General features: G+C 72.5%; 51 protein-coding genes, 3 tRNA genes and 2 pseudogenes (2 of these 56 only partly in view). 34 read left to right on the plus strand and 22 right to left on the minus strand.

All coding sequences use genetic code 11. From position 1 onward, the window contains the following. On the plus strand, window positions 1-1,063 hold the 3' portion of the coding sequence (locus ACGFIE_RS14170) for a recombinase family protein (RefSeq protein ID WP_393294432.1). It extends 332 nt beyond the left edge of the window; the window shows 1,063 of its 1,395 coding nt (coding positions 333-1,395); its start codon lies beyond the left edge, outside the window; the stop codon is at window positions 1,061-1,063. Between the two features lie 372 nt (window positions 1,064-1,435). Here ACGFIE_RS14170 and ACGFIE_RS14175 read toward each other — a convergent pair whose 3' ends face one another. From ACGFIE_RS14175 to ACGFIE_RS14185, 3 genes and pseudogenes are all read right to left on the minus strand, one after another. After that, window positions 1,436-2,329 (minus strand): 3-methyladenine DNA glycosylase, encoded by an 894-nt coding sequence (locus ACGFIE_RS14175; RefSeq protein WP_393294434.1) that lies wholly within the window; start codon window positions 2,327-2,329, stop codon window positions 1,436-1,438. Between the two features lie 53 nt (window positions 2,330-2,382). Beyond that, a pseudogene (locus ACGFIE_RS14180) lies at window positions 2,383-2,838 on the minus strand (3-methyladenine DNA glycosylase); the annotation flags it as partial. A 33-nt stretch (window positions 2,839-2,871) separates the two neighbouring features. Beyond that, the gene (locus ACGFIE_RS14185) at window positions 2,872-4,344 is read right to left on the minus strand and encodes a hypothetical protein (protein WP_393294436.1); all 1,473 of its coding nucleotides are present in this window, start codon (window positions 4,342-4,344) and stop codon (window positions 2,872-2,874) included. 174 nt (window positions 4,345-4,518) lie between these two features. Here ACGFIE_RS14185 and ACGFIE_RS14190 point away from each other — a divergent pair, with 174 nt between their 5' ends. From ACGFIE_RS14190 to ACGFIE_RS14205, 4 genes are all read left to right on the plus strand, one after another. Further along, window positions 4,519-5,322 carry a fumarylacetoacetate hydrolase family protein gene (locus ACGFIE_RS14190; protein WP_234591312.1) on the plus strand — a complete coding sequence of 268 codons (804 nt, stop codon included), beginning with the start codon at window positions 4,519-4,521 and terminating at the stop codon, window positions 5,320-5,322. Between the two features lie 108 nt (window positions 5,323-5,430). After that, window positions 5,431-5,502, plus strand: a tRNA-Gln gene (locus ACGFIE_RS14195). Window positions 5,503-5,636: 134 nt separating this feature from the next. Continuing rightward, window positions 5,637-5,709: transfer RNA gene (locus tag ACGFIE_RS14200), tRNA-Glu, on the plus strand. A gap of 152 nt (window positions 5,710-5,861) precedes the next feature. After that, window positions 5,862-5,934, plus strand: a tRNA-Glu gene (locus ACGFIE_RS14205). A 204-nt stretch (window positions 5,935-6,138) separates the two neighbouring features. Here ACGFIE_RS14205 and ACGFIE_RS14210 read toward each other — a convergent pair. Then, complete coding sequence (locus ACGFIE_RS14210) at window positions 6,139-6,825, minus strand: IclR family transcriptional regulator (RefSeq protein ID WP_007456408.1); 687 nt, start codon at window positions 6,823-6,825, stop codon at window positions 6,139-6,141. Window positions 6,826-6,874: 49 nt separating this feature from the next. Here ACGFIE_RS14210 and leuC point away from each other — a divergent pair, with 49 nt between their 5' ends. From leuC to ACGFIE_RS14230, 4 genes are all read left to right on the plus strand, one after another. Further along, the gene (gene leuC / locus ACGFIE_RS14215; RefSeq protein ID WP_393294438.1) at window positions 6,875-8,320 is read left to right on the plus strand and encodes a 3-isopropylmalate dehydratase large subunit; all 1,446 of its coding nucleotides are present in this window, start codon (window positions 6,875-6,877) and stop codon (window positions 8,318-8,320) included. 15 nt (window positions 8,321-8,335) lie between these two features. Then, entirely contained in the window at window positions 8,336-8,923 is a 588-nt protein-coding gene (leuD, locus tag ACGFIE_RS14220) for a 3-isopropylmalate dehydratase small subunit (protein WP_363679348.1), read from the plus strand. Between the two features lie 172 nt (window positions 8,924-9,095). Further along, the gene (locus tag ACGFIE_RS14225; protein WP_393294441.1) at window positions 9,096-9,761 is read left to right on the plus strand and encodes an HU family DNA-binding protein; all 666 of its coding nucleotides are present in this window, start codon (window positions 9,096-9,098) and stop codon (window positions 9,759-9,761) included. Between the two features lie 144 nt (window positions 9,762-9,905). Further along, window positions 9,906-11,888: an endonuclease/exonuclease/phosphatase family protein gene (locus ACGFIE_RS14230; RefSeq protein ID WP_393294443.1), complete on the plus strand. Its 1,983-nt coding sequence runs from the start codon at window positions 9,906-9,908 to the stop codon at window positions 11,886-11,888. 73 nt (window positions 11,889-11,961) lie between these two features. On the opposite strand, the gene ACGFIE_RS14235 is transcribed toward ACGFIE_RS14230, so the two are convergent. From ACGFIE_RS14235 to cofC, 5 genes are all read right to left on the minus strand, one after another. Further along, window positions 11,962-12,840: an NUDIX domain-containing protein gene (locus tag ACGFIE_RS14235; protein WP_393294445.1), complete on the minus strand. Its 879-nt coding sequence runs from the start codon at window positions 12,838-12,840 to the stop codon at window positions 11,962-11,964. Beyond that, window positions 12,828-14,348 carry a CHAD domain-containing protein gene (locus ACGFIE_RS14240; protein WP_393294447.1) on the minus strand — a complete coding sequence of 507 codons (1,521 nt, stop codon included), beginning with the start codon at window positions 14,346-14,348 and terminating at the stop codon, window positions 12,828-12,830. The genes ACGFIE_RS14235 and ACGFIE_RS14240 overlap by 13 nt, the downstream gene beginning before the upstream one ends. 24 nt (window positions 14,349-14,372) lie before the next feature. Then, window positions 14,373-16,721, minus strand: a complete 2,349-nt coding sequence (locus tag ACGFIE_RS14245) for an RNA degradosome polyphosphate kinase (protein WP_393294449.1) — start codon at window positions 16,719-16,721, stop codon at window positions 14,373-14,375. Between the two features lie 54 nt (window positions 16,722-16,775). Next, a complete protein-coding gene (locus tag ACGFIE_RS14250; protein ID WP_363679360.1) occupies window positions 16,776-16,973 on the minus strand; it encodes a cold-shock protein in 198 nt (65 codons plus the stop codon). 66 nt (window positions 16,974-17,039) lie between these two features. After that, on the minus strand, window positions 17,040-17,678 hold the full coding sequence (gene cofC / locus ACGFIE_RS14255) for a 2-phospho-L-lactate guanylyltransferase (protein ID WP_393294451.1): 639 nt from the start codon (window positions 17,676-17,678) through the stop codon (window positions 17,040-17,042). Between the two features lie 126 nt (window positions 17,679-17,804). Here cofC and ACGFIE_RS14260 point away from each other — a divergent pair, with 126 nt between their 5' ends. The 5 genes from ACGFIE_RS14260 to ACGFIE_RS14280 all read left to right on the plus strand — a co-directional run bounded on the left by ACGFIE_RS14260 (window position 17,805) and on the right by ACGFIE_RS14280 (window position 22,654). Continuing rightward, the gene (locus tag ACGFIE_RS14260) at window positions 17,805-18,539 is read left to right on the plus strand and encodes a lysophospholipid acyltransferase family protein (protein WP_363679364.1); all 735 of its coding nucleotides are present in this window, start codon (window positions 17,805-17,807) and stop codon (window positions 18,537-18,539) included. Next, complete coding sequence (locus ACGFIE_RS14265) at window positions 18,536-19,543, plus strand: NAD(P)H-dependent glycerol-3-phosphate dehydrogenase (RefSeq protein WP_363679366.1); 1,008 nt, start codon at window positions 18,536-18,538, stop codon at window positions 19,541-19,543. Before ACGFIE_RS14260 ends, ACGFIE_RS14265 begins: the two co-directional genes overlap by 4 nt. Before the next feature lie 8 nt (window positions 19,544-19,551). Beyond that, entirely contained in the window at window positions 19,552-20,670 is a 1,119-nt protein-coding gene (locus tag ACGFIE_RS14270; protein WP_393294454.1) for a cystathionine gamma-lyase, read from the plus strand. A gap of 8 nt (window positions 20,671-20,678) precedes the next feature. Then, window positions 20,679-21,458 (plus strand): putative protein N(5)-glutamine methyltransferase, encoded by a 780-nt coding sequence (locus tag ACGFIE_RS14275; protein ID WP_393294456.1) that lies wholly within the window; start codon window positions 20,679-20,681, stop codon window positions 21,456-21,458. A gap of 146 nt (window positions 21,459-21,604) precedes the next feature. Further along, the gene (locus ACGFIE_RS14280) at window positions 21,605-22,654 is read left to right on the plus strand and encodes an ROK family protein (RefSeq protein ID WP_393294458.1); all 1,050 of its coding nucleotides are present in this window, start codon (window positions 21,605-21,607) and stop codon (window positions 22,652-22,654) included. A 120-nt stretch (window positions 22,655-22,774) separates the two neighbouring features. Here the strand turns inward: ACGFIE_RS14280 and ACGFIE_RS14285 are convergent, their stop codons facing one another. Both ACGFIE_RS14285 and ACGFIE_RS14290 read right to left on the minus strand, forming a co-directional pair. Further along, window positions 22,775-22,975, minus strand: a complete 201-nt coding sequence (locus ACGFIE_RS14285) for a DUF397 domain-containing protein (RefSeq protein ID WP_393294460.1) — start codon at window positions 22,973-22,975, stop codon at window positions 22,775-22,777. Window positions 22,976-22,980: 5 nt separating this feature from the next. Beyond that, complete coding sequence (locus ACGFIE_RS14290) at window positions 22,981-23,826, minus strand: helix-turn-helix domain-containing protein (protein WP_393294462.1); 846 nt, start codon at window positions 23,824-23,826, stop codon at window positions 22,981-22,983. Between the two features lie 274 nt (window positions 23,827-24,100). Here ACGFIE_RS14290 and ACGFIE_RS14295 point away from each other — a divergent pair, with 274 nt between their 5' ends. Both ACGFIE_RS14295 and ACGFIE_RS14300 read left to right on the plus strand, forming a co-directional pair. After that, window positions 24,101-24,319 (plus strand): hypothetical protein, encoded by a 219-nt coding sequence (locus ACGFIE_RS14295; RefSeq protein ID WP_363679378.1) that lies wholly within the window; start codon window positions 24,101-24,103, stop codon window positions 24,317-24,319. A gap of 174 nt (window positions 24,320-24,493) precedes the next feature. Next, window positions 24,494-25,594 (plus strand): D-alanine--D-alanine ligase family protein, encoded by a 1,101-nt coding sequence (locus ACGFIE_RS14300; RefSeq protein ID WP_393294464.1) that lies wholly within the window; start codon window positions 24,494-24,496, stop codon window positions 25,592-25,594. 50 nt (window positions 25,595-25,644) lie between these two features. Here the strand turns inward: ACGFIE_RS14300 and ACGFIE_RS14305 are convergent, their stop codons facing one another. Continuing rightward, window positions 25,645-26,349 (minus strand): DUF3515 family protein, encoded by a 705-nt coding sequence (locus ACGFIE_RS14305; RefSeq protein WP_393294466.1) that lies wholly within the window; start codon window positions 26,347-26,349, stop codon window positions 25,645-25,647. Window positions 26,350-26,358: 9 nt separating this feature from the next. Beyond that, window positions 26,359-26,592, minus strand: a complete 234-nt coding sequence (locus ACGFIE_RS14310; protein WP_007456453.1) for an Lrp/AsnC ligand binding domain-containing protein — start codon at window positions 26,590-26,592, stop codon at window positions 26,359-26,361. A 153-nt stretch (window positions 26,593-26,745) separates the two neighbouring features. Here ACGFIE_RS14310 and ACGFIE_RS14315 point away from each other — a divergent pair, with 153 nt between their 5' ends. Then, window positions 26,746-27,678, plus strand: a complete 933-nt coding sequence (locus ACGFIE_RS14315; RefSeq protein ID WP_393294662.1) for a thiamine-phosphate kinase — start codon at window positions 26,746-26,748, stop codon at window positions 27,676-27,678. 29 nt (window positions 27,679-27,707) lie between these two features. After that, complete coding sequence (locus tag ACGFIE_RS14320; protein WP_393294468.1) at window positions 27,708-28,169, plus strand: GNAT family N-acetyltransferase; 462 nt, start codon at window positions 27,708-27,710, stop codon at window positions 28,167-28,169. Between the two features lie 93 nt (window positions 28,170-28,262). Here the strand turns inward: ACGFIE_RS14320 and rpmB are convergent, their stop codons facing one another. After that, window positions 28,263-28,454 carry a 50S ribosomal protein L28 gene (gene rpmB / locus ACGFIE_RS14325; protein ID WP_007456456.1) on the minus strand — a complete coding sequence of 64 codons (192 nt, stop codon included), beginning with the start codon at window positions 28,452-28,454 and terminating at the stop codon, window positions 28,263-28,265. 275 nt (window positions 28,455-28,729) lie between these two features. Between rpmB and ACGFIE_RS14330 the strand changes: the two genes are divergently transcribed. Both ACGFIE_RS14330 and recG read left to right on the plus strand, forming a co-directional pair. Further along, window positions 28,730-30,343, plus strand: coding sequence for a DAK2 domain-containing protein (locus tag ACGFIE_RS14330; protein WP_393294470.1), 1,614 nt, complete (start codon window positions 28,730-28,732; stop codon window positions 30,341-30,343). Beyond that, entirely contained in the window at window positions 30,340-32,538 is a 2,199-nt protein-coding gene (recG, locus tag ACGFIE_RS14335; RefSeq protein WP_393294472.1) for an ATP-dependent DNA helicase RecG, read from the plus strand. The genes ACGFIE_RS14330 and recG overlap by 4 nt, the downstream gene beginning before the upstream one ends. Before the next feature lie 171 nt (window positions 32,539-32,709). Here the strand turns inward: recG and ACGFIE_RS14340 are convergent, their stop codons facing one another. Continuing rightward, a complete protein-coding gene (locus ACGFIE_RS14340; RefSeq protein ID WP_393294474.1) occupies window positions 32,710-34,233 on the minus strand; it encodes a cell wall anchor protein in 1,524 nt (507 codons plus the stop codon). 306 nt (window positions 34,234-34,539) lie between these two features. Here ACGFIE_RS14340 and rsmD point away from each other — a divergent pair, with 306 nt between their 5' ends. From rsmD to ACGFIE_RS14390, 10 genes and pseudogenes are all read left to right on the plus strand, one after another. Continuing rightward, the gene (rsmD, locus tag ACGFIE_RS14345; RefSeq protein ID WP_393294476.1) at window positions 34,540-35,103 is read left to right on the plus strand and encodes a 16S rRNA (guanine(966)-N(2))-methyltransferase RsmD; all 564 of its coding nucleotides are present in this window, start codon (window positions 34,540-34,542) and stop codon (window positions 35,101-35,103) included. Continuing rightward, complete coding sequence (gene coaD / locus ACGFIE_RS14350) at window positions 35,100-35,582, plus strand: pantetheine-phosphate adenylyltransferase (protein WP_110562457.1); 483 nt, start codon at window positions 35,100-35,102, stop codon at window positions 35,580-35,582. The genes rsmD and coaD overlap by 4 nt, the downstream gene beginning before the upstream one ends. A gap of 217 nt (window positions 35,583-35,799) precedes the next feature. Continuing rightward, a complete protein-coding gene (locus tag ACGFIE_RS14355) occupies window positions 35,800-36,297 on the plus strand; it encodes a hypothetical protein (protein ID WP_363679396.1) in 498 nt (165 codons plus the stop codon). A gap of 110 nt (window positions 36,298-36,407) precedes the next feature. Beyond that, window positions 36,408-36,971, plus strand: a complete 564-nt coding sequence (locus tag ACGFIE_RS14360) for a YceD family protein (RefSeq protein ID WP_363679398.1) — start codon at window positions 36,408-36,410, stop codon at window positions 36,969-36,971. Between the two features lie 5 nt (window positions 36,972-36,976). Beyond that, on the plus strand, window positions 36,977-37,150 hold the full coding sequence (gene rpmF / locus ACGFIE_RS14365; RefSeq protein WP_030335284.1) for a 50S ribosomal protein L32: 174 nt from the start codon (window positions 36,977-36,979) through the stop codon (window positions 37,148-37,150). A 114-nt stretch (window positions 37,151-37,264) separates the two neighbouring features. Further along, window positions 37,265-38,248: a phosphate acyltransferase PlsX gene (locus ACGFIE_RS14370; protein WP_363679400.1), complete on the plus strand. Its 984-nt coding sequence runs from the start codon at window positions 37,265-37,267 to the stop codon at window positions 38,246-38,248. Beyond that, window positions 38,245-38,961 (plus strand): annotated as a pseudogene (rnc, locus tag ACGFIE_RS14375) (ribonuclease III); the annotation flags it as partial. The gene ACGFIE_RS14370 and the pseudogene rnc, both read left to right, overlap by 4 nt. A gap of 265 nt (window positions 38,962-39,226) precedes the next feature. Beyond that, entirely contained in the window at window positions 39,227-40,084 is an 858-nt protein-coding gene (gene mutM, locus ACGFIE_RS14380) for a bifunctional DNA-formamidopyrimidine glycosylase/DNA-(apurinic or apyrimidinic site) lyase (protein ID WP_363679402.1), read from the plus strand. 222 nt (window positions 40,085-40,306) lie between these two features. Next, entirely contained in the window at window positions 40,307-42,526 is a 2,220-nt protein-coding gene (locus ACGFIE_RS14385) for an MMPL family transporter (RefSeq protein WP_393294480.1), read from the plus strand. A gap of 176 nt (window positions 42,527-42,702) precedes the next feature. Beyond that, on the plus strand, window positions 42,703-44,196 hold the full coding sequence (locus ACGFIE_RS14390) for an MFS transporter (protein ID WP_393294482.1): 1,494 nt from the start codon (window positions 42,703-42,705) through the stop codon (window positions 44,194-44,196). A gap of 98 nt (window positions 44,197-44,294) precedes the next feature. Here ACGFIE_RS14390 and ACGFIE_RS14395 read toward each other — a convergent pair whose 3' ends face one another. Together ACGFIE_RS14395 and ACGFIE_RS14400 are read right to left on the minus strand one after the other, a co-directional pair. Then, window positions 44,295-45,137 carry an endo alpha-1,4 polygalactosaminidase gene (locus ACGFIE_RS14395; RefSeq protein WP_393294484.1) on the minus strand — a complete coding sequence of 281 codons (843 nt, stop codon included), beginning with the start codon at window positions 45,135-45,137 and terminating at the stop codon, window positions 44,295-44,297. 116 nt (window positions 45,138-45,253) lie between these two features. Then, entirely contained in the window at window positions 45,254-46,432 is a 1,179-nt protein-coding gene (locus ACGFIE_RS14400; protein ID WP_393294486.1) for a CAP domain-containing protein, read from the minus strand. Between the two features lie 374 nt (window positions 46,433-46,806). On the opposite strand from ACGFIE_RS14400, the gene ACGFIE_RS14405 reads away from it, so the two are divergent. From ACGFIE_RS14405 to ACGFIE_RS14415, 3 genes are all read left to right on the plus strand, one after another. Further along, window positions 46,807-47,001 (plus strand): hypothetical protein, encoded by a 195-nt coding sequence (locus ACGFIE_RS14405; RefSeq protein WP_007456482.1) that lies wholly within the window; start codon window positions 46,807-46,809, stop codon window positions 46,999-47,001. 359 nt (window positions 47,002-47,360) lie between these two features. Then, entirely contained in the window at window positions 47,361-50,975 is a 3,615-nt protein-coding gene (gene smc, locus ACGFIE_RS14410; RefSeq protein ID WP_393294488.1) for a chromosome segregation protein SMC, read from the plus strand. After that, window positions 50,975-51,595: an HAD family hydrolase gene (locus ACGFIE_RS14415; RefSeq protein WP_393294490.1), complete on the plus strand. Its 621-nt coding sequence runs from the start codon at window positions 50,975-50,977 to the stop codon at window positions 51,593-51,595. The genes smc and ACGFIE_RS14415 overlap by 1 nt, the downstream gene beginning before the upstream one ends. Window positions 51,596-51,601: 6 nt before the next feature. Here ACGFIE_RS14415 and ACGFIE_RS14420 read toward each other — a convergent pair whose 3' ends face one another. The 5 genes from ACGFIE_RS14420 to ACGFIE_RS14440 form a co-directional block, all read right to left on the minus strand. Continuing rightward, window positions 51,602-52,123, minus strand: a complete 522-nt coding sequence (locus ACGFIE_RS14420; protein ID WP_393294492.1) for a DinB family protein — start codon at window positions 52,121-52,123, stop codon at window positions 51,602-51,604. A 45-nt stretch (window positions 52,124-52,168) separates the two neighbouring features. Beyond that, window positions 52,169-52,663 (minus strand): universal stress protein, encoded by a 495-nt coding sequence (locus tag ACGFIE_RS14425; protein WP_363679418.1) that lies wholly within the window; start codon window positions 52,661-52,663, stop codon window positions 52,169-52,171. A 9-nt stretch (window positions 52,664-52,672) separates the two neighbouring features. Then, window positions 52,673-54,277: an MDR family MFS transporter gene (locus ACGFIE_RS14430; RefSeq protein ID WP_393294494.1), complete on the minus strand. Its 1,605-nt coding sequence runs from the start codon at window positions 54,275-54,277 to the stop codon at window positions 52,673-52,675. 141 nt (window positions 54,278-54,418) lie between these two features. Next, the gene (locus ACGFIE_RS14435) at window positions 54,419-54,859 is read right to left on the minus strand and encodes a MarR family winged helix-turn-helix transcriptional regulator (RefSeq protein WP_393294496.1); all 441 of its coding nucleotides are present in this window, start codon (window positions 54,857-54,859) and stop codon (window positions 54,419-54,421) included. Window positions 54,860-54,885: 26 nt separating this feature from the next. Beyond that, window positions 54,886-56,598, minus strand: coding sequence for an alkaline phosphatase D family protein (locus ACGFIE_RS14440; protein ID WP_393294498.1), 1,713 nt, complete (start codon window positions 56,596-56,598; stop codon window positions 54,886-54,888). Between the two features lie 115 nt (window positions 56,599-56,713). Between ACGFIE_RS14440 and ftsY the strand changes: the two genes are divergently transcribed. After that, window positions 56,714-57,042: the 5' portion of a signal recognition particle-docking protein FtsY gene (gene ftsY / locus ACGFIE_RS14445; protein WP_393294500.1), read on the plus strand. 862 nt of this gene lie beyond the right edge of the window; only the first 329 of its 1,191 coding nucleotides appear in the window; its start codon is at window positions 56,714-56,716; its stop codon lies beyond the right edge, outside the window.

Consider the following 57,042-nt stretch of genomic DNA (forward strand, 5'->3'; position numbering starts at 1 on the left):
CGTCCTGATGGCCAACGTGGTCACCGCGTTCTCTCAGTTTGAGGGCCAGCAGAAGGCTGCTCGTCAGCGCCTGGCAGCCACTCAGCGAGCTTCCCAGGGCCGGCCCTGGTGGTCAGCTCGGCCCTTCGGATACGAGCGTGACGGATCGCCTCGTACTGGCGAAGCTGACGCTGTTCAGCGTGCATACCAGGATCTGCTGGCCGGGCGCTCCCTGTTGTCGATCGCTGACGAGTGGAACCGCCAGGGGATGCACACCACCAGGGGGAGGAGATGGACGGGCGCGACTGTTCGTCAGCTCCTCCTGTCTGCTAGGAACTGCGCTATCCGTACGTACGCAGGGGATGAGGTCGGCCCTGGGAACTGGGATGCCTTGGTACCCGAGGAGATCTACCGTTCCGCTGTCCGTGTGCTCAACTCCCCGGCCCGCAAGACTGGTGGTGGGGGTCCCCGTCGCAGCTTGCTAACGGGTGTCGCTACCTGCGCCAAGTGCGGTGGCCCCATCCGCACGGCACGGCGTGGACGGAAGGGCGAGCAGGATAGCTACGGCGTGTACGAGTGCAAGCTCAAGCACTGCGTATCCCACCGTCAGGACGAGGCCGACACAATGGTCAGCGAGCGTGTGATCCGGTTCCTGACCGCTCCCCAGTTCGCGGCAGCGTTCGAGCAGAGCGAGGATGACCTTCCCGTTCAGCAGATGAGGGACGAGCTGGGGAGCCTGCGGTCACGGCTTGATGATCTGGCCACTGACTACGCCGCCGGACTCGTTACGCGATCGCAGTTCCTGACTGCATCGCAGACCATGCGCAGTCGGGTGGATGAGTTGGAGGATCAGCTATCCCAACTGGGGAGTGACAGTGCGGTCAACGGCGTTACCGGGATGACGGACGAGCAGGTACGCCGTCACTGGGATGGGTTGGATGTAGACCGCAGGCGGTCCCTGATCCTCGCGGTTGTCGTGAGCTGCCGTCTCCGCCAGAAGGGCCGTGGCGTCCGCCGCACCGATGAGCGGCATGTCGATGTGTTGTTCAGGACGGGAGACCCCTCGAAGGTTGCGAGTATCTGACCCGGGGAGGAACCGAATCGGGAAGAGGGCCCCGAAGGGGCCAATCTTCGGACTTCCGACCTCCGGGTTTCCGCCGACGCATGAACATCAGTGAGCGCAGCGATCCTGTGGCGCGGACGCTTCACGTCAGTGCCCCTGCTTAGGAGCAGTTCCGCGTCGGGCTGGACCGTGTGGTCGCCCGCTTGAGAACCGCGTAGACGGCTGCGGTCACCGCCGAGGCGAGCGTCTGTTGATGCCAAGGTCGGTTACGGCGGCCAATCCGGTGGTGTCGGTCCAGTGCAAGGGTGGATAGGCCCCGTCTATCGACCCGCAAACCGGGGCAAGGTGACAGCTGCTAACACATGGCGGTGCGGGTGAGGCCCTCCAAGGGGGTCATGCCCCCACCCGTGCCGGTGGCTCCGCTGCGTCGAGCAAGGCCGAGCAGACATCGATCAGTCGGGAACGCAGATGGGCGGCACGCTGCGAGAACTCGCGTTGCCGCGCGACGTACTCGGCCTTGCCCTCAGTAGTCTCGATGGCTACTGCCGGTTCCCCGTACGAGGAGAAGTCGTATGGGGACGCCTGCATGTCGAGTAGCCGGATGTCCCTCGCCAACTCGAAGCAGTCGAGCGCCAGGTCCCCTGGAACCGCAGGGCCCAGCTTGGTTGCCCACTTGTGGCAGTCCATCGAGGCGTGCAAGCAGCCCGGCTGGTCAAGCTCAACCTGGCTCTCCCTGGTGGGTTGGAGTCGGTTGAGGCTGACTGCGTCCGGGGTGAAGAACCGGAACGCATCGAAGTGCGTGCAGCGGATCTGGTGGGACTCGACTACCGCGTCAGTGCCCTCTTGCCCAAGTCGCAAGGGGAGTGGATGCCGATGCTCACGTTGGCGGTACGCCATCGCCCACTCATGCAGGCCGAAGCAGCCAGTGAAGGCTGGTCGCGACGCGATCGCGGACAACAGTCGATGGATGAAGCGCACCGACTCAGCCCGGTGGGAGAGGAACGCTGCGACGTCGAAGCTCACGACTCCGTCCGCGTCCGTGGCGTACCAACGCCACTGCTGATGTGGAGCAGAGCCGTTCGGTCCGGGCTCCAAGGAGATACCTACGCCGGGGTGCCACCGCCGCAGCACGGAGGGTCTGGTGCCGTAGTAGTCGTACAAGAAGTCATCGATCGCATGGCGTTCCCTCGTTGCCTTGCGAGCACGGTGGCCTGCGGTGAGGGAGTCGGCACGCTTCTTGTGAGCTTCCAGCAGGGGAAGCCAGGTTGTGGCTGGGAGGCCGGTCACCGGCTCAGGCCCTTGTTGTCCGCTTCATGCCGCTTGCATGCCCCCCACCGCTCGGGGTCCAGCCGCAGCGGCCAGGCGTTGTGCCGAAGCTCCTCGCGGGTCTGCCGGTACACCATCGCCCACTCGTGCATACCGAAGCAGCCGAAGTGCGCCGGCCGCCCCGCCGTGGCCGTCAACAGCGAGCGGATCCACTCGATCGACTCGCCGCGTCGCCCGCGTACCGCCTCGGTGTCGACTGTGACCCCGGCGGGCGTGGCGCGGTAGTCCCGGCCGACCTCGGCCGGATCGGCGTCGCGCAGCTCGACAGCCGCGCCCGGGTGCCACCGGCGCAGCTGCGCCGGCCGGTGCGAGTAGTAGGTGAAGAGGAAGTCGGCCACCGGGTGCCGCTCGCCTCGGCGCCGGCGGGCCAGGTGCGGCGTCAGCCAGACATCCACCCGCTCCTCGTGGGCCCGGCGACGCTCGCGCCAGGCGGCCACGTCGAGCACGGCGGGAGCGAGGGCGGCGGTCACGGACCCAGGGTACGACCGCCGCCCCGTCGCCGGTCAGGGCATCTGCACCCGGACGCCGGCGGAGAACACCCCGCTGCGCAGCTCCAGCTGCCGAGGCGGGTCCCGCCCGTCGACCGTGAACACCAGCGGGAGCACCGCCCGGCTGCCCGCGGCCACCGGGTTGGCGAAGACGTCCCGGCCCAGGTTGGCCGCCCGGGTGGCGGGCTCGTCAGTGCTCACCCACCGACCACCCGGCAGGTAGGCGCGTTGCAGCTGGCCGTGCCACGGCTGCTCGGCCCCGGTGACGTTGCGCACACCCACGGTGGCCTGGCAGCGCCGACCCCCGGCCGGTGCCGCGCCGGACCCGTTCGCCGCACCCGCGGCGCACGACATCCGGTAGACGGTGAACTCGAACGCGGACTCCCGCAGCGGCACGCCCACCGGCCCGGAGACCCCGGTGCCCGTCCACGCGCCGCTTGTCGGCTGCTTCTGGGTGTCGATCGACGACACCTGCCGGGTCGCCGTCCAGCCGGCCGTGCCGATCACGCCCGCCAGAACCACCACCGCCGCGCCGACCAACAGCCAGACCGGAGGCGTGCGCCGCCGTCGGCTCGGGCTCGGACTCGCCGCACGCGGGTAGATCGTTCCGCGTCCATCGTCCGGCGTTCCGCTGCTGGCCAGGGCGGCGGCGGTCACCCGTCGTCCGCGCCGTCGCCGCCACACCCACGCCACGAGGGCGCTGAGCAGCACCAGGACGCCCAACCCGGCCAGCAGCACCGGATACCGCCGCCAGGGCGGCGCCTCGGTGATCTCGGCCGCCGGGGCGCCGCCCGCCTGCCAGGTGGCGCTGGCGCAGTCGTACGGCCGGGTGCCGTCACTCGTGAACGCGCAGGCCGGCGCGGTCAGCGGCTGGCCCGGCGCGGCCGCGGTCAGTGCGGTGCCCACCGTGGTGGTGCTGTGCGCGGGCAACCGCAACCGCCAGGTCACCTCGGCCGTGGACCCGCCGGAGCGGCTCGATCGCCCGCCCCCGCTGATCGCGGTGGGCGACGACCCGGACGGCAGCTCCTGGCGCACGGTGGTGTCGAGCGGTGAGTTACCCACGTTGCGGACGTGGATCCGGTACCGCGGCGCTGGACTGCTCTCCGTCGCGACCGCCACCGTGACGGGCGGCGGGGGCACGGACGCCGGTACCCGCGACGGCGGTGCCACCGCCGGTGGCGCCGAGGGCGGGGTGGGCTCCGCGCTCGCCGCGGCGGCTGGCGCCCGCGCGGCCACCGCCACCGGCGGCGGCGTGACCGCCGTCGGTCCGGGCGCCGACGCCGTCGGACGAGGCGTCGGCGCGGCTGGTGGTGGCGTGACGGCCGCCGGTGGTGGCGCGGTCGCGGCTGGTTGTGGCGTGACGGCCGCCGGTCGTGGCGCGGTCGCCGCCTCCGGGGCCACCGCGGGCAGGGCCGGCGCGGCGGCGAGGATGCCGAGGCAGTGTACGAACACCGCGAGGGCTCTGTGGTGTCGTGTCGATGCAGGCATACGAACGAACCTCCGGAGCCGACGCTAGGGGCGTCCGCCCTCCGTGCGGGTACGAAGTCGGGAAGCCCGCCCCCGCCGACCCGAGCTGCGCTAGGGTGCCGCGACGTGACGGGTTGCGCACACTCGGCGGCCGGTTGTGGCCGGTGACGACGCCGGCGGGGCTAGATTGGCCCGGTGCGTATCGCTCGTTTCGCTCATGCCAAGGGAATGTCGTTCGGAGCCGTCGAGGGCGAACCGGAGGCCGGGCCGCAGGGCCTGACCATCGCCGAGATCGAGGGTCATCCGTTCGGCCAGCTCTCCTTCAGTGGGGCCCGCTGGGCCCTCTCCGACGTCCGGCTGCTCTCGCCGATCCTGCCCAGCAAGGTGGTCTGCGTGGGCCGCAACTACGCCGACCACGCCGCCGAGCTGGGCAACGAGGTGCCCAAGGAGCCGTTGCTCTTCCTCAAGCCGTCCACCTCGGTGATCGGTCCCCGCGACGCCATCCGGTTGCCGATCTTCTCCAAGCAGGTCGAGCACGAGGCGGAGCTAGCGGTGGTGATCGGCGCGCCGGGCGCACGCCGGGCCGACCGGGCCGCCGCCGAGCGCGCCATCTTCGGCTACACCTGCGCCAACGACGTGACCGCCCGCGACCTCCAGCGCTCGGACGGGCAGTGGACCCGGGCCAAGGGCTTCGACTCGTTCTGCCCGATCGGTCCGTGGATCACCACCGGTCTGGACGTCTCCGACCTGGAGATCCGCTGTGAGGTGGGTCGCAACCCCGACGAGATGGAGGTACGCCAGCTCGGCCGGACGAAGGACATGGTCTTCGACGTGGCCGGCCTGGTGTCGTACATCTCCCACGTGATGACCCTGCTGCCCGGCGACGTGGTGCTCACCGGCACTCCGGCGGGGGTTAGCCCTCTCGTCGAGGGGGATACGGTCACCGTGCGGATCGAGGGCATCGGCGAGCTCAGCAACCCGGTGGTCCCCGTCGCCTGATCCGTCCGATGCCCCTGTTTCCGCAGCTCACGGGTGGTTCGGGGGGATCGGATTTGGCCTGTCGGCACCGGGAGGGTAATGTTCACTCCCGGCGCCGCAAGGGGCCAATGGGGTATGGGGTAATTGGCAGCCCGACTGATTCTGGTTCAGTTAGTCTAGGTTCGAGTCCTGGTACCCCAGCGCAGCTGGAATTCGCGAGAGTTCCAGACGCTGGATTCTGACGGAGTTCGACTCCGCCCCGAAGGGGGCGGAGAGTGGTCTCTGGTAGAGTGCAGCTCCTCCGCCTGTGAAGGTGGGGGAGCGAAAGTTGTTCTGGCCCCGTCGTCTAGCGGCCCAGGACGCCGCCCTCTCAAGGCGGTAGCGCCGGTTCGAATCCGGTCGGGGCTACATCTGTGCACAACCCGTCTCACCTCGGTGAGGCGGGTTGTTTCGTTGGTACGCACGGCCGTCCACGGTGCCACACCCCACGCTCGCCCCAGCGGACGGTGCCGCTAGACTACAGCGGCACCGCCTGCGAGGGTGGTGAACAGGAAAGTTCTGGCCCCGTCGTCTAGCGGCCCAGGACGCCGCCCTCTCAAGGCGGTAGCGCCGGTTCGAATCCGGTCGGGGCTACAAAACAAAGGCTCACCTCGCCGCGCGAGGTGAGCCTTTCCCGTACTCCCACCCACCCCCCCCCGGCCCCCACCCCGGCATCGTTGATCATGAAGTTATTGCCACCGAACACGGCGTGTTGTGGCAATAACTTCATGATCAACGCGGGAAGGGGGGTGGGGCAGGGGGCAGGGGGCAGGGGGCAGGGGGTAGGGGGCGGCGGGGTTAGAGGCCGGAGAGGCGTTGGCCGGCTCTTACTACCGCCATGGCGTGGCGTTCGCCGGGGCGGCGGCCGAGGCGCTCGATCGGGCCGGAGATGCTCACCGAGGCGATCACTCGCCCGGTGCGGTCGCGGATCGGGGCGGAGACGCTCGCCACACCGGCCTCGCGTTCGGCGACGCTCTGCGCCCAGCCGCGGCGGCGAACCTCGGCCAGGGTGCGACCGGTGAACTTGCTGCGCGGCAGCAGCGGCATGACCGCCTCCGGAGGCTCCCAGGCGAGCAGGATCTGGGCCGCCGAGCCGGCGGTCATCGGCAGCACCGAGCCGACCGGAACGGTGTCCCGCAGGCCGCTGGCGCGTTCCGCCGCCGCCACGCAGATCCGCTCGTCGGCGCGGCGCAGATAGAGCTGCGCGCTCTCACCGGTGGCGTCGCGCAGCGCGGCCAGCAGCGGCTCGGCGGCGGTCAGCAGGACGTCCGGCGCCGCGTTGGCCAGCTCGCCCAGCCGGGGGCCGGGACGCCAACGCCCCTGGGTGTCCCGGACGAGCATCCGATGGATCTCCAGTGCCTGTGCCAGCCGGTGCGCGGTGGCCCGGGGCAGCTTCGTGCGTTCAACGAGTTCGGCCAGGCTGGCGCCGTCGACACAGGCGGCCAGGATGACCACCGCCTTGTCGAGAACGCCGACACCGCTCATACTGTGTCCCACAAGCCGAAACTTACCTCCCAGAATTTAGGATGTCCAGATGGTGGGAGTCACTCCTGAGCCGAGGACCCTGGCCGAGAAGGTCTGGGACACGCACGTCGTACGGTCCGCCGCTGGTGAGCCGGATCTGCTCTTCATCGACCTGCACCTCCTGCACGAGGTGACCAGCCCGCAGGCGTTCGACGGGCTGCGGCTCGCCGGGCGCCGGGTGCGTCGTACCGACCTGACCCTCGCGACCGAGGACCACAACACCCCGACCGGGTACGCCGATCCGGCGTTCCGGCTCCGCCGCGGTGACCTGCTCACCATCGCGGACCCGACGTCGCGTACGCAGATCGAGACGCTGCGCCGCAACTGCGCCGAGTTCGGCGTGCGGCTGCACCCGCTCGGCGACGAGAACCAGGGCATCGTGCACGTCATCGGCCCGCAGCTCGGTGTCACCCAGCCCGGCATGACGATCGTCTGTGGCGACTCGCACACCGCCACCCACGGCGCGTTCGGCGCGCTCGCCTTCGGCATCGGCACCAGCGAGGTGGAGCACGTGCTGGCCACCCAGACGCTGCCGCAGAGCCGGCCGAAGACCATGGCCGTCAACGTCACGGGCCAGCTCGCCCCCGGCGTCACCGCCAAGGACCTGGTGCTCGCGCTGATCGCCCAGGTCGGCACCGGTGGGGGTCGCGGGCACATCGTCGAGTACCGCGGCGAGGCCATCCAGGCCCTCTCCATGGAGGGGCGGATGACGATCGCCAACATGTCCATCGAGTGGGGCGCCAAGGCCGGCATGATCGCGCCTGACGAGACGACCTTCGCGTACCTCAAGGGTCGGCCGAACGCGCCCCAGGGCGCGGACTGGGACGCGGCGGTGGCCTGGTGGCGGACGCTGCCCACCGACGAGGGCGCACGCTTCGACGCCGAGGTGACCCTGGACGCCAGCCGCGTCACCCCGTTCGTGACCTGGGGCACCAACCCGGGGCAGGGCGCGCCGCTGAGCGCGCCGGTGCCCGACCCGGAGGAGTTCGTCACCGACTCGGAGCGCGCCGCCGCCCGCCGCGCTCTGGAGTACATGGACCTGCGCCCCGGCACCCCGCTGCGGGACCTGCCGATCGACGTGGTCTTCGTGGGCTCCTGCACGAACGGCCGCCTGGAGGATCTGCGGGCCGCCGCCGACGTGCTGCGCGGTCACCGGGTCGCCGACTCCGTTCGGATGCTCGTGGTGCCCGGGTCCGCCGCCGTTCGGGAGGCCGCCGAGGCCGAGGGCCTGGACAAGGTCTTCGCCGACGCCGGCGCCGAGTGGCGGTTCGCCGGCTGCTCGATGTGCCTGGGCATGAACCCCGACACGCTCAAGCCCGGCGAGCGCTCGGCGTCCACCTCCAACCGCAACTTCGAGGGCCGGCAGGGCCGGGGTGGTCGTACCCACCTGGTCTCCCCGCCGGTCGCCGCCGCCACGGCCGTGGTCGGGCGGCTGGCCGCCCCTGCCGACCTGTAGAAGGGACTCCAGGAGATGGACAAGTTCACCACCCACACCGGCACGGCCGTACCGCTGCGCCGGTCCAACGTGGACACCGACCAGATCATCCCGGCCGTGTACCTCAAGAGGGTGACCCGGACCGGCTTCGCCGACGGGCTGTTCAACGCTTGGCGGGAAGACCCGGCATTCGTTCTCAACGATGAATCCTATTCCGGTGCGTCGATCCTCATCGCCGGTCCGGAGTTCGGCACGGGCTCCTCCCGGGAGCACGCCGTGTGGGCACTGCGCGACTGGGGCTTCCGCGCCGTGGTGGCCCCACGCTTCGGTGACATCTTCCGCGGCAACGCGCTCAAGGAGGGTCTGCTGCCGGTCGAGTTGGAATTGAAAGCCGTCGAGGAGTTGTGGGATCTCGTCGAGGCGGATCCGACCACTCCGGTGACCGTCGACCTGACCGCCCGACAACTCCGAGCCGGGGACGCGACCTGGTCGTTCCCGCTGGACGACTTCAGCCGGTGGCGGCTGTTGGAGGGCCTGGACGACATTGGACTCACCCTCCGCCACGCCGCCGACATCGACTCGTACGAGGCGTCCCGACTGCCGTTCCTGCCCTCGGTGGCATAGCCGTACGCGCGCCCGCACAGCGGAATTCGCCCCCACCGGTCCGACCGGCGGGGGCGAATCCGTTACGACACAAGGGCTTTTTTCCACCGAATGTTTGTGTCCAGGCAGCACAGGGCATACGGTGCGCGCAGAATGGCTCGCGTCGAGTCAGTTGCACAATCGGGAGGAAGTCGTGAACAAGGCCGAGCTCATCGAGGCGCTCGCCGTTCGCCTGGGGGACCGGAAGACGGCGACGGCCGCGCTCGACGCGGTCCTCACTGAGGTCCAGGCGGCGGTCACCAAGGGCGAGAAGGTGGCGATCACCGGATTCGGAGCATTCGAAAAGCGTGTGCGTGGCGCACGAACAGCGCGCAACCCGCGTACCGGCGAGGCGGTGAAGGTCAAGAAGACCTCCGTCCCGACCTTCCGCCCCGGCGCCGGGTTCAAGGAGATGGTGGCCAGCGGCAAGGTGCCGAAGGCCACGGTGGCGGCGAAGAAGACCGCCACCACCACGGCCAAGACCGCCGGCACCAAGGCGGCGGGCACCAAGGCGGCGGGCACCAAGGCCACCGCCACCAAGGCGGCCAGCAAGAAGACCGCCCCGGCCAAGGCGAGCAAGACCACCACCGCCGCCGCGACCAAGGCGGCAAGCAAGAAGACCGCCCCGGCCAAGGCGAGCAAGTCCACCACGGCGACCAAGACGGCCGCCAGCAAGAAGACCGCTCCGGCGAAGAAGACCGCCGCGGCGACCAAGTCCGCCACGGCGAAGAAGACCACCGCGGCGGCGAGCAAGAGCACGGCGGCCAAGAAGGCGCCCGCGAAGAAGGCTCCGGCCAAGAAGACGGCCAGCAAGCGCTGACCGCCTGTCCGCCCAGAGGGCGTCCACCGTCTCGGTGGGCGCCCTCTGCGCGTGCCGGGACCGTTGACCCGGCCGGGCCGTACGCGCAGAATCGCCGTGCCGGCCCCCCTGAGGGACCGGTCCGCCGACGGAAATGGGGCGCCGGTGCGCTATCGCCAGCTCACCACCGGGTCGCTCGCGCTGGGCGTCGTTCTGCTCATCGACGTGCTGCGCGTGTGGCTACCCGGCATCATCACCATCTTCGGGCAGGCCGCGTCCACCCCTGCGGAGTTGATGGGCGCGTTCGCGCTCGGCTGGTTCGTCCTGGCGTTGGCCGCGCCGGCACTGGTCCGGCGGGTGGGCCCTCGTTGGGTCGCCGGCACCGCCGCCGTGCTGCTGGCCGTTGCGCGGCTCGCGCTCACCAGCACCCCCGGCGGTCGGCCGCAGCTCTGGTTGGCCACCGCCGGTCTGCTCGCCGGCCTGGTCTGGTTGGTGGGTGTCGCCGGTGGCACCGACCGTCCGGTGCCGGGACTGGCCCTGGGGTTGGCGGTCAACGCCGCCGTGCACGCGATCCTGGACACCTACGACCTCGTGTGGCGGGGCGGCTGGGTGGCCTGGCTGCTCAGCGCCGTCGCGGTGGCGCTGTTCCTGCTCGGCACGGCGCTGACCACGGCGTTGCCCGCCGCGTCACCGGGTCCGGGTGGCGCCCGGTCGTGGCTGCTGGCCGGGCCGGTACTGCTGCTGGCCGGTATGGTGGCTCTCGCTCCGGCCCTGGCCGAGGCCGGAATGTCGTACCTGGTCGCCGGTGGCGACGTCGCCCGCTCACCGCTGTTCGGCCTGGCGCCGGTGCCGCTGGCGGTCGGCGGGTTCCTGCTGACGGCGCTGGCGGGCCCGACCCGACGGTGGGGCCGACCACTCGGGCCGGTGGCCCTGCTGACGGGCGTGGTGCTCTTCGCCCTCGACCGTGGCGACCTGCTCGTCGCGGCCATCCTGCTCACCGCCGTCGGCCTCGGCGCCTGCCTCGCCCATACCGACGCTCCGAGCCGCACCGAGGCCACCACCACCGACGCCGCCGCGGCCGAAGCCACCGACGCCGCCGACGTCGTTGGCGCCGAAGCAGGCCATGCGGGAGCGACAGGTGCGGACGACACCCGCCGAGCCGCGGCCCGCCGAGGGTACGCGGTCGCCGCCGGCATGTTGCTCTTCGTGCTGGGGGCGGTGGGCTACTACTCCGCCTACGACCTGGGCTACCCGAACGCGGCGGTGCCGGTGGTGGTGGCAGTGGTGGTAGCCGCCGTGGCCCTGGCCGCCCGTCCATCGGGCCACTGGCGTCCCGGCCCGCTTCCGCCGCTGCGGACCGCCGGCGCGGTCGCCGCGCTGGCTCTGCTCGCGCCGCTGCTGGCCGACGAGGTGGCGGTGGCGAGCAACCGGGAGGGTCCGCCGGAGCGGTTGCGGGTGGTGGCCTACAACATCCGGATGGGCTTCGGGTTGGACGGCCGGTTCGACCTGGCCGGGCTGACCGCCGCGATCGCCCGCCAGCGGCCCGATGTGGTGCTGCTCAGCGAGGTGGACAGGGGCTGGCTGCTCAACGGCGGCCACGACACGCTGGATCTCCTGTCCGACCGGCTCGGCATGCCGTACGTGTTCGGGCCGGCCGCCGACCCGGTCTGGGGTGACGCGGTGCTCAGCCGGTGGCCGGTCAGCGACCTGCGGTCCCGCTCGTTGGCGTCTCTCGGGGCGCCCACCGGAGCGCAGGCTCTCGCCGTCACCCTGGACCTCGGCGACGGCGTGCGTACCGCAGTGGTCAGCACCCACCTGCAACCGCCGCCCGACGCGGGCCCGGTGGCGCAGGCCCGCGCGGTCGCCGACTTCGCCCTCGGGTACGCGGCCGGCCGGCCGCTCGTGGTGGCCGGTGACCTGAACACCGAGCCGGGCGACGAGGCGTTCGAGCAGTTCACCCGGGCCGGTCTGGTCGACGCGTTGTCCGCTGCCCGGCCGCTGGCGACGAGCCCCGCCGACGATCCGCGCCAGCAGATCGACCACGTCTTCGTCTCGCCCGGCCTGGCCCCGAGCGACCCGGTCGCACCGCGCGGCGAGGCAAGCGACCACCTGCCGGTGGCGGTGACCCTCACCCTGCCGCCCCGCTGACCGCCGCCGCAGGGCGTGCGAGCCCACCGCCACCGACGGTTGGCGGCGAGCCGACGGGCCCGCGAGCCGGCCGTTACAGGCGGTCGGTGGCGAGCAGTCGGTCGCCGTCGAAGGCGAGCAGCCAACCGCCGCCCTTCGGGGTGGTGAAGTCCTCGTCGGCGCGGCCGGTCAGCTGCTCCAACGCGCCCGGCAGCACCTTGCCCTGGCTGCACACCGCCACCTGCCCGCCGGCGCAGGCCAGCTCCAGCAGTTGGGCGGCGGTGGCGAGCACCCGCTCGTCGCGTTGCTGACCCGGCTGCGGCTCGTCCAGGTCGCCGCAGACCTCGATGGGGAGGTCGAGCAGCGCGGCCGCCGGGTCCAGGGTCTGCACGCAGCGGCGCGGCGAGGCCGACAGGAGCCGGGCCGGCCGGACCACGGCGATCAGCGGTGCAAGAGCGTACGCCTGGGCCCAGCCCTCGGCGTCGAGCGGGCGGGCGGTGTCCGGGCCGCTCCAGGTGGCCCGTTTTCCGGCGTGGCCGTGCCGGACCAGCGCGACGGTCGCGGTCACCGGCGGCAGCCCGGCGAACGCGGCCAGCACCTCGGCGTCGTGCGGGTAGCTGACCAGTCGGATCGCGTCGTCCACGGCGAGCCACCGGATGTCGTCGACCTCGGTGCCCGGCTGGAAACCGCCGTCGGCGACCGCGAGCATCGACCAGTAGTCGACAAGCTTGGCCTGCCCCTCGCTGCGGTAGCGCGCCGACGGCAGCCGCACCTGCGGCACACCCCGCACGTCGGCCTCCTCGGCCACCTCCCGCACCGCCGCGACAAGCGGATGCTCGCCCGGTTCGAGCTTGCCCTTGGGCAGCGTCCAGTCCCCGTAGCGGGGGCGGTGCACGACGCACACCCGTACGCCGTCGGCTGTCGGTCGCCAGCAGACCCCGCCGGCAGCCCGGATGCCCGTCACGGCAACCATCTGGTCCGCCGTCGCCGGGTGGCCCGGTGCCACGCGGCGGGGAACCGGGCCCGCATCAGGAGGACCGTGTGGCGTTCCCGCTCGGCCAACCGCCCGGCGGTGACCGCCAGCTCGTGGTCCTCCGGCCGGTCGGCGGCGAGGGCGAGCCAGGTTTCGGCGGCCACGGCGGCGTCCTGGTGTTCGCCGAGCACGTCCTGGACGCCAGCCAACGCGCGGGCCAGCCGCCGTGCGTCCCTGCCGACGGCCGGGAGCACTGCGGTGACCGCGTAGCGGGCCTGCTTGCCCTCCTTGCGGACGGCGTGCCAGCGGTCGTCGGGGGCCGACGGGTCGAGCCCGTCCACGCCGTCCCGGCCGGCGAGCTGCCGCCAGGGGCGGGCCACCAGCTTCGGTAGCGTCCGCGCCGCGGGGGCTGCCGCCCGGCGGGTGAGCCGGGGCGCGCGGGCGGCCAGCACGAGGGAGTCCACCAGGGCCAGGTAACGCGGCGAGCGCAGCGCCTCGTCGATGGCGGCGTGCGCCTGCTGTTGCCGTTGCGCGAGCGCCTCGTCGAGCCGGTCCACCGCGCCCGCGTCGAGCGGGCTGAGCGGGTCGGCGGTCGCCGTGCGCCGCAGCCTGTCGCGCAGCACCTCGGCGTCGCGGGCCGCCCCGAGCACCCCGGCCAGCCAGCGCAACTCGTCGCGGAGGGGCCGCGCCCAGCTCCGGCGCACCAGCGGCCGGAAGGTGCGCAGGTCGCTGCGCAGCCGTCGGCAGGCCACCCGCATCTGGTGTACGGCGCTGTCGCCGCCGTCCGTCGAGGTGCGCAACCGCACCAGCGGGTCGTGCGCCAGGAGCCGGCCCACCTCCTTGCGAACCGCCTCGGTGACCAGTTCCCCGGCGCTCGGGTCGGCCGTCAGACCGCCCGGCCCGACCAGGTCGGGTTCGGACTGCGCCACAGCCCCCAACGCGCGTACGTGCTTCGGCGTGAACGAGCCGCCCCGCGCCCCGGCCTCGCGCAGCACGCCGCCGATCCGTTCGAGCAGCTTGCGGTCGCCGGCCTTCCGTTCGACCTCCACCTCGCGAAACGTGTCGGTGGCGGTGCCGGCGTCGTCGAGCACTGTCACCCGGTCGTCCACCACCTCGGCGAGCACCGTGCCGGCCCGGTCGCACACCTCGTGGGCGTGCCGGACGGTGCGGACGACGGTCACGGGCGCCAGCGGCGCGCCCCGATGCAGGGCGGTGACCAGCTCGACCAGCTCCGGCGGAGGCTGCCCGGCCGGGCCGGGGCGGGAGATCTCGTGCCGGACGCCGGGCGTGCCGGTGGGCAGCTTCACCGTCCACGGCAGCTCGTCACCCTCGCGGTGGCGCAGCGTCGCCCCGGCGCGGGCCAGCCGCAGGTCGACCGTGTCGAGGTAGCGGGCGACGAGCGTCACCGGTGGCAGCTCCCGGACCCGGCCGCCGACCGGGGCCACGGCGGACAGGTCCGGCAGCACGAAGCTGTCGTCCACCTCGTACTTCTGCTCCTCCTCGACCATCAGCTCAGCCTATGCCGCGATCGGTCAGCCGGCCGTGCCACCGACGCGGCGCAGCAGCAGTTCCTGCAGATGCACCCGGGCCGCCTCCTCGTCGCCGGTACGCCGCGTCCAGGTGCCGTCGCCGGCCAGCTCGAACGCGTCCACGTCCGGGCTCATCGCGGCGGTCAGCACGTGGTCCAGCTCGGCACGGGCGACCGGATCGGTCACCTGCACCAGCGCCTCCACCCGCCGGTCCAGGTTGCGGTGCATCAGGTCCGCCGAGCCCATCCAGAACTCGGCCTCGCCGTTGTTGCCGAACCGGAAGACCCGGGAGTGCTCCAGGAAACGGCCGAGGATCGAGCGGACCCGGATGTTCTCCGACAGCCCCGGCACCCCCGGGCGCAGCGTGCACATGCCCCGGATGAGCAGGTCGACGTGGACGCCGGCCTGGGACGCCCGGTAAAGCGCGTCGGTCACGCCCTCGTCGACCAGCGAGTTGACCTTGAACTGGACCAGGCCGGGCATGCCCAGCCGGACGTGCGCGATCTCCCGTTCGATGCGTTCGATGAGGCCGCTGCGGATGCCCTGCGGCGCGACCAGCAGCCGTCGGTACGCGGTCTGCCGGCTGTAGCCGGTCAGCACGTTGAACAGGTCGGTGAGATCCGCCCCGATCTCCGGGTCGGCGGTGAGCATGCCGAAGTCCTCGTACAGGCGGGCGGTCTTCGGGTGGTAGTTGCCGGTGCCGATGTGGCAGTACCGGCGGATCTGGTTCCCCTCCTGCCGGACCACAAGCGCGGTCTTGCAGTGCGTCTTGAGCCCCACCAGGCCGTACACCACGTGGCAGCCGGCGCGTTCCAGGGTGCGGGCCCAGCCGATGTTGGCGACCTCGTCGAAGCGGGCCTTCACCTCCACCAGCACCACCACCTGCTTGCCGGCGGCGGCCGCGTCGACGAGCGCGTCGACGATCGGCGAGTCCCCGCTGGTGCGGTAGAGGGTCTGCTTGATGGCAAGCACGTTGGGGTCGGCGGCCGCCTGTTCGATGAAGCGCTGCACGCTCGTGGCGAACGAGTGGTACGGGTGGTGCACCAGGATGTCCCCGTCGCGCAGGGTGGCGAAGACGCTGCGCGGTACCTCGCCCTCGGCGAGCCGGGGATGTGTGGCCGGCACGAACGGCGGGTCCTTGAGGTCGGGGCGGTCGGCCTCGCCGTACACCTGCCACAGCGCGGACAGGTCCAGCAGGCCCGGCACCCGCAGCACGTCCTGGTCGTCCATGTCCAGCTCGCGGACGAGCAGTTCCAGTACGTGGTCGGAGATCGAGGCGGCGACCTCCAGGCGGACCGGCGGCCCGAACCGGCGCCGGGCCAGCTCCCGCTCGAGGGCCTGGAGCAGGTCCTCGTCGCGGTCCTCGTCGACCTCCACCTCGGCGTTGCGGGTGACCCGGAACAGGTGGCACTCGACCACCTGCATGCCGCTGAACAGCTGACCCAGGTGCACGGAGATCAGGTCCTCCACCGGCAGCATCCGCACGCCCGGCTGGTCCCGGTCGACCCGCACGAAGCGCGGGACGTTGTTGGGCACCTTCACCCGGGCGAACAGCTCGGACCCGCCGTCCGGGTCGCGAACCGCCACCGCCAGGTTCAGCGACCGCCCGGAGATGTACGGGAACGGGTGCGCCGGGTCCACCGCGAGCGGGGTGAGCACCGGGAAGATGTGCTCCCGGAAGTAGGTGCGCAGCCGCTCCCGCTCGGGGCCGCCCAGTTCACCCCAGCGCAGGATGCGGATGCTCTCGTCGGCCAGCCGGGGCAGGACGTCGTCGACGAAGCAGGCGGCGTGCCTGGCGACCAGCTCGGCGGTCCGTTCGGCGATCAGCTCCAGCTGCGTACGCAGGGGCAGCCGGTCCCCGCCGCGCACCGGCAGGCCGGCGGAGAGCCGCCGCTTCAGGCCGGCGATCCGCACCATGTAGAACTCGTCGAGGTTGCTGGCGAAGATCGCCAGGAACTTGGCCCGCTCCAGCAGGGGGGTGCGCTGGTCCTCGGCGAGGGTGAGCACCCGCGCGTTGAAGTCGAGCCAGGACAGCTCCCGGTTGAGGAAGCGGTCCTCCGGCAGCGGGGGAGCAGCCGGCGGGTCGTCTTCCTCACCGCCGGCGGAGGGGCTGCCGGGCAGGGCCGCCCCGGCCGACGGGCCGTCGGTCTCCGTGGGAGGCACGCCGGACTCGATGACCTCGTCGAGCCCGGAGGAGGCCGCGCCGGGGTCGTCGGCGAGGGTGTCGGCGCGGGCGGCGCCGGCCCGTTCGGCCCGGGACGGGCGGAAACGACCGTCGGTGCCGCGGACGCGGGCGCCGTTGCGGGGGTCGGTGGCGGGAGGGGTGACCGGATGCTCGCGAGGGGTGCTCACCCGCTCATAATCACCCGATTCGAGTTAACGCAAAATGAACTTGGCCTCGCCAGCTCAGTTCATCGTCGGCAATGTCACCCGGACGACCTCGCCGTCGGGATCGGTGTCGATGCGGACCCGCTGGCCGAGGCGGAGCAGTCGCAGGCCGGAGGCGTCGAAGGCCCGGGCGGGAAAGCGCAGCTCGGTGCCGTCGTCGAGCAGCAGGACGCCGCTGCGCGTCGCCGCGTCGTAGGTGGCCACCGTGCCCTGCATGCTGGCACCGTACACCGGCGGGGGCGACTCGTTTCCGCGCGCCGGGCAGCCCGCGGCTCAGTTCGTTCAGCGCGCCGGGCAGCCGGCGGCGAGCAGCGCGGCGGTGCGCGGGCCCAGCCCGAGCCGCTCGGCGGCGGTCAGGTCCTCGGCGGTGTCCACGTCCCGCCGCAGGCTGGGCCAGTCGCCGGTCAGCGGCAGCGCCCCGCTCGCCGCGTGCGCCGCCGCCGACCCGACCCCGAACCGTGGGTCGAGGTCGACACCCGGCGGCGCGGCGAGCAGCACCGTCCCACCGCCGGGGGCGTCCGCCACGAACCGGCGTACCCCTTCGGTGGCGTGTTGCGCCGCGAGCAGCGCGTCGGCCAGCTCGGCCGGGCGCAGCGCCGGCAGGTCGGCGGTGAGCCCGGCCACCCACCGCCCGGGGGTTTGTGCCGCGCCGTGCCGGAACGCCGCGTTCAGGCCGGCGTCCGGCACGTCGGGCACCGTCCGCGCCCCGGCGGCCCGCGCCGCGGCCGCCACCCGTGCGTCGTCGGTCACCACCAGGGCCTCGGCGACCGCCGGGCAGGCCAGCACCGCGCGGAGCGTGTCGGCCGCCAGCGCCAGCGCCAGCTCCTCATGCGGTACGCCGGGCAGCGCGCCCCGCAGCCGGCTCTTGGCCGCGGCCAGACGCTTCACCGGCACCACCACGGCCCACCTCGGCTCACTCACGTCCGCAATCCTGCCAGCCGGACGACGGGACCCTCGCTGGCCGTACCGGGGGCGAGCAGGCATGATTTCCGCTGCGGGTGTCGCGGGTGGGGCCCGCGGCGGGTCGGGGCGCGACGAGGAGGCACAGTGGCACGGCGGAGGCTGGGGTTCTGGCAACGGTTCGCCGTGGGGCTGGTCAAGCCGGTGATGACCGTCTGGACCCGGCGGACCTGGCGTGGTCAGGAGCACCTCGCCTCCGACGGCGGGATGATCATCGTCGCCAACCACATCTCGCACGCCGACCCGCTGGTCTCCGCGCACTTCATCTACGACTCCGGGCGGTGGCCGCAGTACCTGGGCAAGGCCAGCGTGTTCCGGGTGCCGGTGGTCGGGTGGATCCTGCACCGCTGTCGGCAGATCCCGGTCGAGCGCGGCAGCGTGGACGCCGTCCGCTCGCTCGACAAGTCGATCGCCGCGCTCGACGAGGGGGGCGCGGTGGTGATCTACCCGGAGGGCACCACCACCCGGCAGCCGGACCTGTGGCCGATGAAGGCCAAGACCGGCGCCGCCCGGCTGGCCCTCGCCACCGGCGCGCCAGTGGTGCCGCTGGTGATGTGGGGACCGGAGCGGATCTTCGACCCGCGGACCAGCCGGCTGAACCCACGCCCCCGGATCCCGGTGACAGTGGTCGCCGGCGAACCTGTCGACCTGAGCCGCTGGGCGGGCGCTCCGCCGACCCGGGCCACCCTCGAGGAGATGACGGACGCCATCATGCTGCGGCTGCGGGACATGCTCGTCGAGATCCGTGGCGGCACCCCGCCGCCGTTGTGGGAGCGACCCACCCGGCCGTCCGTCGAGCGCCACCACGGTGAAGCGGCATGAGCGGCCACGTCGCGGTGCTGGGCGCCGGCTCCTGGGGCACCGCCTTCGCCAAGATCCTGGCCGACGCGGGGCGGGACGTGACCGTGTGGGCCCGCCGCGCCCCGGTGGCCGAGAGCATCCGCGCCGAGCGGCGCAACCCGGAGTACCTGCCGGACCTGCTGCTGCCCGCCCGGGTCACCGCCACCACCGACGCCGTCGAGGCGATCAGCGGCGCCGAGGTGGTGGTGCTGGCCGTGCCCTCGCAGACCCTGCGCGGCAACCTCGCCGAGTGGGCCGGGCACCTGCACCCGGACGCCACCCTGGTGTCGCTGATGAAGGGCATCGAACTCGGCACCACCAAACGGATGAGCGAGGTCATCGTCGAGACCGCCCGGGTGGCCGCGGACCGGGTGGTGGTGGTCTCCGGCCCGAACCTGGCCCCCGAGATCGCCGCCGAGCAGCCGGCCGCCACGGTGGTCGCCGGCACCAACAGCGACCGCACTGCCCTCGTGCAGTCGTCGATACGGACGCCGTACCTGCGGCCGTACACCAACGACGACGTGATCGGCTGCGAGCTGGGCGGCGCGGTCAAGAACGTGATCGCGCTGTCGTACGGCATCGCCACCGCGATGGGCTTCGGCGACAACACCCGAGCCATGCTGATGACCCGGGGGCTGGCCGAGACGGCCCGCCTCGGTGTGGCGCTCGGCGCGGACCCGATCACCTTCGCCGGCCTGGCCGGCATGGGCGACCTCGTCGCCTCCTGCTCGTCCCCGCTGGCCCGCAACCGCACCTTCGGCGAGCACCTGGGCCGGGGCGAGACGCTGGAGCAGGCGCAGGCCGCGACGCGGCAGACCGCCGAGGGAGTCAAGAGCTGCCTCGCGATCCGTGACCTGGCTCGCGCCCACGGGGTGGAGATGCCGATCACCGAGCACGTCGAACGGATCTGCCACGAGGGGATGGACCCGCGCCTCGCCGTGGACACGCTCATGAGCCGAACCGCCAAGCCCGAGTCGTACGAGTGAGGGAACCGATGAGCGAACTGGGAGACGGCACCCGCTGCGTACGCGCCGGCCTGCCCGAGCCGGCACCGGGTGACCCGTTCCTGCCCGGTCCGGTGTTCGCCGCGCCCTACCACCTCGACCCGTGGCAGGGCCAGGGCACGTCGCCGAACGGCTACGGCCGCCCCGACAACCCGACCCGGCGGCTGCTGGAGGCCGCCGTGGGTGAGTTGGAGGGCGGCGACTGCCGGGTCTTCGCCAGCGGTCAGGCCGCCATCACCGGGACGCTGCTCACCCTGCTGCGCCCGGGGGACACCGTGGTGCTGCCCTCCGACGGCTACTTCCCCGTCCGGGCGTTCGCCACCGCCGTGCTGGAGACGATTGGCGTGCGCGTGGTCTTCGTGCCGACCGTGGGCCCGTACCCGTCCTTCGAGGGGGTCCGGCTGGTGCTGGTGGAGACCCCGGCCAACCCGGGTCTCGACGTGGTGGACGTGGCCGCCCTGGCGGAGCGGGCGCACGCCGCCGGCGCCCTGCTCGCGGTCGACAACACCACTGCCACCCCGCTCGGACAGCGCCCGCTCGATCTCGGCGCCGACCTGGTGGTGGCCTCCGGCACCAAGGCGCTCACCGGCCACTCCGACCTGCTGCTGGGCTACCTGGCCAGCCGGTCCGCCGAGGTGATCGAGGCGGTGACGCTCTGGCGTACCGGCACCGGCTCGGTCCCGGGCGCGTTCGACGCCTGGTTGGCGCACCGGTCGCTGGCGACCCTCGACCTGCGGCTGGCACGGCAGAGCGCGAACGCCGCCGCCGTCGTCGATCTGCTGGCGGGCCGGCCGGACGTGACAGGTCTGCGCTGGCCGGGGCTGCCGGCCGACCCGGCGTACGCGGTGGCCTCGGCGCAGATGCGCCGGATGCCCGGGGTGCTCTCGTTCGACCTGGGCGACGCCGACCGGGTGGCCCGCTTCGTCGAGGCCGCGCGCCTGGTGGCGGCGGCCACCTCGTTCGGGGGTCTGCACACCACTGCGGACCGGCGGGCGCAGTGGGGGGACGACACCGCCCCCGGCTTCGTTCGGCTCTCCTGCGGTGTGGAGGACACGGCCGACCTGGTGGCCGACATCACCGCCGCCCTGGACGCCGCCGGGCCGGCCTGAGGGATCCTGTGACGTTGAGCGACCGATCCGCCCTGGTACGCCGGCTGCGCGCCGCCGGCTGCGTGTACGCCGAGGACGAGGCGGAGCTGCTGCTGGCCGCCGCGGACTCCCCGGCGACGCTTGCCGATCTGACCGCCCGCCGCGTGGCCGGCGAGCCACTGGAGTACCTGCTCGGTTGGGCCGAGTTCTGCGGCCTGCGGATCGCCGTCGACGCGGGCGTCTTCGTGCCGCGCGGCCGGACGGCCCTGCTTGTCGACGCGGCAGCCGAGCTGACCGGCCCGGCGCCGGCAGTGGTCGACCTCTGCTGCGGCTCCGGGGCCACCACCGTCGCGCTGGCACGCCGGCTCGCGCCGCGCTGGCTCGCCGCCGCCGACATCGACCCGGCCGCCGTGGCCTGCGCCCGCCGCAACCTCGCCGGTCTGCCCGTCGAGGTGTACGAGGGCGACCTGTTCGCGCCGCTGCCGCCGCGCTGGCGGGGGCGGCTCGACCTGGTGGTGGCGAACGCCCCGTACGTGCCCACCGACGCGGTGGCGCTGATGCCGCCGGAGGCGCGGCTGCACGAGGCCACGGTGGCGCTCGACGGCGGGCCGGACGGGCTCACCGTGCTGCGCCGGGTGGGCGTCGACGCGGCGCACTGGCTGGCACCCGGTGGACACCTGGTCGTCGAGGCCGGCACCACGCAGACCGACGCGCTCTGCGACGCGTTCCGCGCGGCCGGGCTGGTTCCGAGCGTGCGGCACGACGAGGATCGGGACGCCACTGCGGTAACCGCCCGCCGCCCGGCCTGAGCTCGCCCGTGGGCGGGGGACAGCGACTCGGGGTGTCGCCGGGGCTCGACGGGTACCCCCAACCCGGTTTCGGTGGGCGGGCGTGGCGGGGGAGCGGGGTTGGCACTAGCCTCGGCTCACACTCACGAGGGCGGGAGGCGGTTTCGGTGGGCAGCGCAGGGGTGCCGGTGGTCGTCGGCCTGGACAACGGTGGCACCAGCAACAACGCCACCGTGCTGACGGTGGACGGCCGTTTCCTGGTCGACGGCCTGCTGGAGATTCCCAGCGAGGTACGCGCCGGGCCGGACGCGGCGATCGAGGCGCTGGCCCGGGCGCTGGACGGTGCCCTGGCGCAGACCGGCGTGCCGCGCGAGTTGGTCCGGGCGGTCGGGCTGGACACGCCCGGCCCGGCCAGCGCCACGGGCGTCATCTCGTCGCGCGGCTCGACCAACTTCTCCCAGCCGGCCTGGCGCGGCTTCGACGTGCGGGGGGCGCTCCAGCGGCGGCTGGGCCTGCCGGTGATCTACCACAACGACGGCAACGCGGCCGCGCTCTACGCCCACCACGTGTACTTCGGCGACGAGGCGATGAGCCGCTCGTCGGTTTCGGCGATCGTCGGCACGGGCCTCGGCGGTGGGGTGATCGAGAGCGGCAAGGTGATCGCCGGCGCGGCCGGGATGGCCGGCGAGCTGGGCCACGTGCACATCCCGCTGAACGGGCTGCTCGGCCCGGGGCAGTCGGAGCCCACCTGCGCCTGCGGCTTCACCGGCGACGTGGAGAGCGTCGCCTCGCTCACCGGTATCGAGCGCAACCTGCTGCCGTACTGGCTGACCCGCCATCCCGACCACCCGCTGGCCGCCGAGCCGGTGGCGCGGGCGGCGAAGCTCGTGCGGGGCTACGGCGAAGCCGGTGACGAACTGGCCCGTGGCCTCTTCACCCAGCAGGCGATGGCGCTGGGCCGCCTGTTCACCGTGGCCGCCAACTTCACCGACCCGCACGCGTACTTCGTGGGGGGCGGGGTGGTCGAGGCGGCGCCGGAGTTCCGCGACTGGTTCCTGGCGACGGTCCGCGAGCACACAGTCCTGCGCGAGGAGCAGGCCGCGGTGGCCACCTTCGCGCTGGTGCCGGACCGCGACATGGCCGGGGCCCGGGGTGTGGCGATCGCCGCCCTGGAGGCGCTGCGCGCGGTGCCGGAGCCCCGGCCGCTGGTCGCCTGAGTTTCCGCTCGTCGGCCGGGCCCGCTCGCCTGAGAGTCCCCTTCCGCGCCCGCGCCCCGCTGATCGGGCGGTGACGGCCCGGTCAGCGGGGCGCGGGGTGGTCGCGGTCGCGCGCTCCGGTCAGGGGCGTGGCGGAGCCTGGGCGAAGGCCGCCCAGGCCGCCGGGGGGAACAGCAGGGCCGGGCCGGTCGGGTCCTTGGAATCGCGGACGGCCACCAGTCGGGGGATCGTGGCCACCTCCACGCAGGCGCCCTCATCGCCGCTACGGCTGCTCTTGCGCCACGCCGCCGCGGCCAACGCCGCTGTGATCGTCGGTGTCATCGGTCCTACCGTCCCTTCAGGACTGACAGGAGCATCGCCCGGCTGTCCGCCGGACTGAGCGCCACGCTGCGCAGATGCTCCATGATCTTGGTGCAGGTACGTGTCTCGCCCGCGCGGTCGAGGATCATCTGACCGGCGACGGTCTCCACCGAGGCGATGATCGGGTCCTCCGGGTCGGCGAACTCCAGGATGTGCAGCGAGCCTCGGGTGCCCCGGTGGTAACCGGCGGAGAGTGGGATCACCTGGACGGTGATGTTGGGCAGTTCGGCCATCTTGACGAGGTGCCGTAGCTGGCCGTCCATCACCGACGGGTCGCCGACCGGGCGCAGCAGCGCGCCCTCGTCGATGATCGCGTCGAGGATGGGTGGTGTTTCGGCGGTGAGCCGCACCTGGCGGTCGAGGCGGACCTTGACCCGCTGCTCGACCAGCTCGTCGCTGAGGGTGTGCGGGCCGCCGCGCATCACGCCGCGGATGTAGTCGGCGGTCTGCAGCAGGCCGGGCACCACCGACGGCTCGAAGTTGGCGATGGCGGTGGCCTCCGCCTCCAGGGCGATGAAGTCGATGGTGCGCGGGTCGAGCAGGTACGAGTACGACACCCACCAGCCCGGTTTGCGGGCGTCCTTGGCGAGCTGCACCGCGGCGGCCACCTCCTCGGAACTCACCCCGTACGAGGTGAGCAGGGCGCGCACGGTGGCCGGGCTGATGAGCGTCTGGGCGTTCTCGTAGCGGGAGAGGGTGCTGCGGGTGCTGTTGATCTCATCCGCGGCGGTCTCCAGTGTCAGCCCGGCGGCTTCCCGGTGGTGGCGCAGGGCGATGCCGAGTCGGCGGGCGCGGGCGGTCTTCGGGGCCATGCATCGATGGTCGCACACATTCATGGGAACGGGTACATGAGAGATGGGCGATGAGAGTTGCATTCATGGCTGTAGACGTGTCAATCTGTCATCGCGTCCTCACCGCCGGTTGTCGTGGCGACGGTGGTGGTGAGCGACCGGAGGGGATAGGGCGCGCGGTGATCGGGTTTCTCCCCCGTACCCGATCGCCGCGTGCCGCCCGTTCGAGCCCGCCGGAAGGAGACGACGTGCGTACCGTTCCGAAGTCTCTCGCCGCGCAGCACGAGGTCCGGCGATGACCCGCTTCCTGGTCGTGCTCACGGACGTGCGTCCCGTCGAGGGCATCGACCGCAACGAGCGCGTCGCCCCCGAACGCCGCCGCCAGGTGGTCGGTGCCAGCAGCAGGGAGGCCGCCGACCGGATCGCCGGGGCGTTCATGGCGCTCGGCATGGTGCGGGCCGGCCGGCAGCGGGTGAAGGTGATCGCGGTCGGCCGGCGGCACACCGGGGACTGAACAGCCCTCGAAGCGTTCCGTCACGCACCGTATATACTCTGTTGACCGATTGCCGTGTCGGTCCGTGGCTCGCCGGGTATCGCCCCGCCTGATCGCCACGCACAGTAAGGTCAACCGCGTGAGCGCCACCGGCGAGCACGACCAGCCGCAGTCGCGTACGAAGAGGTGACCGGAGTGACCACCCCAGGCAAGACCCGCGTGGCGATCGTCTTCGGCGGCCGCAGCCCGGAGCACGGCATCTCCTGCGTCAGCGCCGGCAGCGTGTTCGGCGCACTCGACCCGGACGAGTACGAGGTGGTGCCGGTGGGCATCACGCGCGCCGGCCAGTGGGTCCTGACCAACGGCGATCCGGCCCAGCTCGCCATCAACGCCCGCCAGCTGCCGGAGATCACCGCCGACTCCGGCGCGGACATCGTGCTGCGCGCCGACCCGACCGGCAACGGGCTGATGGTGCTCGACCCGACCGAGGGCCCTCGGGCGCTTGCCGACGTGGACGTGGTCTTCCCGGTCCTGCACGGCACGTACGGCGAGGACGGCACCATCCAGGGCATGCTGGAGATGGCCGGCATCCCCTACGTGGGGGCGAACGTGTTCGCGTCCGCAGCGGCGATGGACAAGGAGTTCACCAAGAAGCTCTGCGCGGTCGAGGGCATCCCGGTCGGCGCGTACGCGGTGCTGCGCAACGGGATGACACTGGGCGAGCAGGACAAGGAGCGGCTCGGCCTGCCGGTCTTCGTCAAGCCGTCCCGCGCCGGGTCGTCGTTCGGCATCACCCGCGTCACCGACTGGGCCGACCTGGACGCGGCGGTCGCCACCGCCCGGCAGTTCGACCCGAAGGTCATCATCGAGGCCGCGATCGTCGGCCGCGAGATCGAGTGCGGCGTGCTGGAGGGCGAGGCCGGTGGTGCCCCCGAGGCGTCCGTGCTGGCCGAGGTGCGGGTCGTCGCCGACCACGACTTCTACGACTTCGAGGCCAAGTACCTCGACGACTCCTGCGAGTACGACATCCCGGCCGGGCTGCCGGATCGGGTGACCCGCCAGGTGCAGGAGTACGCCGTCCGCGCGTTCACCGCGCTGGACTGCGCCGGCCTGGCCCGGGCCGACTTCTTCGTCACCCCCGAGCTGGACGTCTACCTCAACGAGATCAACACGATGCCCGGGTTCACCCCGACGTCGATGTTCCCGCGGATGTGGGCGGCCTCCGGCCTGGAGTATCCCAAGCTGGTCAACCGGCTGATCCGTACCGCCCAGCGGCGCGGCGTCGGCCTGCACTGAGCCGCCGGCCTCGACGCGCGGCCGGCTGTTGCGGGCCGCGCGTCAGTGGATCAGCTCTGGCAGCCGGCGGGGACGGCGCCGCCGGAGGGCACCGACGCCACGATCGCACTGGAGATCGGCGAGGCCCACTGCAACGGCTGTTCGTACGAGCGCGGGATACGGACGGTGACAGGCGTCTCCCGGTCGACGGTGGTGAGCACCGTCACGTCGGCCTCCTCGACGGGGTGCCAGCAGACGCGATTCACCATCCAGACCTCGTCGGTGGCCGGAACTGTCGGTTTGGTGCCCCCACAGGCCACGGTGAGCGCGGGGTCGCCGTACGCGGCGTTCTGCTCCGGACCCGCGGTGACCGGGCGCTGGGACAGCTCACGGATGGTCTGCGGCAACTGCGAGAGCAGCGCGCGGCAGACCGTGGCCGGACGCTCGGCCAACGCGGGGGCGGCCATCTCGACCGGAGCGGTGGACTGCACGCGTGCGGTGCTCGGCGAGGGGCTCGGCGCGGCGGCCGGCGTGTCCGGGGCGAGCTTGGCGAAGGCCAGCACGGCGACCAGCAGCGTGACCGGCAGCGCGATCAACGTGGCCAGCAGGGCGGCGCCCCGAATGGTCCGGTCCCGGCCGGCCGGCGCGTCGGCGCCCGGGTCGGCGCTCTCGCGGATACCGTCAGCCGGCTCGGGCGTTCCGCCAGTCGGCTCGCCGTTCCCGGCAGCCGGCTCGCGGTTCCCGTCGTCGTCCAGGGCAGCCGAGGAGGTCGTCATCTCGTCCACTTACAGCCGCACCACCGAACACGTGAGGGTGCGGGTGATGCCGGGCACCATCTGCACCTTGCTGACGATCAGTTTGCCGAGCTCGTCGACGGTGTTCGCCTCGGTGAGGACGACCACGTCGTACGGCCCGGTGACGGCGTCGACGCGTACCACGCCGGCGATGTCCGCGATGAGACCCGCCACGTCACGTGCGCGGCCGACCTCGGTCTGGATGAGGATGTACGCCTGTACCACGACTCGACCTCCGTCCGTCGCCGCCCGGGAGCGGCCCGAAGGGTGAAACTACCTTACGGACCAGGTCTGATCCCTATCGGTCGTCAAGGAGCAGCGGTGAGCGAGCGCGGCGGTGCCGGGCAGCACGGGCGGAACGCCGGTGGTGGGGCCAACGTGGCCGGGATCGGCGAGTTCGGGCTGATCGGGCGGATCACCGCCCGGTTGGCGATGGGCCCGACGACACTGCTCGGCCCGGGCGACGACGCGGCGGTGGTGGCCGCGCCGGACGCCCGGGTGGTCGCCTGCACGGACGTGCTCGTCGACGGGCGGCACTTCCGGCGGGACTGGTGCTCGGCGGCGGACGTCGGTCACCGGGCCGCGGCGGCGAACCTGGCCGACATCGCGGCGATGGGCGCCACCCCGACAGCCCTGCTGGTCGCCCTGTGTATGCCCGCCGACCTGGAGACGAGCTGGGCGGAGGGCCTGGCCGACGGGTTGGCCGCGGAAGCGGCCACGGTCGGCGCGAGCGTGGTCGGCGGGGACATGTCGGCGAGCCCCACCCTGACCATCGCGGTCACCGCGCTGGGCGACCTCGGCGGCCGGGCGCCCGTTGTGCGTTCCGGCGCCCGCCCCGGGGACGTGCTGGCCCTGGCCGGCCGCATCGGGTACGCGGCGGCCGGGCTGACCGTGCTCACCCGAGGGTTCCGCACTCCCCGGCTGCTGGTCGAGGCGTACCGGCGGCCGCAGGTCGCCTACCCGGCCGGGCCGCAGGCCGCCCTGCTCGGCGCGACCTCGATGATCGACGTGTCGGACGGACTCCTCGCCGACCTCGGGCACGTGGCGCGGGCCAGCGGTGTGGCGATCGACGTGCGCCGCGACGCGTTCGAGGTGCCCCGGCAGATGGCCGACGCCGCGCAGGCGCTCGGCGTCGACCCGTACACCTGGATTCTCGCCGGTGGTGAGGACCACGCGCTGGCCGCGACCTTTCCCCCGACGGTGGCGTTGCCGCCGGAGTGGCGGCCCATCGGCCTGGTGACGGAGGGTGCTGAGGTGACAGTCGACGGCGGCGCGTACGACGGGCCCCGGGGCTGGGACCACTTCCGCTGACGGCGGGAGCCCGCCGTATTCTGGGCACTGTGAGTGAGATCGAGATCCGGGTGGTGCGGTTCGACGCGCCGGTGGCGCAGCAGTTGATCCGGGCCGCGCTGGCGGACCTGGCGGCCCGTTACGGGGGTACCGGCGACGACACCCCGGTCGCCGCCAGCGAGTTCGAACCGCCGGACGGCGCGTTCCTCGTCGCCTACCTGGCCGGTGAGCCCGTCGGCTGCGGCGGCTGGCGCAGCCACGGCGAGGACACCGCCGAGCTGAAGCGGATGTACACGGCCCCGGCGGCCCGTGGGCGTGGCGTGGCGCGGACGGTCCTCGCGGCCGTCGAGCGCTCGGCCCGCGAGCAGGGCCGCAAGCGGATGGTCCTGGAGTGTGGGGACAAGCAGCCCGAGGCGATCACCATGTACGCGTCCGCCGGTTACGACCGGATCCCGAACTTCGGCTTCTACAAGGACGCGGAGGGCTGCCTCTCCTTCGGCCGCACGCTCTGAACGGCCGGTGCCCACCCGGGGTGGACACGACAGAGCCGGCGGACCGCAGGGGGCCGCCGGCTGAGCCGAACGAGAAGAGTTGGTGCCGCCGCGTCAGGCGCGGGTGACCTTGCCGGCCTTGATGCACGAGGTGCAGACCTGCAACTTCTTGGTGTTGCCGCCACCGGCCGGGGTACGCACCGACTGGATGTTCGGGTTCCAGCGGCGGTTGGTCCGCCGGTGCGAGTGGGACACGTTGTGGCCGAAGCCCGGTCCCTTGCCACAGACGTCGCACACGCTAGCCACGGGATACTCCTGGGATTGAAACGTTCATGAGGTCGCCGGCAGGTGCTGCCCGGGCAACCTGGTCAGGTTACCCGATGACTCGCCGGGCCGGCCAACCGGCCCGGTCGGGCGGTCGTGCCCGGCCCGGGTCGGGCCTGCCGGTGGGCCGGTGGGCCGGCCCGACGGCAACCGTACCGGAGGCGTCGACCAGGGCCGGGAGCACCATCGGACCGGGCGGGGGCGGACACGCCGGACGAGCCCGGCGCGTGTCGGTGCGCAACAGTAGGCTTCTGGCCGTGCTGGACACCCTCGACGCCGCCGCGGTCCGCCGCTGGTGTGCGAGCGGGCTGGCCGCGCTCAAGCGCCACCAGGGCGAGATCGACGAGCTCAACGTCTATCCGGTGCCCGACGGTGACACAGGCACCAACCTGGTGCTCACCCTCACCTCGGCCCAGCAGGCGCTCTCGATGGACCTGGACACCCTCCCCGACAGCGGCCCCACCGCCCACGGGCACGTCCTGCGGTTGATGGCCCAGGGCGCGCTGCTCGGCGCCCGGGGCAACTCGGGGGTCATCCTCTCGCAGATCCTGCGCGGCTTCGCCGACGCCGTCGTCGCCGTGCCGGCGGTGCGCGGGCGGGCCCTGGCCGTCGCGCTGCGGGCCGCGACAGTCGCCGCGTACACGGCGGTCAGCCGTCCCGTCGAGGGCACCCTGCTCACCGTCGTCGCCGCGGCCGCCACCGGGGCCGAGCAGGCGGCCAGCGACGACCTGAAGGCGGTGGCCCGCGACGCGGCGCGAGCGGCGGCCGAGGCCCTGGCCCGCACGCCCGAGCAACTGCCGGCCCTGGCTCGCGCGGGCGTCGTCGACGCGGGCGGCCGGGGCCTCTGCGTCCTGCTCGACGCCCTGGTCGAGGTGCTCACCGGGGAGAGCACAACCCCACTCGCGCCGCCGCCGCGCACCGCCCGCCCGGCGGCCACCGTCGCACGGGAGACCGGCTCCGAGGAGTACGCCTACGAGGTGCAGTTCCTGCTCGACGCGCACCCCGACGCGGTGGCCGTGCTGCGCCGGACACTGGAGGCGCTTGGTGACTCGCTCGTCGTCGTCGGTGACGGGCGCGCACCGGGCGGCACCTGGAACGTGCACGTGCACGTCAACGACGTGGGCGCGGCGGTCGAGGCGGGGGTCGCCGCGGGCCGCCCGTACCGGATCTCGGTGACCCGCTTCGCCGACCAGCCGGAGCCGTCCGTCGGCCCGACCGAGGACGGCCGCGCCGCCGTGGTGGTGGCCACCGGCAGCGGGCTCGCCGAGCTGTTCGCCGCCGAGGGCGCGACTGTGGTGCCCGGCAATCCGTCGACCGGTGAGCTGCTGGACGCCGTGCGCAGCACCGGAGCAGCCCGGGTGGTGGTGCTGCCCAACGACCCCAACGCCGAGGCGGTCGCCAGCGCGGCGTCCCGCGAGGCGCATCGGCACGGCATCAAGGTGAGCGTGGTGCCGACCCGTTCGCCGGTGCAGGCCCTCGCGGCACTCGCGGTCCGGGACGGCACCCGCCGCTTCGAGGACGACGTGATCGCGATGGCCGAGGCGGCCGGCGCCTGCCGCTACGCCGAGGTCTGCCACGCCAGCCGGGAGGCGCTGACGGTCGCCGGCCCCTGCCGTCCCGGTGACGTCCTGGCGCTTGTCGAGGGGGAGGTGCACCTCATCGGCACCGACCTCACCGACACCTGCGCCGCCGTGGTCGACCGGATGCTCGGCGGCGGCGGGGAGTTGGTCACCCTGCTGGCCGGGGTGGACGCCCCCGCCGGGCTCACCGATGCCGTCCGCGCGCACGTCGCGCGGCGCTGGCCGTTCGTCGAGGTGCAGGCGTACCCGGGCGGCCAGCCGTTCTATCCGCTCCTGGTGGGGGTCGAATGAGCGAGCCGGCCACTGTCGACACGCCGTTGAAGAAGCTCGTCGGGGACAAGACGGCCAAGGCACTGGCCGCCCACCTCGACCTGCACACCGCGGGTGACCTGATCTACCACTTTCCGCGCCGCTACGACGAGCGCGGCGAGCACACCGACATCCGGTCGCTGGACGTCGGCGAGCAGGTCACCGTGCTGGCCCAGGTGCAGCGCACCGCCGTACGGCCGATGCGTCAACGCCGGGGCAACCTGCTGGAGGTGACCGTCGGCGACGGCTCCGGCGGCCTGCTGACGCTTACGTTCTTCGGCAACCAGGCGTGGCGTGAACGGGAGCTGCGCCCGGGCCGGTGGGGGCTGTTCGCCGGCAAGGTCACCGAGTTCCGGAGCAAGCGTCAGCTCAACGGTCCGGAGTACGTCCTGCTCGGTGAGGGCGGCGAGGGCGAGGCGGCGGTCAGCGACGAGATCGAGGAGTTCGCCGGCGCGCTGATCCCCGTGTACCCGGCGGCGGCGGCCGTTCCGACCTGGGTGATCGCCCGCTGCGTACGCGTCGTGCTGGACACGTTCACGCCGCCGGAGGATCCGTTGCCGGCAACCGTGCGTGCCGACCGCAAACTCGTCGGCCTGGGCACCGCGCTACGCGAGATCCACCGCCCGTCCAGCAAGGAGGAGCTCTACCGGGCCCGACACCGGCTCAAGTGGGACGAGGCGTTCGCCGTCCAGCTGACCCTTGTGCAGCGCAAGCACCGGGCCGCCGACTGGCCGGCCCGCCCCCGCCCGCCGCGCTCTGGCGGGCTGCTGGACGCCTTCGACGCCCGACTGCCGTACGAGCTGACCGCCGGCCAGCGTGACGTCGGCCGGGAGATCGCCACCGACCTGGCCGCTGCGCACCCGATGCACCGCCTGTTGCAGGGCGAGGTGGGCTCGGGCAAGACAGTGGTGGCGCTGCGGGCCATGCTCCAGGTGGTCGACGCCGGCGGACAGGCCGCGCTGCTCGCTCCCACCGAGGTGCTGGCCGCCCAGCACTATCGGGGCATGCTCGACCTGCTCGGGCCCCTCGGGCGAGCCGGTGAACTGGATTCCGCCGAGCACGCCACCCGGGTCGAGCTGGTCACCGGCTCGCTGGGCGCGGCGGCCCGCCGTCGGGCGCTCGGCGAGGTGGCCAGCGGCAACGCCGGCATCGTGCTCGGCACCCACGCCCTGCTCTACGAGGGCGTCGACTTCGCCGACCTGGGTCTCGTGGTCGTCGACGAGCAGCACCGCTTCGGGGTGGAGCAGCGCGACGCCCTGCGCGCCAAGGCCGACCAGCCGCCGCACACCCTGGTCATGACGGCCACCCCGATCCCGCGCACGGTGGCGATGACCGTGTACGGCGACCTGGAGGTGTCGACCCTCTCCCAACTGCCCCGGGGCCGGTCGCCGATCGCCTCGCACGTGGTGCCGGCCGCCGAGAAGCCCGCCTTCCTGGACCGGGCCTGGCGTCGGCTGCGCGAGGAGGTGGCCGCCGGCCACCAGGCGTACGTGGTGTGCCCGCGCATCGGTGACGGCCCGGTATCGGACGAGGAGCCGCCGCCCGAGGACGACAACGGTCGACGGCCGCCGCTCGCCGTGACCGAGGTGGCCCCGCTGCTGGCCGAGGGGCCACTGCACGGTCTGCGGATCGGGGTCCTGCACGGTCGCCTGCCCGCCGACGAGAAGGACGCGGTGATGCGCTCCTTCGCGGCCGGTGACCTGGACGTGCTGGTGGCGACCACGGTCATCGAGGTCGGTGTGGACGTGCCGAACGCCACCGTGATGATCGTGTTGGACGCCGACCGCTTCGGTGTCTCGCAACTGCACCAGTTGCGCGGTCGGGTCGGCCGGGGCACCGCCGCCGGGCTCTGTCTGCTGGTCAGCGAGGCCGCCGAGGGCTCGTCGGCGCGGGAACGGCTGGACGCGGTGGCGTCCACAGGCGACGGGTTCAAGCTCGCCGAACTGGATCTGGAGCAGCGCCGCGAGGGCGACGTGCTGGGCGCCACCCAGTCCGGGCACCGCTCGCACCTGCGCCTGCTGTCCCTGAAACGCGACGCCGACCTGATCCGCGACGCCCGCGCCGAGGCGATCACCCTGATTGAGAAGGACCCGGAGTTGACCCGCAACCCGGCGCTGGCGGCGTCGGTCGCGGCGCTTGTCGACGAGGACCGCGCGGAGTACCTGGAGAAGGGCTGACAGCCGTCGGTCCGACCTGGACCGTTGATCCACTCCAGTTCCAGGAAACCGGGGTGTCCCTGCCAAGGGGACACCCCGGTTTCAGTGATCTCGAGTCGCAGCAGCAACGACCGAGGGCGCGTCGACCGGGTGGTCGACGCGCCCTCGGGCTTCAGCTCAGCTCAGGTCAGGTCAGGCGGTGAAGGTCACCCGACGCCGACGGGCGATGACGAAGAGCACCGCGCCCGCGATCAGCAGGGCGACCGCGCCGGCGGCGATGCCGCCCGCCGCCGCGCCGGTGACCGGGAGGCCCGGCTCGTCGCCGCCACCGCCACCGCTGCCGCCGCAGTTGCCCTCCGGCGTGTAGATCGCCTGAAGCTCCAGGTCCATGTCCGGCAGGGCGACGACAGCGGTCTTGTCCTTGCCGGCCTTGAAGGTCACCGTCTCCGAGGCGCCGGCCGCGACCGTACGGGTCTCGGTCTTGTCGCCGTAGGTGAAGGTGGTCTTCACCGGCAGGCCACCCTCGGGGTTGGTCACGGTGAGGGCGAACTCCTTGCAGTCGGCCTTGGTGGTGACGGCCGGCAGCGGGCAGTCCTCGGGGCGCTGCCACGAGTACGTGCCGTTCTCGATGACCTTGCCATCGACCAGCACCTCGATCTTGCCGGCGTCGGCGGCGGGCACCACGATGCTGGTGTCGGCCTTACCCGGCGCGACGGAGACCTTCTTGGTGAAGCCGTTCTCGCCCTTGACCTCGAACTCGACGGCGTACTTGCTGATCTTGCCGTCGTTGCTCAGCGAGACGGCGACCGAACCGTCGCACTTGGACGCGAAGGTCGAGGCCGGGGTGACGCAGCTCTTGCTGCCGCCGTTGTACCAGCCCTGCGGGCCCTTGGACCGGTTGCCCGGAGCGCCGGGCGAGCCGAGCTTCTTGTTGTCGTAGCGCGTGCCGCCGTCGACGATCTCGTCGATGACCTGGTCCTTGCCGCCCCAGATGAGGTCGACCTGGGTGTGGCAGTCCGGGATCTCGACGTTCAGCGTGATCTCGGTCTGGGTGCCACCGATCCAGTTGCTGTCCGGGGTCCCGTAGACGTACTGCGGAGTGGCGAACTGCGGACGCGGCGCGAAGTAGGACACCAGCGTGAAGTACTGCTTGCCGTCGCCGCAGAGCGGCAGGTCGCCGTCGAGCTTGACGGTGGCGGTGCCCTTCGGGCCGTCGAAGGTGTGGCTGTATGTGGCCTTGTCGACCTCGACGCACTTCGGAGCCGGGGTGCAGGCCTTGTCGGCCGCGAGGTCGATGTCGCCGTTGGCGGTGTGGAACGCCGTGACCTTCCCCTCCTTGATCCACTCGGCGTAGACCTGGAGGTGGGCCTTGGTGGTGTTGCCGGGCACCCGCTGGACGGCCAGCTTGGAGGAGGCCATGGGGATCACCAGCCCCTGCAGCGGCTTCGCCTCCTTCACCCCCTCGACCAGCGACGTCACCGGGGTGTCCGGGTCGGAGGTCACCTTCTGGATGGTCGCGTCCTTGTTGTCTTCGCTGTTCTTCACCTTCCAGGTGATCACGCGCTCGCCGGTGAGCCGGTCGCAGTCGGCGGTGGCGCTGATCTCGGTGTGGTGCGCGCTGGCTGGGGTGGCCACCGCGGCGACCCCGGTGAGGCCGATGAGGGCGGCTCCCAGGATGGCCAGCGGTCGCCGGAGCGACAGCTTGGGACGGATCACGGGTACTCCTGGAGTGCTGAAGCGTTAGGGGTGTGGCACGGGAGCGACAGTGGACGGTCACTGCACGTCCGATCGGTGAGGCGCCCTCCCGAGCCGTGGGCCGGTGGGTTGGCCGCCGGCACCCGGCAGACCCTAGCGAGATCGCCGTGCGTGATACAGCGCTCAGGATTTGCTAAGACGGATGTTATAAACTTGAGATCATTGATATACGAAAAGTGATCATGTCATCCTCGTGGCGGTACCGACCGTGTCGGACGGCTGGTCCAACCTGTCGCGTAGCGTCGGGGCCATGAGCAGGAGGAGACGGTGACCCGGATCGTGGCCGGGACGCTCGGGGGCCGGCGGATCGCCGCGCCGCCCGGCGCCGGCACCCGACCCACCTCCGACCGGGTCCGCGAGGCGCTGTTCAGTGCCATCGAGGCCGAGGTCGACCTGGACGGGGCGCGCTTCGCCGACCTGTACGCCGGTTCCGGCGCGGTCGGGCTGGAGGCGCTGTCCCGGGGCGCCCGACACGTCCTGCTTGTCGAGTCCGATCCGCGGGCGGCACGCGTGATCCGGGAGAACGTGACGACCCTGCGGGCCGGTCCCGCCGTCCGCCTGGTCACCGCCAGGGTGGCGACGGTGCTGGCCTCCGGGCCCGACGGCGGGCCGTACGACGTGGTCTTCGCCGACCCGCCCTACGCCGTGCCGGACGAGGAGATCACCGCGCTGCTGACGACGCTCGTCGACGGGGGCTGGCTGGCGCCGGACGCGTTGGTGGTGGTGGAGCGGTCCCGCCGGACCAGGCAGTTCGAGTGGGTGGAGGGGATCACCCCCGAGCGCAGTCGCCGGTACGGCGAGACCACCCTTTGGTACGGTCGCCGATCATGAGACGTGCGGTGTGTCCCGGCTCGTTCGACCCGGTCACCAACGGACACCTCGACATCATCGGCCGCGCCAGCCGGCTGTTCGATGAGGTGATCGTCGGCGTGCTGGTGAACCAGTCGAAGAGCGGCCTGTTCACCGTCGAGGAGCGCATCGACATGCTCCGCGAGGTGACCTCCTCGTACGGCAACGTACGGGTCGAGTCGTTCCGGGGGCTGCTTGTCGACTTCTGTCGCGCCCAGCAGGCGAGCGTGCTGATCAAGGGGCTGCGGGCGGTCAGCGACTTCGACTACGAGTTGCAGATGGCCCAGATGAACATCGGGCTGGCGGGCGTCGAGACGCTCTTCATGCCGACCAACCCGCTCTACTCGTTCCTCTCCTCCAGTCTCGTCAAGGACGTGGCCAAGTGGGGCGGCGACATCTCCGCCCACGTCCCGGACCCGGTCCGCGAAGCCCTCCAGGCCCGCCTGGGCCCTCGCCCCTGACCGTCGATCGTGCGCCCACCGCTCCCGGAGCGTCCCTTTCCGGGTAGTTTGGCGCGATCGGAAGTGCGTGATCGGCGGGGAGTGACTATGTCGCGACTCGCCGGGTTGAGGTGAGGGGGGCGTGGGTGGGGCGGGCACGACATGATTGGTCGAGCAGGAACCCGGCCGTGGCCCGCATCATGGAGGTCGGCCGACGAACGACAGGAGTGAGGTACCGGTGGACCCGCTCGACCGCATCGACGAACTGATCGCCATGGTGGAGCAGGCGCGCTCCGTCCCGATGTCACGCAACAACTGCATGGTCGACCGGGGTGAGGTGATCGCCGCCCTGGACGAGATGCGCGCCGACCTGCCCGCCGACCTGCGTCGGGCTGCCGCGCTCCTGGACGAGCGGGACAAGATCATGGACGCTGGTAAGCGCGAGGCGGACCGGATCATCAGCGAGGGTGAGGCAGAACACGCCCGCCTCGTGTCGGTGAACGAGATCACCGTGTCGGCCGAGCACGAGGGCGCCCGGATCATCGCCGAGGCCCGCGCCGAGGCGCAGCGCCTGCGCGAGGAGGTCGACGACTACGTCGACACCGCGTTGGCCAACTTCGAGCAGTTCCTCACCCGGGCCCTCGCCTCGATAGAGCGTGGCCGGGACAAGATGCACGCGCTGCGGGAGATCGGTACCTTCGGTGGGGATGAGGCGGAACGCCCGCTACCCTTCTGAGCGGCACCTCACCAGCCGACATTCTCACCGCAGGCGTCCCCCCGGTTCGACGGTCCGGCGGTCGCCCAGGTAACCTTTTTTGTCGGCCTCTCACCGGCCGGAGTCTGACTATGCCCAAGCACTCGCCATCGACACTCGACCCCAGGGCGCCGCTGGTCCTCGACACGAGGGACCTGCCGCGTCGCCCTGGCGCGTTGCGTGAGGTCCAGCGGGTCGTGCCGGCACCGGCGGACCTCGGCGTGGAGTTGATCGGTGTGCCGGAGGGCGCGGACCTCGACCTCGATCTGAGGTTGCAGTCGGTGTCCGAGGGCGTGCTCGTCTCCGGGACCATCACCGGTCCCATCCGGGGCGAGTGCGGGCGTTGCCTGCGCGAGATCAACGAATCGATGGCCGTGACGCTCCAGGAGCTGTACGCGTACGAGAACAGCACCACGGACGCCACGACCGACGAGGACGAGGTGGGCCGGATGCAGGGCGATCTGATCGACCTGGAGCCGGCGCTGCGGGACGCGTTGGTGCTCACGCTGCCGACCAACCCGCTCTGCCGGGAGGACTGCCCAGGACTGTGCCCCGAATGTGGGGCGCACTGGGACGATCTGCCGGCCGACCACAGTCACCAGCAGATCGACCCGCGTTGGGCGGGCCTGTCGCAACTGACCGTTACAGAGGAGTAAGAACCGTGGCCGTCCCGAAGCGCAAGATGTCGCGCAGCAACACCCGGTCCCGCCGGGCGAACTGGAAGGCGACAGTGGTCGCGACCGTCGCGTGCCCGCAGTGCAAGTCCCCGAAGCTGCCGCACGCTGCCTGCTCCGTCTGCGGCACCTACAACGGCCGCCAGGTTCTCGAGGTCTGACCTGGACGCCGAGTGACGCCCCCGACCCCAGGTCGGGCGGCGCGCGCACCCTGGCATTCGCCCGGTGCCCCGGCTCCCTCCGACACCGGCCGGCCCAACCCGGCCGGTGTTCCGATGGAGCCGGGCACCGCGCGGATCGCCGTTGACCTCCTCGGCGGGGACGACGCTCCCGCCGTCGTGGTTGACGGCGCTCTGCGGGCCGTGCGTGCCGACCCCGATCTGCACCTGCTGCTCGTCGGCCCGACCGAGGTCGCCGAGGCGCTCATCGCTGCCCTCGCCCCGGCCGAGCGTTCCCGGATCACGGTCCGCCCGGTCCGCTCCGCCGTCGGCATGGCCGACCATCCCAGCGCCGCCCGCGCGGAGAGCACCGTCCGGGCCGCCGTCACCGCCGTCCGCGACGGCACCGCCGACGCCCTCGTCTCGGCCGGCGCGACAGGTGCCACGGTCACCGCCGCCGTGCTCGGTCTCGGCCGCTGGCCGGAGATCCGCCAACCCGCCCTGGTCGCCACCCTGCCCGCGGTCGCCGGGCCCGTGGTGCTGCTCGACGTGGGTGGTTCCCTGGAGCCCCGCCCCGCCACGCTGGCCCGGCACGCCGTGCTCGGCGCCGCGTACGCCGCGGTGGCCCACTCGGTAGTCGCACCGCGGGTCGGCCTGCTCTCGGTCGGCACGGAGGCCGGCAAGGGCGACCGGGTACGCCGCGCCACCGATCCCCTGCTCGCCGTCGAACCGCTGCCCCGCGGGGCACGCTACGTCGGCCTGGTCGAGGGGTACGACGTGGCCCTCGGCGCGCGCGCCGATGTGGTGGTCACCGACGGCTTCACCGGTAACGTGCTGCTCAAGGCGATCGAGGGCGCGTACGCGATGGCCGGCGGCCCACCCGTCGGCGGCGGCGCGCCCCGGGCCGCCGCCCTGCTCGGCGTCGCCGGAACGGTAGTCGTCTGTCACGGCTCCGCTCGCGCCGACGACGTCGCCTCCGGCATCGCTCTCGCCGCCCACCTGTGGCGGCGGCGGGCCACCGAACTGGTCTCCGCGTTGCTCGACGGCGACGCCGCGACGGACCGCACCGACCGCTCCACCGACACCGAGGTACGCACATGAGCAACGACAAGCGGCGGCGGGCGTCCGTCGGTCACCTGGAAGCCGCGTTCGGCGTCAGCCTGGAACCGGACCTGCTGCAACGCGCGCTGACCCACCGCTCGTACGCGTACGAGAACGGCGGTCTGCCCACGAACGAGCGGCTGGAGTTCCTCGGCGACTCGGTGCTCGGCGTCGTGGTCACCACGGCGCTGTTCCGCAACCACCCGGACCTGCCCGAGGGACAGTTGGCGAAGTTGCGGGCGAGCGTGGTCAACATGCGGGCCCTCGCCGACGTGGCCCGTGGCCTGGGCCCGGACGGCCTCGGCGCGTACCTGCTGCTCGGCAAGGGTGAGGAGACCACCGGTGGCCGGGACAAGGCGAGCATCCTCGCCGACACCCTGGAGGCGCTGCTCGGCGCGATCTACCTGCAGTACGGCCTGGACACCGCCGGAATCGTGATCCATCGGCTCTTCGACCCGCTGATGGCCGAGTCGGCCGGCCGGGGTGCGGCCCTGGACTGGAAGACCAGCCTGCAGGAGTTGACCGCCGCGCTCGGTCTCGGCGTGCCCGAGTACCGGATCGAGGGCACCGGACCGGATCACCTCAAGACGTTCACGGCCTGGGTGGTGGTGGCCGGCAACCGGTACGGCGGCGCGGAGGGGCGCAGCAAGAAGGAGGCCGAGCAGCGGGCCGCCGAGGCGGCCTGGCGGATGCTCACGGACCAGCACGAGCAGAACAAGCAGCAGGACCAGCAGGACGGGAACGACCAGAGCGAGTCGTTCGGGCCGCTGGAGAGCGCCGAGCAGGCGGCCCGGACCGAGGAGGCCGACCACCTGGCGCAGGTCATGCCGGCCGACGTCGCGGACCAGCAGACTGCGCCCGAGCCGCCGGCCTCGGCCAACGGCGACGCCCCGACCGCCGATCGCGACGGTGCGGCCCGGATCGGCGAGGAGCGCGACGCCGAGGCCGCGGCCGGTGGCCGCGAGACGGGTCTGCGTCGTGCCTGAGCTGCCCGAGGTGGAGACCGTCCGGCAGGGGCTGGCCCAGTGGGTCACCGGCCGGCGGATCGCCACGGTCGAGGTCCGTCACCCACGCGCGGTCCGCCGGCACATCCCAGGTGACGCGCACTTCGCCGACGTGCTCGTCGGCCGCACAGTGCTGGACGCCCGCCGTCGCGGGAAGTATCTGTGGCTGCCGCTGGACAGCGGTGACGCCATCGTGGGGCACCTCGGGATGTCCGGCCAGATGCTGCTTCAGCCGCCCGGCACTCCCGACGAGACCCACCTGCGGGTCCGGTTCCGGTTCGCCGACGACGGGCCCGAACTGCGCTTCGTCGACCAGCGGACGTTCGGCGGGCTCGCGGTCAGCGAGGGCGGCGCGGACCTGCCCGAGGAGATCGCGCACATCGCCCGCGACCCGATGGACCCGGAGTTCTCCGACGCGGCCTTCGTCGCCGCGCTGCGCCGCCGCCGGACCGAGGTGAAACGGGCACTGCTCGACCAGACGCTGATCTCCGGCGTGGGCAACATCTACGCCGACGAGGCGCTCTGGCGTGCGGGCCTGCACGGCGCGCGCCCCACCGACGCGCTTACCGGCCCGGCCGCGCAGCGTCTGCTCGGCCACGTCCGCGACGTGCTCGGTGAGGCGATCAGGGAGGGCGGCACCAGCTTCGACGCCCTCTACGTCAACGTCAACGGCGAGAGCGGCTACTTCGACCGGGCTCTGAACGCCTACGGCCGCGAGGGCGAGCCGTGCCGGCGGTGCGGAGCGCCGATCCGTCGCGAGTCGTTCATGAACCGCTCCTCGTACAGCTGCCCGCGCTGCCAGCCCCGGCCTCGGGGTGCCCTTCGGGGATGACCCGGAGTCGACTCCGGGTCGGCACCGGCGGGTCGCGGCCGAACCCTCCGGGCCACACCCCGGCGTACGCCCGAATCGCCGGTTGATGCCCGTCCGGCGGACCCGCCGCCCTGCGCGGACCGACTCCGGGGTGGACGGGGGCCGTTCCCCGATGTGACCGCCTCGTCACGCCCCTAACGTCAGCAGCGTCGGCAGGGGGTCGACGTGACAGGGGGACACGAGATGGGCAACAGACCGGTGACGGTGCGGATGGCACGGTGGAGCGCCGAGCATCCGTGGCGGGCGATCGCGATGTGGGTCGTGTTCGTGGCGGTGTGCTTCGTCGGTGGCAACGCCGCCGGCCTCAGCGAGGCCACCAGCGGGGACCAGGCGATCGGCGAGGCCGGGCGGGCCAGCATCATCGTGGACGGCGGGGCCTTCGACGACCCGGCTGTGGAGAACGTCCTGATCACCCCCCGCGGTGGCGCCCTGGACCCGGCGGCGGCGAAGGCGGCCGCCGACGACGCGGCGGCCCGACTGCGTACCGTCACCGGGGTTGCCGAGGTCGGCCCGCCGGTCACCGCGCGGGACGGGTCGGCGCTGCTGCTGCCGATCACCATGTCCGGCGATCCGGAGACCGCGTCGGACCGGGTGCAGCCGCTGCGCGACGCCACCGCCACCGTGCAGGGCGCGCACCCGCAGCTCCGCGTCGAGCAGGTCGGCGGGGCGTCGATCGGCCAGGCGCTCGACGACACCCTGGGCAAGGACTTCGAGCGCGCCGAGCTGTTGAGCCTGCCCGTCACCCTGGCCATCCTGATCATCGCGTTCGGCGCGTTGATCGCGGCCAGCGTGCCGGTGCTGCTGGCCCTCTCCTCGGTCGCCGCCGCGATGGGTCTGTCCACCCTCGCCTCGCACCTGGTGCCGGCCACCGACACGACGTCACCGGTGATCCTGCTGATCGGCATGGCGGTCGGGGTCGACTACTCGCTGTTCTACATCCGCCGGGAGCGCGAGGAGCGGGCCAAGGGCCGCTCCGGTCTGGACGCGGTGGAGATCGCCGCGGAGACCTCCGGGCACGCCGTGGTCGTCTCCGGCTTCGCCGTGATCATCGCGATGGCCGGCCTGTTCCTTGCCGGCGACGTGGTCTTCTCGTCCCTGGCCGTCGGCTCGATCCTGGTGGTCGCCGTCGCGGTGACCGGCTCGCTGACCGTGCTGCCGGCCCTGCTGGCCAGGCTGGGCCGCTGGGTCGACAGGCCCCGGGTGCCGCTGCTCTGGCGGTTGACCGCGCCGCGCACCGGCCGGCACGGCGAGCCGCGTACGCCCCGGCTCTGGCCGGCGCTGCTCCGGCCGGCGCTGCGCGCCCCGGTCGTCACGCTCGTCATCTCGGTCGGGTTGCTGCTCGCGCTGGCCGCGCCGGCGCTCGGCATGAAGCTGAAGTTCCCCGGCATGGAGGACCTGCCGCGCACCACCCCTGCCATGCAGGCGTACGACCGGCTCACCGCGGCCTTCCCGAGCACCGGCACCAACCACGTGGTGGCGGTCCGGGCACCTGCCGAGCAGGCCGACCGGGTCAACGCGGCGCTCACCGACCTGGCCGCCCGCGCCGGCGGCGACCCGCTGTTCGCCCCCACCGAGGCGGACGGCCCGAAGATCAAGGTGTCGGCCGACCGGCGGGTGTCGGTGCTGGACGTCGCCACCCCGTACGCCAGCCGGGACGACAGGTCGGTGCGGTCGCTGGAGAAGTTGCGGGCCGACCTGGTCCCGGCCGAGCTGCGGGGGATCCCCGGGATCGAGTACGCGGTCGGCGGGAGCGTGGCGGACAGCGAGGACTACGCGTCGCACGTGCGCGACAAGCTGCCGCTGGTGATGGGCTTCGTGCTGGTGCTCACGTTCCTGGTCATGACCTTCACGTTCCGCTCGGTGGTGGTGGCGGCCAGCTCGATCGCGCTGAATCTGCTCTCTGCCGGGGCCGCCTACGGGCTGCTGGTGCTGATCTTCCAGGGGGAGTGGGCCGAGGGACTGCTCGGCTTCACGTCGATGGGCGCGATCGTCTCCTGGCTGCCGCTGTTCCTGTTCGTGGTGCTCTTCGGCCTCTCGATGGACTACCACGTCTTCGTGGTGAGCCGGATCCGCGAGGGCGTCCGGGCCGGCATGTCCAACCGTGACGCGGTGTCGTACGGCATCACCTCGTCGGCCGGGGTGGTGACAAGCGCGGCGGTCGTCATGGTCGGCGTGTTCTCCATCTTCGCCACGCTGAGCACTATCGACATGAAGCAGCTCGGCATCGGCCTGGCGGCGGCGATCCTGCTGGACGCCACGATCATCAGGGGAGTGGTCCTGCCGGCCCTGATGACGATGCTCGGCGACGCCAACTGGTGGGCCCCGCGGTTCCTGCGGCGACGCCCGGCGCCCGCCCCCACCGAGCCGCCGGCCCCCGCGCCGGAGCTGGTGCCGGTGTCCTGAGCCACCCCGCTGAGGCCGGGCCGCGACCGCGGCCCGGCCTCAGCCGGCGCTACGGAACCGCAGGATTAACCAGGCGGAGGGCGGGGCATCTGGCCCGGCATGGACGAACAGCGCACCCCGGCGGCCCTCCCGCGGGCCGACGCGCCGGGGGATACCGAACCCCGCCGGAGTACGCCATGAGCAACGTTCAGACCGGCACCGTACGCACAAACGTTCCCGCCCGGCTCGACCGCCTCCCCTGGTCCCGTTGGCACTGGATGATCGTCATCGGCCTGGGCACGGTGTGGATCCTCGACGGCCTCGAGGTGACAATCGTCGGCAACCTGTCCGGCAAGCTCGCCGAGCCCGGCAGCGGCCTGGACATCACCCAGAGTCAGGTCACCGGGCTCGCCGCCGCGCTCTACGTGGCCGGCGCCTGCACCGGCGCGCTCTTCTTCGGCTGGCTCACCGACCGGTTCGGTCGCAAGAAGCTGTTCCTGCTGACCCTGGGGCTGTACCTGGTCGCCACCGCGCTGACCGCGCTCTCCTTCGACACCTGGTGGTTCTTCCTGTTCCGGTTCCTGACCGGCATGGGCATCGGCGGCGAGTACGCGGCGATCAACTCGGCGATCGACGAGCTGATCCCGGCCCGGCACCGCGGCCGGATCGACATCATCATCAACGGGACCTTCTGGCTGGGCGCCGCGATGGGGGCCCTGCTGACGGTGCCGCTGCTCAACGGCCTGCCGACCAATCTCGGCTGGCGGGTGGCCTTCGGCCTGGGCGCCATCCTCGGCGTGGTGGTCCTGCTGGTCCGCCGACACGTCCCGGAGAGTCCACGCTGGCTGTTCATCCATGGCCGGGCGGACGAGGCGAACGAGCTGGTCGACTCCGTGGAGGCCGAGGTCCACCGGGAGACCGGCCGGGAGCTCACCGAGGCCGACGACTACATCACCGTCCGCCAGCGTCGGAGCACGAACTTCGTGTCGATCGCGAGGACGCTCTTCGCCCGCTACCCGAAGCGCGCGATCCTGGGCTTCTCGCTGTTCATCGGGCAGGCGTTCCTCTACAACGCGATCACGTTCGGGTTCGCCCAGATCCTGGAGACGTTCTTCGACGTGCAGCCGGGCAACAGCGGCTACTACTTCGCCGTGATCGCGGTGGGCAACCTGGCCGGTCCGCTGCTGCTGGGTCGGCTCTTCGACACGGTGGGCCGGGTGCCGATGATCGCCGGCACGTACGTGCTCTCCGGTCTGCTGTTGCTGGGCACCGCGTGGCTGTTCCACAACGGCTCGCTCAGCGCCACCACCATGACGGCCTGCTGGTGGGTCGTGCTCTTCTTCGCCTCCGCCGGCGCCAGCGCGGCGTACCTGACGGTGAGCGAGATCTTCCCGATGGAGACCCGCGCCATGGCCATCGCGTTCTTCTACGCGATCGGTACGGCCGCCGGTGGCATCACCGGCCCGCTGCTCTTCTCGAAGCTGGTCGGCACCGGCAAGGTCGACGACACGGTGCTGGCCTTCGTGATCGGCGCCGTCGTGATGATCATCGGTGGGCTCGTCGAGATGGCGCTCGGCGTCCGGGCCGAGGGCCAGTCGCTGGAGAACCTGGCCACCCCGCTCAGCGCGGAACAGGCCGAGGTGCCGTCCCCGCGCACGCCGGCCGAGCGCAGCCCGTCCACCACCGGCTGACCCCACCACCGGCCGACCCCGCCGTCGGTGCCCCCGTTCGTGACGCGGACGGGGGCACCACCGCGTCGCCCCCACCGCGCGCTCGACGCGATCGCGGGTCACGGCAGCGCGCAGGGTTCCCGCCAGGCGTCCAGCGCCCGCTGCTTGCGGATCGAGGCGAAGCCGTAGCCGACAGTGGTGACGCAGAAGTCATCGGTCGACCCGGTGTACTCGACGTGGAAGACCGGTTTGCCCGCGTCCACGAACGGCAGCAGCTTCGCGCACTGGTCCAGCCGGACGCACTCCTCGTTGACCACGAAGTCGAAGTCCGGTGCCAGCGCCGCGAGCTGCGGCACGTCGTTGACCAACCCGGGGGAGAGCTCCAGTGAGCGCGCCAACTGGGCCAGTCGGCGGTTGAACAGCAGTTGGTCGTCGAAGCCGAGGGGGAATCCGGTGCGGTGGGCGTACCCGTCGGCGTCGGCCAGCGCCACCGCGCCGAAGCCCTTGCCCCGGCACAGCCGGAACCGGTCGGACAGCACCGGCTCCAACGCGTCCCACAGCCGCACGTCCAGCCACCGGCTGCCGGGCTGTGGGCCCGCCGCGCCCCGCACGGCGGCGGGCACCCGGCTGGCGTCCGGGTCGGTCGCGCGCAGCGAGCCGACGGGCACCTGGCAGATCAGTCGCCGGTCACGAGAGCGCAGCTCGGCCGTCTGCGCGGCGGTGGTGGCCACCGGGTCGAGCAGGAAGACGTCGGCGTCCACACTCGGGTCGAGCGGGCCGTCGAGCTGCCACTGCCACCGCCAGTGGCGGGCCTGCGTGGCCGGCCACGGCGTGGGCGCGCCCGGCGGGGTCAGCTCGCGCCGGCATCCGTACGCCGGCACCACCAGGATGAGCGCGACGCCGGCCGACACGATCCGGCGCAGCGGGCGTACGGCGGCACGTCGCCGTGGCCGGATCCGCATCGGCAGCTCCCGGGTCCCGGGCGGCCCGTCGCCACCCTCACCGGTACGCCGCCCCCACGTCCGGCCCGGCGTACCTCACCGGGTCCAACGAGCGCGCGAGCGCGGGAGACGCGCCCTCAGCGCGGCGCCGCGAAGACCTGCGTCCAGTACGGCCCGTTGCTGTTGGCGATGCCGACGCCGATCTCGGTGAACGCGCAGTTCAGGATGTTGGCGCGGTGCCCGGAGCTGTTCATCCAGGCGTCCATCACGGCGGCCGGCGTCTTCTGGTTCCACGCCACGTTCTCGCCGTAGGTGCGCCAGGCGTAGCCGACGCGGTCCAGCCGGACGCCTGTGTCGCTGCCGTCGCTGCCGGTGTGCGTCATGGTCTGGTGGTCGGCCTGGTCCTGGCTGTGCCGCTGGGCGGCGGTCATCAGCTTGTCGTCGACGCTCAGCGCCTTGCAGCCGGCCTTGGCCCGCTCGGCGTTGACCAGGTCCACCACCTGTTGGGCCTGGGTGCCGACGGTGCCACCGGAGCCACCTGTGGTGCTCGGGGCCTTGCTGCGCGCGGCGGTGCGCCGGGACGTGGCGGTGGTGCGCGAGGCGGCCGGGGTGGGCTTGACCACCCTGCTCGGCGACGGGCTCGGCCGTGCCGGGCTGGGCGAGCCGGTCGGGGAGGGTGCGACAAGCGTGTCGCCCGCCGGCTGGTCGGTCGGGACCGCGGGCGCGGCGGCGACGGTGTCGTCGACGGCTGTCGGCTCGTCGGCCGGGCCGTCGCCACGGGGCATCGCGAGCGCGCCGACGCCGACGCTCACCACGAGAGTGGCTGCCGCGGCGGCGCCGCCGATCATGAACGGCCGACGCCAGCGCCGGGGCGAGCGATGTCGCCCCTCGCCGGCCCGACCGGCACCGCTCCGGCCGCCGGTGGGCTGCGCGGTGGTCTCGGTACGCCAGCCGCCCGTGTGCGCGGTCTCGGTACGCCAGCCGTCGGTGGGCTGCCCGTCGGCCTCGTTGCGCCAGGTGTCGTCGACCTCGGCGGGCCGGGGGTCGGCGGGCCAGCCGCCGGTCGCCTCGTCACCGCGTTCGTGGCCCGGCCAGCCGGTGCGGGGCGCCTCGACCGGCGCGGCCGCGGGCGCGGGCTGCCAGCGGGAGGTGGGCTCCGCGCGGTGCCACTCGTCGCCGGGCTGGTCGGGGTCGTCCCCGAAGAGGTAGGCCGAGCGGGGCTCCGGGCGGTCGCGCAGCCAGTCCGGCTCGTCGGTCGGCCGCTCGGCGCGCCGGGGGGCGCCGTTCGGGTCCATCGGGTCGGTCCAGCCGTACACGCCTTTGCCTCCACGGGGTCGGTTGCGGGCCGGGGTGACGCTACGACTCGCCCACGACCTGCGGCAACGTGGCTAAGGAAGAGTTAAGAGCAAGTCGGACGTCAAGGCGCTGACTTCCCCGAATCCGGGCGTACAGTAAAGGTGTCCGGACAGAGCGTGTCCGTGCCTTGCGGCAGCCCCCCGACAAGTGGACAGGTCGACGTAGAGATGATCTACGGCCTGCGAGAACTTGACGAAGGAGGGGTTTGCGGCTCAATATATAGGTGTCGCCAGTCGCGCCCGGTCATGCCCAGATACAGCTGGAATGACAGCCGCGTACAAAATTGGGCGCGCGTTTGGCCGGCCTTTCCGGCAGCGCATATCAAGGAGTCAGCATGGCGAAGGCCCTCTACGGCCACGTAGGTGCAGCGCCCGACCGGCGTCTGCTCGACGAGGTCACCCGACTGCGTGCCAGGGTTCAGGCACTGGAGTTCGAGATCACGCGTCTGCGTGCCGACAATGATCGGCTCGCGGCGGCTGCGGCGGAAGCGGACGATCTGCTCCGTCTCGCCGAGCCGGCGCTGACCTGATCTTCGGGTCGGAAAACTGAATCGCAGCACCACCGCAAAAATGCGCGCCGACACCTCTGTGCCGGCGCGCAACGCTGTCCGGCGCCTTTCGCGCCCGACCATTTGTGATCTTGTGGCTGGCCTCGCGATAACCGCACCCAGGGTTTCGCCGAATCGCGCCGACCGGTGGGCCGATCATGAAAGGCGTTTGTCTTTCTCGTCGTCGCAGCGACAACAGCACGCTCGTCCCGTGCCCGCCGCCGACGCGGCCCGGGGCGGGTCGCGTGCCGGGTCGGTCCCGCCACCGGGTTAGTCTGCGGGTTCACCCAGGTCCCCGCAGCCGGCGACGGTACGGCGGCCACCGGACGAGGATCGAGTAGGTGTATCTCAAGAGCCTGACGGTGAAGGGCTTCAAATCCTTCGCCTCCGCCACGACGTTGAAGCTGGAGCCCGGGATCACCTGCGTGGTGGGCCCGAACGGCTCCGGCAAGTCCAACGTCGTCGACGCCATCGCCTGGGTGCTCGGTGAGCAGGGTGCCAAGGCGCTGCGCGGCGGCAAGATGGAGGACGTCATCTTCGCCGGCACCGCCGGCCGTGCGCCGCTGGGCCGGGCCGAGGTCACCCTCACCATCGACAACACCGACGGCGCGCTGCCCATCGAGTACACCGAGGTCTCCATCACCCGCCGGATGTTCCGCTCCGGCGAGAGCGAGTACGAGATCAACGGCAACTCCTGCCGCCTGCTCGACATCCAGGAGCTGCTGTCCGACTCCGGCATCGGCCGGGAGATGCACATCATCGTCGGGCAGGGCCGGCTCGACGGCATGCTGCACGCCAAGCCGGAGGACCGCCGCTCGTTCATCGAGGAGGCGGCAGGCGTCCTCAAGCACCGCAAGCGCAAGGAAAAGGCGCTGCGCAAGCTCGACGCCATGCAGGTGAACCTCAACCGGCTCACCGACCTCACGGCCGAGCTGCGCCGTCAGCTCAAGCCGCTGGGCCGGCAGGCGGAGGTGGCCCGCCGTGCCGCCGCCATCCAGTCCAACCTGCGCGACGCCCGGCTGCGACTGCTCGCCGACGACCTGGCCACCCTGCGCACCACCCTGGACCGGGAGATCGCCGACGAGACGGCGCTGCGGGAGCGGCGCGAGCAGATCGAGGGCGAGCACGCCGAGGTGCAGGGCCGGCTCGGCGAGTTGGAGGCCGCCCTCGCCGAGGACGCTCCGCTGCTCGCCGCCGCACAGGACACCTGGTACAAGCTGTCCGCCCTCCAGGAGCGCTTCCGTTCGATAGAGCAGTTGGCCCGGGAGCGGCTGCGGCACCTCAGCGCGACCGGCGACGACGAGCGTCCCGGCCGCGACCCCGAGCAGCTGGAGGCCGAGGCCGAGCGGGTCCGCGAGCAGGAGGAGGAGCTGCGCGCGGCGCTGACCGACGACCAGATCCGGCTCGCCGAGGCGGTCGAGCACCGCCAGGAGCTGGAACGGCAGCTCGCCGCCGCCGAACGGGAGCTGGTCGCCGCCGCCAAGGCCATCGCCGACAGGCGTGAGGGCATGGCCCGCCTCACCGGCCAGGTCAACTCGGCCCGCGCCCGGACCACGAGCGCCGGTGAGGAGATCGAACGCCTCGCCGTCGCGCACGCCGACGCCCTGGGCCGCGCCGAGCAGGCGCAGGCCGACCTGGACGCGGTGGCCGCCCAGTCCACCGAGGCGGACCGGGACAACGCCGACCTGGACGCCCGGCACGCCGAGGCGGTCGCCGTCCAGGAGCGGGCGCAGGCGACCGTCCGGTCGCTTGCCGACGCCGAGCGGGCCGCCGAGAAGGACGCCGCCACCTGGAAGGCCCGCGAGGAGGCGCTCGCCCTCGGGCTGCGGCGCAAGGACGGCGCGGGAGCGCTGCTCGCCCGCGCCGGCGACGTACCCGGACTGCTCGGCAGTCTCGCCGGGCTGCTCACCGTCGCGCCGGGGCACGAGGCCGCGCTGGCCGCCGCGCTCGGCGGGCTCGCCGACGCGGTCGCCGTCAGCGGGGTCGACGAGGCCGTCGAGGCGATGCGGCTGCTGAAGATCTCCGACGCCGGCCGGGCCGGTCTGCTGGTCGGCAGCCCAGCCGGACCGGGCATGACCGGCTCCGCCGACGCGCTGCGCCCGAAGCTGCCCGACGGTGTCCGCTGGGCCCCCGACCTCGTGGAGTGCGGTGCGGAGCTGCGCCCGGCCGTGCACCGGGCGCTGCGGGACGTGGCTCTGGTCGACGATCTCGCCGCCGCGGCCGAGCTGGTCGCCAGCAACCCCGAACTGCGGGCCGTCACCCCGGACGGGGACGTGGTCGGGGCGTACGCGGCGGCCGGCGGGTCGGCCAAGGCCCCCAGCTACATCGAGGTGCAGGCGGCCGTCGAGGAGGCCCGCACCAACCGGCTCGCCGCCGAACGCTCCGGCGCGGAGCTGCGCGACCAGCTCGTCGAGGCGCGCGCCGAGGTGGCCGCCGCCAAGGAGGCAGTGCAGCACGCCGCCGCCGAGAAGCGCGAGGCGGAGAGCCACCGCAACGCGGCCGCCCGCCGGCTCGCCGAGCTGGGCGCGGCAGCCCGCTCGGCCAAGGCGGAGACCGACCGGCTGGGTGAGTCCCAGGCGCGCGCCGAGGCTGCCCGGCAGCGGGACCTCGCCACGCTCGACGAGCTGGAGGAGCGGCTGCGACTGGCCGAGGACACCCCGATCGACGCCGAGCCCTCCGCCGAGGAGCGCGACCAGCTCGCCGCGATGGTGCCGCAGGCACGGCAGAACGAGATGGAGGTCCGGCTCGCCGTGCGTACCGCCGAGGAGCGGGTCTCCTCGATCGCCGGTCGGGCCGACTCGCTGGCCCGGCAGGCCACCGCGGAGCGGGCCGCGCGGGAACGCGCCGCGGCCCGGCGGGCCGCGCGCACACGTGGCGCGGGCATCGCCCGGGCCGTCGCCGGCGGCGCCCGGGAGGCGCTCACCCGACTCACCACGTCGATCGCGGCGGCCGAGGAGCACCGCGACGCCGTCGCGCGGGAGCGCGCCGCCCGCGAGGCCGAGCTCCAGGAGGTACGCGGAGCGGCCAAGCGGCTCGGCGCGGAGCTGGAGCGGCTGACCAGCCAGGTGCACCGCGACGAGGTGGCCCGCGCGGAGCAGCGCCTGCGGATCGAGCAGTTGGAGGCGAAGGCCGCCGAGGACTTCGGGCTGGACGTGGAGACGCTTGTCGCCGAGTACGGCCCCACCCAGCCCGTTCCGCCGACCCAGGCGGACGTGGCGGCGGCCGAGCGCGACGGGCTGCCGGTGCCCGAGCCGGTCCGCTACGAGCGGCCGGTGCAGGAGAAGCGGGCCGCCAAGGCGGAACGGGAACTGGCCCTGCTCGGCAAGGTCAACCCGCTCGCGCTGGAGGAGTTCGCCGCGCTGGAGGAGCGCTTCAAGTTCCTCTCCGAGCAGCTGGAGGACCTCAAGGCGACCCGGCGGGACCTGCTCACCGTGGTCAAGGACGTCGACGAGCGGATCCTGGAGGTCTTCGCCAGCGCGTTCGAGGACACGGCCCGGGAGTTCGAGCAGGTGTTCACCGTGCTCTTCCCCGGCGGTGAGGGGCGGCTGATCCTCACCGACCCCGAGGACCTGCTCACCACAGGCGTCGAGGTCGAGGCCCGCCCGCCGGGTAAGAAGATCAAGCGGCTGTCGCTGCTCTCCGGTGGCGAGCGGTCGTTGACCGCGGTGGCCATGCTGGTGGCGATCTTCCGTGCCCGGCCGAGCCCGTTCTACATCATGGACGAGGTGGAGGCGGCCCTGGACGACGTGAACCTGGGCCGGCTGATCACGTTGCTGGCACAGTTGCGGGAGAAGAGTCAGCTGATCGTCATCACGCACCAGAAGCGGACGATGGAGATCGCCGACGCGCTCTACGGGGTGACCATGCGCAGCGGGGTCACCCAGGTGATCAGCCAACGGCTCAACCGGGCCGACGAGGACGACAGGCGGCACCGCCGCGGCGAGGAGAACGGGTAGTGGCTCGGGAACGCGCGACGGCGCTCCTGCTGGATCTGGACGGCGTACTGCGTCGGTTCGACCCGGCGGTGGCCGCCGGGGTGGAGCGGGAGTACGGCCTCGCCGACGGTGTGCTCAGCGAGATCGCCATGCAGTGGGGCCGTCTCCAGCCTGTGCTCACCGGCCAGGTCAGTCACGCCGACTGGATGAGCAGTGTGGCCGACGCCCTGGCCGAGCCGGCCGGTGGCCCGGACCGGGCCCGGTCGGCGGTGCAGCAGTGGCAGCGCTACCGAGGTGAGGTCGACGCCGAGGTGCTCGACTTCGTCCGGGAGGTGCGTGCCGCCGGTGTGCGGGTCGGCCTGGCCACCAACGCCACCGACCTGCTCGACGCCGACCTCTCCACGCTCGGCCTGACCGGCGAACTGGACGTGGTGGTCAACTCCTCGGCGCTCGGGGTGCACAAGCCGGCCCCGGAGTACTTCCAGGCCGCCTGTCAGGCGCTGGCCACCCCGCCGGCCCGGGTGCTCTTCGTCGACGACGAGGACTGGGCCGTACGGGGCGCCCGGTCCGCAGGGCTGTCGGCGCACCGCTGGGGCGGCCACGCCGACCTGCGTTACCTGCGGGCGGCGCTCAGCTACTGAGACCGCTCACTCGCCGGTGAGGCCGTCGATGCGCTCCCGGATCAGGTCGGCATGCCCGTTGTGCCGGGCGTACTCCTCGATCATGTGCACGTACACCCAGCGCAGGTTGAAGGTGCGCTTCTTCGCGCTGACCTCGGTGAAGGTTTCGTCCAGGGAGTGGCCGGCGGCGGCCTCGCGGGCCAGTGCCACCTCCCGGTGGAAGGTGGCGAAGTCCGCCTCGGGGTCGGCGGCGCTGACGTCGTGGTCGGCGTCCGGGTTCTCCGGGGTGAAGTACGGGTAGTCGACAGGCTCGCCGGCGAAGTTCTCCCGGAACCACCATGCCTCCACCTCGGCCAGGTGCCGGACCAGGCCGAGGAGGGTCAGGCCGGACGGCTGCACGCTCGGGGTGCGCAACTGTTCCCCGGTCAGGCCGGCGCACTTGAGCAGGAGCGTCTGCCGGTGGTAGTCGAGCCAGCCGTCGAGCATGGTGCGCTCGTCGCCGACGTACGGTTCGCGGGTCCGGGTGATCTCCGGTGCGGTCCAGGTCATGCCGCGCATCCTGCCGGGCACCTCCGACAGGATGCGAGGGGTTGTTCAGGGCACCACGACGACGGGCCAGTGACCCTTGCGGACCAGCCGGGTGGCGACCGAGCCGACCAGCCGGTGACCGGCCTGCTCGGACGCGCCCACGACCACCATGTCGGCCTGGAACTCGTCGGCCGCAGCGCACAGCTCGGCGTACGCGTCGCCGCGCCGGCACAGGAACGTCACCGGAATGCCCAACTGCTCGGCGGCTCGCCGGCACTCCCGGCGCAGTTCGTCGGCCAACTCGTCGTGGGTGCGCTGGACCGCGCCGGCGTCCATGCCGGGCACGAGGGAGGTGATCCCGCTCGACGAGCCGACGAAGACCACCACCAGGGTCGCGCCCTGCCGGCGGGCCAGCCCGGCGGCGTAGGCACCGGCCCGCGCGGACGTACGGGTGCCGTCCACGCCCGCCATGACCACCCGTGGGCCGTCCGTGCCCCGTTCGAAGGGCAGCGGGTTGATCCGAGGGCCGTACTCCTCGCGGTCCGGCGCTCCCACGCTCATGGCTCTACCTCACCTCTGCTCGCCGGCCCGGACCACACCGGAGACGAGGTTCGATTCCCCGTCGGTCGCACCGGAAACCGGGTTGCCGCTGTGTTGCCGCAGCGGCACCTCCTTGATGAAGCTCACCGCGATCAGCGCGATCAGCGCGAAGGGAGCGGCGGCCAGGAAGATGTCACCGGCGCCGTGGCCGTACGCGCTCTCCACCACCACCCGCAGCGGGCCGGGCAGGGTGTGCACGTCGGGCAGCGTGCCGCCGCTGCCGGAGCTGGACGCCGGGATGCCGAGCTGGGCCAGCCCGTCGGCGGTGTAGTCCTTGACCTTGTGGGCGAGCACCGCGCCGAGGGCGGAGACACCGATCGCGCCGCCCAGACTGCGGAAGAACGCCACCACCGAGCTGGCCGCGCCCAGTTCCTGCGGGCCGACCGTGTTCTGCACGGCGAGGACGAGGTTCTGCATGGTCAGGCCCAGGCCGACGCCGATCAGCGCCATGTAGACGCTGAGCAGGGTGAAGCTGGTGTCCGCGCGCAGCGTGCCCATGAGCGCGAAGCCGACGGTGAGCAGCGCCGAGCCGAGCACCAGGAAGCGCTTCCAGCGGCCGGTCCTCGTGATGATCCGTCCACCGACGGTCGAGGCGACCAGCAGGCCGAGGATCATCGGCAGGGTCATCAGGCCGGCCATGGTCGGGGACTCGCCCCGGCTGATCTGGAAGTACTGGCCGAGGAAGATCGACGCGCCGAACAGGCCCACGCCCACCGCGACGCTGGCGACGACGGCGAGGGTGATCGTGCGGCTGCGGAACAGTCGCGGCGGGATCATCGGCTCGGCGGCCCGGGTCTCCACCCGGATGGCGAGCGCGCCGAGGAGGAGGGCGCCGAGGACCATGGCGACGGTCTGCCAGGAGCCCCAGGCGAACTGGTCGCCGGCGAGGGAGACCCAGATCAGCAGCACCGAGACGGCCGCGGTGATCAGGGTGGCGCCCCACCAGTCGATCTGCGCCTTGCGCTTGATCACCGGCAGGTGCAGGGTCTTCTGGAGCACGACAAGCGCGGCGATGGCGAACGGCACGCCGACGTAGAAGCACCAGCGCCAGCCGAGCCACGAGGTGTCGACGATGACGCCGCCGATAAGCGGTCCGCCGATGGTGCCGACGGCCATCACGGCGCCGAGGTAGCCGCTGTAGCGGCCCCGCTCGCGCGGCGCGATCATCGTCGCCATGATCACCTGGGCGAGGGCGGTGAGGCCACCGGCGCCGACGCCCTGGACCACCCGGCAGGCGATCAGCTCGCCGGTGCCCTGGGCGAGGCCGGCCAGCACCGAACCCAGCACGTAGATCCCCAGGGCCAGCTGGACCAGGGTCTTCTTGCTGGTCAGGTCGGCGAGCTTGCCCCAGATGGGGGTGGTCGCGGTGGTCGCGAGCAGGGCCGAGGTGACCACCCAGGTGTACGCGGACTGGCCGCCGTGCAGCTCGGTGATGATGCGCGGCAGCGCGTTCGAGATGACCGTGGACGAGAGGATCGCGACGAACAGGCCCAGCAGCAGGCCGGAGAGGGCCTCCAGGATCTGCCGGTGGGTCATGTCGACGGCGGGCGCTCGAGACGCTGTCGCCTGGCTCATCGTGTAATGCCTCCGAGTGGAGTAGAGGTGGCGGGCCGCACTGCGGATCCCGCCTGGGAGTTGCCTGGGGCAACCGTACGGTTATGGTTGCCTCAAGCAACAACCAGGCGGGCGACTGGGACATTCCCCACCCTCGCCAGGTCATCTCCAGGATTCGTTGAACCGGCCGAGCAGTCGGGCGAACTCCTCGACGTCCCGGGACGGCCAGTCGTCCAGGGCACGCAGGAACTCGCCCAGCCGGGCGGACCGGGCGACGTCGAAGCGGCGCTGGCCCTCCTCGGTGAGGCTGATCTGCGCCGCCCGCCGGTCACTCGGATCGGGGTCGCGGTGCACCAGACCGAGCACCTCCAGGCCGTTGATCTGCCGGCTCAGCGTCCCCTTGCCGACGCCGAGCCGCGCCGCCAGTTCGGTCAACCGGATCGATCCGCTGCGCCGTAACCACAGCAGCAGCCCGTACGTGTTCGGTTCGAGGTGCGGGTGCACCTCCCGGGCGATCTCCCAGGAAACCGCCCGTCCCCGGCGCAGCAACGCGGTCAGCTCGTGCTCGACGGCCCGGATCGGCTCCGGCAGGTGCTCGTCCACGGGCTAGAGAGTACGGCGGGGCCCGGTCAGTCGTCGCCGGAGAGGCGGCGGCTCATCACCGGCCGTAGGTGCCCGTCGCTCGTGGTGCCCTCGATTGTCACCTCGGCCCGCCGACCACGGTGGGTGAGGGTGGCCACGGCATTGCCGAAGTAGGGACCCGCCAGCTTGCGCCAGCGCACAGTCGGGCGGCGGACACCCGCCGAACGGGCCAGCGCCCGGGTGGCGCCCGCCGGCCCGGACGACCAGCCCAACCGCATCAACGGACGGATGCCGGCCGGCACCTGGTTGTGGATCGGTGAGCAGGTGAGCTGGTGCACCGGGGTGACCACCGTGGGGTCGGCGAACCGGGCCCGGGCCACGTACGAGTGGTGCACGTCCCCGGAGAGCACGCTTATCGACGCCGGTGGGGCATACGCCGGCCCGGCGCCGACCCGGGCGCCGGACTGCCTCGGCGTGCCGGTGCCGATCCGGGCGAAGGTCTCCCCGAGCGCCTCGAAGGAGCGCCGGAACGCCGCCCAGTGCTCCAGGTCGAGGGCCCGGCGCAGCTTCTCGGCCCCCCGGGCCACCCAGGGCCGGCGCGAGTCGGCCAGCTTCTCGTTCCACGCCTCGATGTGATGGATGCCCTGCGGCAGCAGCCAGGGCAGCGAGGCGCCGACCACCAGGTGGTCGTAGACCCCGTGCGCCTGGTCCAGGAACCACGACCACTCACCCGGCGGCAGCATGGCCCGGCTGCCCGACTCCAGCACCCGACTGCACCGGTTGTCGAGCATGACCAGCCGGGTACGCCCCAGATCGAGCGCGTAACTCCACTGGTACTGCACCGCGCGCCAGCGTTCGGTGTCGTGCGCCAGGTCGGATTCCTGGTCGACCCGGTGCCCGAACTCGCGCAGCACGCTCGTGGCGTCCTCCGCGGCGGCGACCTTGGCGAAGACCGGGTCGGCGGCGATCTCGTCCGGGGAGAGGTTGCCCAGGTGCTGGTAGACCCAGTACGAGGCCAACCCACTGCCGATCCGTTCGGCCCACCACGGCTCTTCGCGCATCTCGGCACGCCACGCCGCCGAGGTGTTCCAGTCGTCGATGATCTCGTGATCGTCGAAGATCATCACACTCGGCACGGTGGAGAGCAGCCAGCGGATCTCCGGATCACGCCACGACTCCAGATACAGCTTGGTGTACTCGTCGAAGCTCACCACCTGGTCGGCCGGTGCGCCCTTGGGACGCCGCCGCCGCCGGCGCAGCAGCCGCCGCACCGTCGGCGAGGTGACGTCGGCGTAGACCTGGTCACCGAGCAGCACCAGCAGGTCGGGCAGCGCGTTCGACTCGGGGTCGGCCATCAACCGGCGGGCGTACGCGTCCAGGGCGTCCGGCGGCAGCTTGCGGGTGGTGGCGTGCTGGGTGGTCTCCCGACAGGAGCCGAAGATCAGGTTGACCGGCTGGTCCAGGTCGTCGACCGCCCGGGTGCGGATCACGCTGGGCGGGAACCCGCTGCTCGGAACCGGCCAGACCAGCTCGTCGTCGACAAGCACCTCGTAGGTCGTCGCGCTGTCCGGGGTGAGCCCCTCCACCACGACGAGGGCGTAGTGGTGGTCGTACGCCGAGAAGGTGGGTGCGGTGCCGGTGGCGCCGTGGGCGGTGCGGACGGTGACCACGGCGGGCGCGGCGGTCTCCACCCAGATCGTCGCCCGGGTGTCGACCACTCGCCGCAGAAGTGGGCCGATCAGGAGGTGTGCGGCGGGCATGCGGCGAGCCTACCGCCGGTTCGTGAGACCAACCGGGTGCGGTGGCTGAGACTCCGGGCGACGCCCGGGGTGCGGTGGCTGGGACGCCGCCGCCGGCATCTGACAGGATTCCGGCATGGCCGAATATCTCGTCCTCGCTCTGGTCCTGCTCGGTGTGCTGATCGCCGGCACAGTCGGGCTGGTCGTGCCGCGCCTGCGGCGGCGGCCCGAGCCCCCGCTGCCGCACACCGAGGTCGACACCCGCGCCGAGGAGGATCTCGCCGGCCCGCCGGTCGAGGCACCGGAGTCCGATCTGTCCACAGGCGTCCTGGTCGAGCCGCCACCTGTCATCGAGGCGCCCGCCCCGACCGTGGAGGTGCCCGAACCGACCGCCGGCCGCCTGGTCCGGCTCCGCTCGCGGCTGTCGCGCTCGCAGAACGTCTTCGGCAAGGGCCTGCTCGGCCT

Source organism: Micromonospora sp. NPDC049275, assembly GCF_043197115.1.
Classification (GTDB): domain Bacteria; phylum Actinomycetota; class Actinomycetes; order Mycobacteriales; family Micromonosporaceae; genus Micromonospora.

Bases quoted from the DNA above. Each gene is read 5' to 3' on its own strand.
- ACGFIE_RS14370 (WP_363679400.1), top strand. From the start codon at position 37,265: ATGGAGCCGGGCACCGCGCGGATCGCCGTTGACCTCCTCGGCGGGGAC.
- ACGFIE_RS14185 (WP_393294436.1), bottom strand. From the start codon at position 4,344: ATGCCTGCATCGACACGACACCACAGAGCCCTCGCGGTGTTCGTACAC.
- ACGFIE_RS14430 (WP_393294494.1), bottom strand. From the start codon at position 54,277: ATGAGCCAGGCGACAGCGTCTCGAGCGCCCGCCGTCGACATGACCCAC.
- ACGFIE_RS14290 (WP_393294462.1), bottom strand. From the start codon at position 23,826: ATGGCCCCGAAGACCGCCCGCGCCCGCCGACTCGGCATCGCCCTGCGC.
- ACGFIE_RS14240 (WP_393294447.1), bottom strand. From the start codon at position 14,348: ATGGTCGAGGAGGAGCAGAAGTACGAGGTGGACGACAGCTTCGTGCTG.
- ACGFIE_RS14360 (WP_363679398.1), top strand. From the start codon at position 36,408: ATGCCCAAGCACTCGCCATCGACACTCGACCCCAGGGCGCCGCTGGTC.
- ACGFIE_RS14210 (WP_007456408.1), bottom strand. From the start codon at position 6,825: ATGAGCGGTGTCGGCGTTCTCGACAAGGCGGTGGTCATCCTGGCCGCC.
- ACGFIE_RS14385 (WP_393294480.1), top strand. From the start codon at position 40,307: ATGGGCAACAGACCGGTGACGGTGCGGATGGCACGGTGGAGCGCCGAG.
- ACGFIE_RS14420 (WP_393294492.1), bottom strand. From the start codon at position 52,123: ATGACCTGGACCGCACCGGAGATCACCCGGACCCGCGAACCGTACGTC.
- recG (WP_393294472.1), top strand. From the start codon at position 30,340: ATGAGCGAGCCGGCCACTGTCGACACGCCGTTGAAGAAGCTCGTCGGG.
- ACGFIE_RS14295 (WP_363679378.1), top strand. From the start codon at position 24,101: ATGACCCGCTTCCTGGTCGTGCTCACGGACGTGCGTCCCGTCGAGGGC.
- ACGFIE_RS14405 (WP_007456482.1), top strand. From the start codon at position 46,807: ATGGCGAAGGCCCTCTACGGCCACGTAGGTGCAGCGCCCGACCGGCGT.
- coaD (WP_110562457.1), top strand. From the start codon at position 35,100: ATGAGACGTGCGGTGTGTCCCGGCTCGTTCGACCCGGTCACCAACGGA.
- ACGFIE_RS14390 (WP_393294482.1), top strand. From the start codon at position 42,703: ATGAGCAACGTTCAGACCGGCACCGTACGCACAAACGTTCCCGCCCGG.
- leuD (WP_363679348.1), top strand. From the start codon at position 8,336: ATGGACAAGTTCACCACCCACACCGGCACGGCCGTACCGCTGCGCCGG.
- ACGFIE_RS14440 (WP_393294498.1), bottom strand. From the start codon at position 56,598: ATGCCCGCCGCACACCTCCTGATCGGCCCACTTCTGCGGCGAGTGGTC.
- ACGFIE_RS14285 (WP_393294460.1), bottom strand. From the start codon at position 22,975: ATGACACCGACGATCACAGCGGCGTTGGCCGCGGCGGCGTGGCGCAAG.
- ACGFIE_RS14395 (WP_393294484.1), bottom strand. From the start codon at position 45,137: ATGCGGATCCGGCCACGGCGACGTGCCGCCGTACGCCCGCTGCGCCGG.
- leuC (WP_393294438.1), top strand. From the start codon at position 6,875: ATGGTGGGAGTCACTCCTGAGCCGAGGACCCTGGCCGAGAAGGTCTGG.
- ACGFIE_RS14270 (WP_393294454.1), top strand. From the start codon at position 19,552: ATGAGCGAACTGGGAGACGGCACCCGCTGCGTACGCGCCGGCCTGCCC.
- ACGFIE_RS14425 (WP_363679418.1), bottom strand. From the start codon at position 52,663: ATGAGCGTGGGAGCGCCGGACCGCGAGGAGTACGGCCCTCGGATCAAC.
- ACGFIE_RS14265 (WP_363679366.1), top strand. From the start codon at position 18,536: ATGAGCGGCCACGTCGCGGTGCTGGGCGCCGGCTCCTGGGGCACCGCC.
- ACGFIE_RS14250 (WP_363679360.1), bottom strand. From the start codon at position 16,973: ATGCAGGGCACGGTGGCCACCTACGACGCGGCGACGCGCAGCGGCGTC.
- ACGFIE_RS14235 (WP_393294445.1), bottom strand. From the start codon at position 12,840: ATGGTTGCCGTGACGGGCATCCGGGCTGCCGGCGGGGTCTGCTGGCGA.
- ACGFIE_RS14305 (WP_393294466.1), bottom strand. From the start codon at position 26,349: ATGACGACCTCCTCGGCTGCCCTGGACGACGACGGGAACCGCGAGCCG.